The organism is Pseudomonas sp. 01L34 (assembly GCF_056400265.1).
Genome location: NZ_JBFTSX010000009.1, coordinates 173,015 through 229,994 on the forward strand (window position 1 = coordinate 173,015; position 56,980 = coordinate 229,994).

Sequence of the window (56,980 nt, forward strand, 5' to 3'; positions counted from 1 at the left end):
GTCGCTGGGGTACCCAGTTTGAACATGAACTTGATGATTTCAGCAGCCTTGACCGACATCTGCTGAGCGAGATCGCCAACAGTGATGGTCTCGCCGATCTTCACTTCGCGCACAACAGGGCCGGTTGGGCTCTGGAAACCGTGGGCGTTGCGTTTCTTCAGCTTGGCCTTGCCGCGACCACCACGACGGAAGCCATCGCTTTCTTCGTCGGTAGTACGTGGGGCAACGCGTGGAGCAGGCGCTTTTTCCTTGACCGAAGCACGATGTGGAGCGTTTTTGCGCTCGCCATCACCACTGCCACGACGATTGCTATCGTCGGCACGTGGTTTGTCCGGACGACGCTGCTCGTCGCGCTTGCGAGTGTCGGCTGCCGGTGCAGGTGCAGCGGCCACGACCGGGGCGCTTTCACGCACAGGTTCGGCAACTGCAACAGGCGCTGCGACAGCTTCGACAGGAGCGGTTTGCGCAGCAGCAGGCTGGCGACGCGCTTCTTCTTCGGCGCGACGCTTGGCTTCTTCTTCAGCCTTCTGACGTGCAGCATTTTCTACTGCGCGACGTTCTTCCAGTTCGCGCTTGCGCTCGGCTTCGATTTCTTCCGGGCTGCGCTGCACGAAGACTTTCTTCTTGCGTACTTCAACGCTGATGCTTTTGCTGCCAGCAACACGCAGGGTGCTGGTGGTTTTACGCTGCAGCGTGATCTTGCGTGGTTCTTCCACTTTCGCCTTGTGGCTGCTTTTCAAGTGAGTCAGCAAAGATTGCTTCTCACTGTCAGTCACATGTTCTTCGGCGGCGGTGTGCGGCAGACCTGCCTCACGCATCTGCTGCAACAGGCGCTCTACCGGTGTTTTGACCTCATCGGCCAGTTGTTTCACCGTGACTTGCGTCATGCACTTCTCTCCTCAGGCCGCGCCTAATTACTCGAACCAGTGGGCTCGGGCGGCCATGATCAACTTGCCGGCACGATCATCGTCAATGCCGTCGATGTCGAGCAGGTCGTCAATAGACTGCTCGGCCAGGTCTTCGCGGGTAATTACGCCGCGCACCGCCAGTTCCATCGCCAAATCCTTGTCCATGCCCTCAAGCGAGAGCAGGTCTTCGGCCGGATGGGCGTCTGCCAGCTTTTCCTCAGTAGCGATGGCTTTGGTCAACAAACGATCCTTGGCGCGAGCGCGAAGCTCGTTGACGGTTTCTTCGTCAAAGCCGTCGATGTTGAGCATTTCTTCCAACGGTACGTAGGCAATCTCTTCCAGGCTGGTGAAACCTTCATCTACCAGCACCTGTGCCAGGTCTTCGTCGACTTCCAGCTCGTCGATGAAGTTGCGCAGGATGTCGCCGGTTTCTGCTTGTTGCTTAGCCTGGATGTCCGATTCGGTCATCACGTTCAGGGTCCAGCCAGTCAACTGGCTAGCCAGACGCACGTTCTGACCACCGCGACCGATGGCCTGAGCCAGATTGTCTGCGCCAACGGCGATGTCCATTGCGTGGGCATCTTCGTCAACGATAATTGCCGCCACTTCAGCCGGCGACATTGCATTGATCACGAACTGAGCAGGGTTATCGTCCCACAGGACGATGTCCACACGCTCACCGCCCAACTCGCCGGACACTGCCTGGACACGCGAACCGCGCATGCCGATGCAAGCGCCTTGCGGATCGATGCGTTTGTCTTTGGAGCGGACCGCGATCTTGGCACGCGAACCCGGGTCACGGGACGCAGCCATTACTTCGATCAGGCCTTCAGCGATTTCCGGCACTTCGATGCGGAACAACTCGATCAGCATTTCCGGCGCGGTACGCGACAGGATCAGCTGCGGGCCGCGGTTCTCGGTGCGGATTTCCTTGAGCAGCGCGCGCAGACGCACGCCAACCCGGAAGGTTTCGCGAGAGATGATGTCTTCACGGGCCAGCAACGCTTCTGCGTTATTGCCCAGGTCGACGATCACATTGTCGCGGGTGACTTTCTTCACGGTGCCGGAGATGATTTCCCCCAGACGCTCGCGATAGGCATCAACGACTTGAGCACGCTCGGCTTCGCGAACTTTCTGCACGATGACTTGCTTGGCAGTCTGTGCAGCAATGCGGCCGAACTCGATGGATTCGATTTTTTCTTCGACAATGTCACCGACCTTGGCGCCAGGATGCGTTTGCGCAACCTTGCTCGGCCAGGTTTCGATAGCCGGATCGTCCAGATCTGCTTCTTCGACGACCGTCCAGCGACGGAATGTCTCGTAAGCACCGGTGTGGCGATTGATTTCCACACGCAGATCGACTTCGTCCTCGAAACGCTTTTTGGTAGCAGTGGCCAGAGCCAGCTCCAGCGCTTCAAAAATTACGTTTGCCGGTACGCCCTTTTCATTGGATACCGACTCAACAACCAGCAGTACTTCTTTGCTCATCGTACGCCTCGCCTTTCGCAAGCCATTGGATCCGCGGGATCCGCGTCTCAGTCAAAACTGGGAATAATGTTGGCCTTGTCGATCATATCGATCGGCAACAGGAACTCATGGTCTTCAACCTGCACCACGACGTCCTGCTCTTCTACACCGCGCAGAAGGCCCTGAAAGTTGCGTCGACCTTCAAAAGGCGAGCGCAGCTTGATCTTCACTTGTTCACCGGCAAATTTTGCAAACTGCTCAAGAGTGAACAGTGGGCGTTCCATGCCAGGCGAGGAAACTTCAAGGGTGTACTCAACGGAGATTGGATCTTCAACATCCAGCACACCGCTGATCTGGCGACTGACGATGGCACAATCGTCCACCAGCACGCCGCCTTCTTTATCGATATAAACGCGCAACATTGAGTGGCGACCTTGAGCCGAAAACTCAATACCCCAGCATTCATAGCCTAGGGCCACGACCACCGGGGCCAGCAAGGCCTGCAACTCTTCTAGCTTGCTCGACACCTGAACCCCCTCGTGCATGTATGTGCATGCTATGCAAAATAAAAAAATGGGCGAAACGCCCATCCTTGAAACGCCGCCGAATAGCGGCGTTGAAAGTGTCCAGCTAACAAAAAGCCCCTGAAAAGGGGCTCCTTAAACTGGTTGCGGGGGCCGGATTTGAACCGACGACCTTCGGGTTATGAGCCCGACGAGCTACCAGACTGCTCCACCCCGCGACAAAGCTGGGGCGGAAGTATACGACCGATCCCTGACAGGGTCAATGTAACCTTCCACCTACAAGAAAGCCCGCAACAGCGGGCTCTCCTGATAATTGGTACCGAGAAGGGGACTCGAACCCCTACACCCTATGGGCACAACCACCTCAAGGTTGCGTGTCTACCAATTCCACCACCTCGGCAATACTACGTTTGAAACTCTTCTTACTTCTGCTCTTGAGCTGGAGGCACGTCAGTCGCTGGAGTAGCCGACTTTTGCTCTTGAAGCACCGGGACATCATCAGAAGCCGGTTTTTGCTTTGGAACTTCCAACACTGCTGGGTTTGGCAAACCTACTTGAGTCAGCTGGTGAGCTTTCTCTTTAGCAAAGTAACCTAACCCCAAGCTGGTCATGAAGAAACCGGCGGCAAGTATAGCAGTAAACTTACTAAGAAAGGTAGAGGTACCTTGGCTTCCGAACACAGTATTTGAAGCACCTGCTCCGAAAGATGCACCAGCGTCCGCACCTTTACCCTGCTGCAGCAATACCAGAGCAACTACGCCCAACGCACCCAGCAGATGAAAAACGACTACGACTGTTTCCAGCATTTTTTCAGTTTCCCGCGGCGCGACAAATCGCACCGAACTCATCTGCATTCAGGGAAGCCCCACCAATGAGCCCCCCATCGATATCCGGCATGCCGAACAGTTCGGCCGCATTGGCCGCCTTCACGCTGCCGCCGTATAGAAGCCGCACACCTTGTGCGACTTCAGAATTCTCTGCCGCCAACTGGGCGCGAATGGCTGCATGCACATCCTGCGCCTGTTGCGGCGAAGCAGTCAGCCCGGTACCAATGGCCCAGACCGGCTCGTAAGCGATTACTGCCTTTGCAAAAGCACCAACACCCAGCTCCTCGATGATGCTGCCCAGCTGACGCCCGACAACCTCAAGAGTTTTTCCAGCTTCGCGCTGCTCGAGGGTTTCCCCTACACACAACACCGGAATCAAGCCACATGCCTGTGCTGCCGCAAATTTGCGATTCAGCGTCCCGTCGAGCTCGCCCATTATCTGGCGGCGCTCAGAGTGCCCGACAAGCACCAGGGAACAACCTGCATCCACCAACTGACTCGGTGAAATTTCACCTGTCAACGCACCCTGCCCGGATTCAATCGCAGAGTTCTGCGCGCCGACCGAAATCGACTTCCCTTGCAAACCATCAATCACTTGATTGATATACAAGCAAGGCGGGAACACCGCGACATCAACACCGCTCGGCAAGGCCAGATGACGAAGGCCGTCGATCAGCTCAGCGACGCTGGCGCGGGTACCGTGCATCTTCCAGTTACCAGCTACCATAGGGCGACGCATGCTGTACCTCGTCGGTCAAAGTGGGCGCAGATGTTACCCAACACAATCATGGCTGGCAAGCCGAAATCAGGCAGAAACTTCAGTTACTAGTTTTGCCAGCTCTTCGGCGTAATCGCGAACCTGCGTTTCGTCCTCGCCTTCGACCATGACACGCACCAGCGGCTCTGTCCCGGACTTGCGCAACAACACGCGCCCGCGGCCCGCCATCGCTTGAGTGACACGATCACTGGCCTCCTTGACGGTCGGATGCTCGAGCGGGCTCACACCACCGCCAAACCGCACATTGATCAACACCTGAGGGCACTTGCGCAACGCCTGACGCGACTGAGCCAGGCCTTCTGCGCGCCGTTTCAGCGCCATCAAGACCTGCAACGCAGCAATGATCGCATCCCCGGTAGTGGTGTGACTGAAGCAGACAATGTGCCCCGAGTTTTCACCACCCACCAGCCAATCGCGCTCCAGCAACTCGGAGATGACGTAACGGTCACCAACGTTGGCCCGCACAAAAGGAATCGCCAGATCCGCCAGGGCCAACTCCAGCCCCAGGTTACTCATCAGCGTACCGACCACACCGCCCTGCAACTTGCCACGCTCTTGCAGATCGCGAGCGATGATGAACAGCAGCTCGTCACCATCGACGACAGCACCGGTGTGATCAACCATCTGCACCCGATCACCGTCACCGTCGAAGGCGATACCCAAATCGGCGCGCTCGGCCAGCACGGCCGCTTGCAGCGGTGCCATATGGGTCGAACCGCAATTATCATTGATGTTCAGGCCGTTGGGATGGGCTGAAAGCACAACGACATCAGCCCCCAACTCACGGAACACGCTAGGCGCCACTTTATAAGTCGCGCCGTGAGCACAATCGAGCACGATCTTCAGGCCGGCAAAACTGGTGCCGGTGGGAACGCTACTCTTGCAGAATTCGATATAACGGCCCGAGGCATCGTTGATTCGCGACACTTTGCCGATCTTGCTCGACTCAACCACGGTCATCGGGGTGTCTAGCAGCTCTTCGATCATCAGCTCGACTTCATCCGGGAGCTTGGTGCCCTTACCAGAGAAAAACTTGATGCCGTTGTCGTCATGAGGGTTATGCGAAGCGCTGATCACGATGCCGGCTTCGGCGTGAAAGGTCCGCGTCAAATAGGCGATGGCCGGAGTCGGCATTGGCCCCAACAGCATCACATCAGCACCGGCCGAGGTCAGCCCAGCCTCAAGCGCCGACTCGAACATGTAACCGGAGATACGGGTGTCCTTGCCCACGAGCACCTTGCAGGCGCCCATGCTGCGAAATGCCATGCCTGCCGCCCAGCCAAGCTTGAGCATGAAATCAGGAGTGATAGGGTATTGACCGACCCGACCACGAATGCCGTCGGTGCCAAAGTATTTCTTACTCATAAGTACTCCATCTTTCTTATTCAGCTGATTCTACGGCGGCAATCATCCGCACCACGTCGACCGTTTCCGCTACATCATGGACGCGCAATATACGCGCACCTTTGACCGAAGCCAGCGCCGCAAGTGCCAGACCACCATGCAGACGCTCTCCCACAGGTCGATTCAAGGCCTGGCCGATCATGCTCTTTCGCGAAACACCGACCAACAGAGGCCGCCCCAAAGCATGCAGGGCCTCCATATGCTTAAACAAACTTAGATTGTGCTGCAGGGTTTTCGCGAAGCCGAAGCCCGGATCAAGAATGATCCGCTCAGCAGGGATACCTACCGAGGCACACTGAACCATGCGCTCGGCAAGAAACTCGCCGACCTCTTTCGTAACATCCTGGTACTGAGGGTTGTCCTGCATGTCGCCCGGCTCGCCGAGCATATGCATCAGGCACACCGGCAAACCGGTGGCCGCCGCTGCATCCAGAGCACCATCTCGACGCAACGAGCGTACGTCATTGATCAACCCCGCCCCCAGCCTTGCGGTTTCACGCATGACGGCAGGCGTGGAGGTATCGACCGAGATAATCACATCCAGTTCGCGACTGATGCGCTCAACGATAGGCGCTACGCGCTCGAGCTCTTCAAGCGGCGAAACGGCCCTGGCACCGGGCCGGGTCGATTCACCACCGACGTCGATCAGCGTCGCACCGGCCGCCACCATCGCCTCGGCGTGGCGCAGGGCCGCGTCCAGCTGACTGTATCGGCCGCCATCGGAAAAGGAATCGGGAGTGACATTGAGAATACCCATGACATGCGTCTGGGCCAAATCAAGAACCCGGCTGCCGCAAGGCAACCGGGTCGAGGACTGAACAGAAGTCATTTCAAACCTTAAACGTCAGCAGCCGGGCCGCCGATAGGTGTTTCCGGACGCCCATCCTGCACCACCGGAGGCGTGCCGGAAGTGTCGTTGCCGCCAGACCAGTCGCGAGGTTCACGAGGCGTACGACCCGCCATGATGTCATCGATCTGATCGGCATCGATCGTCTCGTACTTCATCAGGGCATCTGCCATCGCATCAAGCTTGTCACGGTTATCCGTAAGGATCTGCTTGGCCGTGCCATAGCACTGGTCAATGATGCTGCGCACTTCGGAGTCGATCAGCTTGGCCGTCTCGCCAGAGAAACTGGCATGCTGACCACCGCCGCCACGACCGAGGAACACTTCGCCCTCTTCTTCGGCGTACATCAATGGACCGAGTTTTTCCGACAACCCCCACTTGGTCACCATGTTTCGTGCTATCTGGCTGGCACGCATGATGTCGTTGGACGCACCGGTGGTGACGCCATCGAAGCCCAAGGTCATCTCTTCAGCGATACGACCGCCGTACAGCGAGCAAATCTGGCTGATCAGTGCACGCTTGGACAGACTGTAGCGATCTTCTTCCGGCAGGAACATGGTCACACCAAGTGCGCGACCGCGCGGAATGATCGACACTTTGTAGACCGGGTCATGCTCTGGCACGACGCGACCGACGATAGCGTGGCCGGCTTCGTGATAAGCAGTGTTCTGCTTTTCTTTCTCGGACATGACCATGGATTTGCGCTCGGCACCCATCATGATCTTGTCTTTGGCCAGTTCGAACTCTTTCATCTCGACGATGCGCTTGCCGGCACGAGCCGCAAACAACGAAGCCTCGTTCACCAGGTTGGCCAGGTCGGCACCGGAGAAACCAGGAGTACCACGAGCGATCACGGCCGGAGCGACGTCGTCACCCATCGGCACTTTGCGCATGTGGACCTTGAGAATCTGCTCGCGACCACGGATGTCCGGCAGGCCAACCACGACTTGACGGTCGAAGCGGCCCGGACGCAGCAACGCAGGGTCCAGTACGTCCGGACGGTTGGTCGCGGCGATGACGATGATGCCGTCATTCATTTCGAAGCCGTCCATCTCTACCAGCAACTGGTTGAGGGTCTGCTCGCGCTCATCGTGACCACCACCCATGCCGGCACCACGGTGGCGACCGACGGCGTCGATTTCATCGATGAAGATGATGCATGGCGCATGCTTCTTCGCCTGCTCGAACATGTCACGGACACGGCTGGCACCGACGCCGACGAACATTTCGACGAAATCGGAACCGGAAATAGTAAAGAACGGTACTTTGGCTTCGCCGGCAATCGCCTTGGCCAGCAAGGTTTTACCTGTACCCGGAGGACCAACCATCAGCACGCCGCGAGGAATGCGACCGCCCAGGCGCTGGAACTTGCCCGGATCACGCAGGAACTCGACCAGCTCGCCGACTTCTTCCTTGGCTTCGTCACAACCTGCAACGTCAGCCAGGGTGGTTTTCACCTGATCTTCGGAGAGCAGGCGCGCCTTGCTCTTGCCGAAACTCATCGGCCCACCCTTGCCACCGGCACCGCCCTGCATCTGCCGCATGAAGAACATGAAGACGGCGATGATCACCAGGATCGGGAAGCTTGCGACCAGGAGTTGAGTCCAGATACTTTGCTGCTCAGGTTGCTTGCCTTCGACCACAACGTGGTTATCCACGAGGTCGCCGATCAGACCGTTGTCCTGGATTGCCGGACGGATGGTCTTGAAGCTGTCGCCATCGTTGCGCTTGCCTGTAATCACGTAGCCATCAACCGCTACGCGCTCGACCTTGCCATCCTTGACCTGCTGGATGAAGTCGGAATAGTTGAGGGTCTGCGGCTCGTTAGGGCTGGAGAAGTTGTTCATCACCGTCACCAGGACAGCTGCGATGATCAACCACAGGATCAGATTCTTTGCCATATCGTTCAATTAACTACCCTCTGAAGCAAGCTCCGCTAATGGCGCGCGCTTCGCATGATATTCACCGGCCTAACTTACTACATTACCTACGGCTCTGGCAGGCGCCGTCTGTAACCCTTTGTGAAACACTTTCTACACAATATTCGCTAATGCACGCGGGGCGAAATATGAAAAACCTATCACCCCGCCAAAAAACCTCGTTTTACTCACTACGCCCGCGGTAACCCCAAGCCAACATGTATTGCTCGCGGGAACTGTCACGGGAAGAGTCTGGCTTGATCATCTGGATCTTGTCGAATTTCCGACGAGCATCCTTCAGGTAAACATCAAACCCTTCGCCCTGAAAAATCTTGATCACAAAATTACCACCCGGCTTGAGTATCCGTTCCGCCAAATCAAGCGCCAGCTCGCAAAGAAACATGGCTTTTGGCATGTCCACTTCAGGCGTACCACTCATATTGGGGGCCATATCGGAAATCACAAGGTCCACCTGCGAATTACCCACAGCTTCAAGGATCCGCGTGAGCACTTCGTCCTCGGTGAAGTCCCCCTGAATGAAAGTCACGTCCGGAATGCTGTCCATTTCCAGAATGTCCGAGGCAATCAGTCGCCCCTGACCACCAATCAGACGACTAGTCACCTGCGACCATCCGCCGGGCGCCGCACCCAGGTCGACAACGCTCATGCCGGGACGGATCAGCTTGTATTTCTCCTGGACCTCCAGAAGTTTGTAACTCGCACGCGAGCGGTAGCCATCCTTTTGCGCCTGCTTCACATAGGGATCGTTGACATGTCTTTTCAGCCAACCAAGGCTTGTCTTGGAACGCGCCATTGGGCACCTCGATGATAAGGGTCGTGATTAATTGGGCGGATCCACGAGCCCTCGGGTAAAATGGCCGCCATTTTACAGAATCCAGACGAAAGGGTCAGATTATGCCGCTCACTCAAGAGCAGAAGAAACAGTACAAGTCCATTGGCCACCATCTGAAACCAGTTTTGATTGTGGCTGACAACGGCTTGACTGAAGGTGTGTTAGCCGAACTTGAACGCGCTTTGGCGGATCACGAGCTGATCAAAATCAAGCTCAACATCCTCGATCGCGAATCGCGCCTGGCAGCCATTGCAGAACTCTGCAAGGCCGGCAAAGCCGATCTGGTTCAGGTCATCGGCAAGATGGCACTGATTTATCGCAAGAACTTCAGCGTCAACAAGCAGTTGTCGAACGTCCATCGCTTCAAGTGATGGCAAGGGTCAAGGGTGTGCTTCGCGCACCCTGACACTCCATCCAGGCACCGGCTGCATCACCAGCACCAGCCCGGAAAACCCCAGGACAAGATAGCTGAACAACTGCCAATGCAGCGCCTGCGGCCAACCGAAGCGTACTGCGAAATACATCGCGCACCCATACAGCGCCATCAGCAGCAGTTGCCCGCGAATATCCCGCCATAGACTGGCAAGACCCTCGGCCTGTACCAGCACCAAAGCCTGAAAAATCACACTCGCTGTGGCGAATCCCACCATCAGCGTATTCAGCGCACCTGCAATTTCGTCGATCAGCAGCGGCGCCAGGCCTATTTGCCCCAGCACCGGCAGCAGACCGATGCGCAACAACCACAAGCCGCCAACCCAGAGCATCTGGGTCAGCTGCCAAAGCATGGCACCCGCACGTAGCGGGCGCCTTCTTTCAGATGTGGCGAACTTCGACAATCTCATACTCGATAACGCCACCCGGCGTTTTGACCGCCACCACATCACCCTCTTCCTTGGCGATCAAGGCACGGGCGATCGGCGAACCGACGGAGATCTTGCCGAGCTTGATGTCTGCTTCATCCTCACCAACGATCTGGTAAGTCACGCTTTCATCGGTCTCGACATTGGCGATTTCGACGGTGGTGCCGAAAATCACCTTGCCGGTGTGCTCGATGGTCGTTACGTCGATGACCACAGCGTTTTGCATGCGGCCTTCAATGTCACGAATCCGCGCCTCGACCATCCCCTGCTGCTCGCGAGCAGCGTGGTATTCGGCGTTTTCCTTCAAGTCACCCAACTCGCGGGCCGTACCGATATCCTGACTGAGTTTCGGACGAACGACCTTGGTCAGATGAGCGTGTTCTTCTTCCAGGGCTTTAGCGCCCTTGACGGTCATTGGGTATTTGATCATGCCTTCAATCCTGCGTGTAGATCCTGCAAGCGGCGCACGGTCTTCTCAGGACCGAACTTCAACGCTTCGCAGATAGCTTCGCCAGCAGCAATAGTAGTGGTGCAGTAGATCTTGTGCTGCAAGGCATTACGACGAATGGAGTAGGAATCAGCGATCGACTGACGACCTTCGGTGGTGTTGATGATCAGAGTGACTTCGTCATTCTTGATCATGTCGACCACGTGCGGACGACCCTCGGTCACCTTGTTCACACGACGCACTTTCAGGCCTGCAGCTTCGATCAGCTTGGCAGTACCGGCAGTGGCGACCACTTCGAAGCCCAAGTTGATCAGATCACGGGCCACGCCTGCAACCAGCGGCTTGTCATCGTCGCGCACGCTGATGAACGCGGTACCACCGGTTGGCAGCACTTCACTGGCGCCCATCTGAGCCTTGGCAAAGGCTTCGCCGAAGGTGTCGCCCACGCCCATCACTTCACCGGTGGACTTCATCTCTGGGCCCAGGATCGGGTCCACGCCAGGGAATTTGGCGAATGGGAACACTGCCTCTTTCACGCTGTAGAAGTTCGGAATGATTTCTTTGGTGAAGCCGATTTCCTTCAGGGTTTTACCGGCCATCACGCGAGCCGCGACCATCGCCAGGGACACACCGATGCACTTGGAGACGAACGGTACGGTACGGGATGCACGCGGGTTGACTTCGATGACGTAGATGTCTTCGCCTTGCAGCGCCAACTGAACGTTCATCAGGCCGACCACGCCCAGTTCCAGGGCCATTTTCTTGACCTGTTCGCGCATCTCGTCCTGGATATGTGCAGGCAGCGAATACGGCGGCAGGGAGCACGCGGAGTCACCGGAGTGGACGCCGGCCTGCTCAATGTGCTGCATGATCGCGCCGATCACCACGTCGGTGCCGTCGCAGACCGCATCCACGTCCATTTCGATCGCGCAGTTGAGGAAGTGGTCCAGCAGCACCGGGCTGTCGTTGGACACTTGAACCGCTTCACGCAGGTAGCGCTTGAGTTCTTCCTCTTCGTAAACGATTTCCATCGCACGCCCGCCCAGTACGTAGGACGGACGAACCACCAGCGGGTAACCGATTTTGGCGGCGGCACGAATCGCTTCGTCTTCGCTGCGCACGGTGGCGTTAGGCGGCTGACGCAGGTTCAGACGCTCAACCATCTGCTGGAAGCGCTCACGGTCTTCGGCGCGGTCGATGGCGTCAGGGCTGGTGCCGATGATCGGCACGCCAGCGGCTTCCAGGGCACGAGCCAGTTTCAGCGGGGTCTGACCGCCGTACTGAACGATCACGCCTTTTGGCTTCTCGACGCGGACGATTTCCAGCACGTCTTCCAGGGTCACTGGTTCGAAGTACAGACGATCGGAGGTGTCGTAGTCGGTGGAAACGGTTTCCGGGTTGCAGTTGACCATGATGGTCTCGTACCCGTCATCGCGCAGGGCCAGTGCTGCGTGTACGCAGCAATAGTCGAACTCGATGCCCTGGCCGATGCGGTTTGGACCGCCACCCAGGATCATGATCTTGTCGCGACCCGACGGCGCAGCTTCGCACTCTTCCTCGTAAGTCGAGTACAGGTACGCGGTGTCGGTGGCGAACTCGGCGGCGCAGGTGTCGACGCGCTTGTAGACCGGGAACACTTCCAGCTTGTGACGATGGGTACGCAGGTTCTTCTCGGTGACGCCCAGCAGCTTGGCCAGACGCTGATCGGAGAAGCCTTTACGCTTGAGGCGGAACATCAGGTCGCGGTCGATAGCGGACAGACCCAGGGTCTTGACCTTCTCTTCTTCCTTGATCAGATCTTCGATCTGCACCAGGAACCACGGGTCGATCATGTTCATGCCGAAGATGTCTTCGACCGACAGGCCCGCGCGGAACGCGTCAGCCACGTACCAGATACGCTCGGCACCCGGCACGGTCAGTTCGCGCTTGAGGATGCTCATGCTTTCCGGGTTGCTCAGGTCGAGCTTCTCGTCCAGGCCGCAAACACCCACTTCCAGACCGCGCAGAGCTTTCTGCAGGGATTCCTGGAAGGTCCGGCCGATGGCCATGACCTCACCGACCGACTTCATTTGAGTGGTCAGGCGTGCGTCGGCTTTCGGGAATTTCTCGAAGGCAAAGCGTGGCAGTTTGGTGACGACGTAGTCGATGGACGGTTCGAAGGACGCCGGAGTCTTGCCGCCGGTGATGTCGTTCGACAGTTCGTCGAGGGTGTAACCGACGGCCAGTTTCGCCGCGACCTTGGCGATCGGAAAACCGGTGGCTTTCGATGCCAGGGCCGAGGAACGGGATACCCGCGGGTTCATCTCGATGACCACCATGCGACCAGTGTTCGGGCAGATGCCGAACTGGACGTTGGAGCCGCCGGTTTCCACGCCGATCTCGCGCAGTACCGCCAGGGAGGCGTTACGCAGGATCTGGTATTCCTTGTCGGTCAGGGTCTGTGCGGGTGCAACCGTGATCGAGTCACCGGTGTGCACGCCCATCGGGTCGAAGTTTTCGATGGAGCAGACGATGATGCAGTTGTCCTTTTTATCGCGGACAACTTCCATCTCGTATTCTTTCCAGCCAATCAGCGATTCGTCGATCAGCAGCTCTTTGGTCGGCGACAGATCCAGACCGCGGGCGCAGATTTCTTCGAATTCTTCACGGTTGTAAGCGATACCGCCACCGGTGCCGCCCATGGTGAAGGACGGACGAATGATGCACGGGAAGCCCAGACGATCGAGAACCGCATTGGCCTCTTCCATGCTATGGGCGATACCCGAACGCGGGCAGTCCAGACCGATGGATTTCATCGCCTTGTCGAAGCGCGAACGGTCTTCAGCCTTGTCGATGGTGTCAGCGTTGGCGCCGATCATCTCTACGCCGAACTTCTCCAGAACGCCTTCGCGCTCCAGGTCCAGGGCGCAGTTCAGGGCGGTCTGGCCACCCATGGTCGGCAGCAGCGCGTCCGGACGCTCTTTCTCGATGATCTTGGCAACGGTCTGCCACTTGATCGGTTCGATGTAGGTGGCGTCGGCCATGGCCGGATCGGTCATGATGGTCGCCGGGTTGGAGTTCACCAGGATGACGCGGTAACCCTCCTCGCGCAGGGCTTTACAGGCCTGGGCGCCGGAGTAGTCGAATTCGCAGGCCTGGCCGATCACGATCGGGCCAGCGCCGAGAATCAGGATGCTTTTAATGTCTGTACGTTTTGGCATGGGTTGTCACTCAAATCCGCAGGTCAGTCGGCAAGCCGTCTTGTTCAATCTCTGAAGCCTTGAGGGGGCCGCCGGTTTCGGGACCGCCCCCAGGCTTCGCTACATCAGGGCGAGCGATTAGCGTCGCTTGGCCATTTCGTTGATGAAGCGATCAAACAGTGGCGCTACGTCGTTCGGGCCAGGGCTGGCTTCAGGGTGACCCTGGAAGCTGAAGGCGCTCTTGTCGGTACGTTCGATACCTTGCAGGGTGCCGTCGAACAGCGATTTGTGGATCGCCCGAACGTTGCCTGGCAGGGTCGCTTCGTCTACCGCAAAACCGTGGTTCTGGCTGGTGATCATCACCACACCGCTGTCCAGATCCTGAACCGGGTGGTTTGCACCGTGGTGGCCGTGGCCCATTTTCAGGGTCTTGGCGCCGGAGGCCAGAGCCAGCAGTTGGTGGCCGAGGCAGATACCGAATACCGGGATCTCGGTTTCCAGCACGTCTTTAATGGCCTGGATCGCGTAGTCGCATGGCTCAGGGTCACCTGGGCCGTTTGACAGGAACACGCCGTCCGGTTTCAGAGCCAGAACGTCAGCCGCCGGCGTTTGAGCTGGCACCACAGTCACGCGGCAACCGCGCTCGACCAGCATGCGCAGGATGTTCAGCTTGACGCCGTAGTCGTAGGCAACCACGTGGTATGGCAGATCGGAAGCGTCGATGGTCGCGTGGCTGTCGGTCTTCAAGTCCCAGACAGTCGAGCGCCACTCGTACTTCTCTTTGGTGCTGACGACTTTCGCCAGGTCCATGCCTTTGAGGCCAGGGAAGCCCTGGGCAGCGGCAATGGCGGCTTCTTCGGAAATGTTGTCACCGGCCATGATGCAGCCGTTCTGCGCGCCTTTCTCACGCAGGATGCGTGTCAGGCGACGAGTGTCGATACCGGCGATTGCCACGACATTATTGGCTTTCAGGTAGTCGGACAGAGACATCGTGTTGCGCCAGTTGCTCGCAACCAGTGGCAGGTCACGGATGACCAGGCCAGCGGACCAGACGCGATCGGACTCGGCGTCTTCCGGCGTGGTGCCGGTGTTGCCGATGTGCGGGTAAGTCAGGGTAACGATCTGTTGGGCGTAGGAAGGATCGGTAAGGATTTCCTGATAGCCGGTCATTGCGGTGTTGAACACCACCTCACCAACGGTTTGTCCGTCGGCTCCAATGGCTTCGCCGCGAAAAATGCTGCCATCAGCAAGGGCGAGTATGGCTGGCTTAGTCAAGAAGACCTCCCGTAAATAAAGCCTGAAAGGGCGATCGCAGGTTGTAAAAAAGCGGAGTGACGTATGGACACGTCACCCCGCTTCTTCATCGAATTATTCTGCGCGCTTTTAGTGGACACACTAAAGCTGTAGCTTACAGAAAAAGGCATTTTTGGTCTACCGCCAATGAGCCCTAAAGGCCGGAGAATGCGACAGGACGTCGCTTGGCGGTTTAAAACCGGGCTCAAAGGCTATGTTTGAACCCGGTTTCGGCTGCATCTTAACGCAGGTCGAGCACGTCTTGCATGTCGTAGAGGCCTGGCTCACGACCGTCCAGCCACAAAGCCGCACGTACCGCACCCTTGGCGAAGGTCATGCGACTGGATGCCTTGTGCGTGATTTCCAGTCGCTCGCCCTCGCAGGCGAACAGCACCGTATGATCACCGACCACATCACCACCGCGAACAGTGGCAAAGCCGATCGTTTCACGCTCACGCGCACCGGTGTGACCTTCACGTCCATAGACCGCAACCTTCTGCAGATCACGATCCAGCGCATTGGCGATTACTTCACCCATGCGCAGCGCCGTGCCCGAAGGCGCATCGATCTTGTGCCGATGGTGAGCCTCGATGATCTCGATATCCGCATCATCACCCAGCACGCGCGCAGCCATGTCGAGCAGCTTCAGCGACAGGTTTACACCGACGCTGAAATTGGCCGCGAACACGATAGGAATATCCTTGCCCGCCTCGGCCAGCAACTGCTTCTGCGCGGCATCCAATCCTGTCGTGCCGATCACCATGGCCTTGCCCGCCTTACGGCAGAAAGCCAGGTTTTTCAGCATGACTTCCGGGAGCGTGAAGTCGATCAGCACGTCGAACTCATCAGCCACCGAATCCAGGCTACCGGACAGCGGCACACCAATACGCCCCAACGAGGCCAGCTCACCGGCATCCACGCCAATCAGCGTACTGCCGGGGCGCACAATGGCGGCGGTCAGACCGGTCAGCGGCGCGCGCTGCTGCACCGCCTCGACCAGGATCTTGCCCATGCGGCCGGCGGCACCCATCACAGCTATACGTCGCATGCTCACTCCTTACAAATCGCCGAAGAAGCGCTTCACGCCTTCGAACCAACCAGTGGTTTTCGGCGAATGACTGTTGTCGTCCGCCAGGGAGCTGCGGAACTCTTCCAGCAATTCGCGCTGGCGACGACCCAGGTTGACCGGGGTTTCGACCGCCACACGACACATCAGGTCGCCAGCGCCGCCGCCACGAACCGGCGCAACGCCTTTGCCGCGAACACGGAACTGCTTGCCGGTCTGAGTCCCCTCAGGGATCTTCAGCTTGACCCGACCATCAAGGGTCGGAATCTCCAGCTCGCCGCCCAACGCTGCGTCGACGAAGCTGATCGGCACTTCGCAGAACAGGTGCTTGCCATCACGCTGGAAGATCGCGTGCTCACGCACATTGATCACCACGTACAGATCGCCGGTCGGACCACCCTGCGCGCCTGCTTCGCCTTCGCCGGACAGACGAATACGGTCACCGGTATCGACACCGGCCGGCACTTTGACGGAAAGCGTCTTGTACTCTTCGACACGACCTTCGCCGTGGCAGGAATCGCACGGATCGGAAATGATCTTGCCCTGGCCATGGCAACGCGGGCAGGTCTGCTGCACCGAGAAGAAGCCTTGCTGCATGCGTACCTGACCGATACCGCCACACGTCGGGCAGGTGACCGGCGAGGAGCCTTTCTTGGCGCCCGAGCCATCACACGGCTTGCAGTTGACCAGTGTCGGAACACGGATATTCACGGTTGTGCCGCGCACCGCTTCTTCCAGGTTCAACTCCAGCGTGTAACGCAGGTCGCTGCCACGCTGCGCGCCGCCACGGGAGCCGCCGCGACCGCCACCGAAGAAGTCACTGAAGACATCGCCAAAGATATCGGAGAAGTTCTGGCCACCAAAACCGGCACCGCCGCCACCCATGCTCGGGTCGACACCGGCATGACCGTATTGGTCATAGGCCGCGCGCTTGCTGGAATCGGACAGCACTTCGTAGGCCTCGTTGGCCTCCTTGAACATATCTTCCGACGCTTTGTCATCGGGATTACGGTCCGGGTGGTGCTTCATCGCCAGGCGGCGGTAGGCCTTTTTCAGGTCTGCTTCGCTTGAGCCACGCTCAACACCCAATACTTCGTAATAGTCACGCTTTGCCATAAGTCTTTGCACTCTTAAGGACGTTCGACAAACCTCTCCTGAGCCTCGTCAAACTCGTTGAGCCCCAATACAGGCCCGGACCCAACTCACGTCAATTCAACGATCCTGGTCTTTGATTCGATGCAGCACTTTCGGCGCGGAAAGCAGGAGCATCCCCGGCCATGCCACCAACACGCGAGCGTTGTCGCATGCTGTAAAAATTCGCTAACTCCAGACACGCCAACGCGGGAGCAAGCTCCCGCGCGGCGACATCCTACCAGTCACCGCCTGAAGGCAGTCAACCGGGCGACCAACAACTTACTTGTGGTCTTTAACTTCTTCGAACTCAGCGTCGACGACGTCGTCAGCTTTTTCAGCCGCTTCGCCTTTCGGTGCCGCGCCTTCAGCTGGCTGAGCCTGCTCGGCATACATTTTCTGAGCCACTGGCGCGGAGACCTTGGACAGCTCTTCAACCTTGGCTTCGATCGCAGCCTTGTCGTCGCCTTTAACAGCGGCTTCCAGGGCAACTACTGCCGCCTCGATTGCAGTCTTCTCTTCAGCGCTCACCTTGTCGCCAGCATCAGCGACCATTTTGCGAGTCGAGTGAACCAGTGCGTCGCCCTGGTTACGAGCGCTCGCCAGCTCTTCGAACTTGCGGTCTTCCTCGGCATTCAGTTCAGCGTCGCGAACCATCTGCTGAATTTCGTCCTCGGACAGACCGGAGTTGGCCTTGATCACGATCGACTGAGTCTTGCCGGTAGCCTTGTCTTTGGCGCCTACGTGCAGAATGCCGTTGGCGTCGATGTCGAAGGTCACTTCGATTTGTGGCACACCACGTGGAGCCGGTGGAATCTCGGCCAGGTCGAACTTGCCCAGGGACTTGTTCTGTGCGGCTTGCTTACGCTCACCTTGCAGCACGTGAATGGTCACGGCGCTCTGGTTGTCGTCAGCAGTCGAGAACACTTGCGATTTCTTGGTAGGAATCGTGGTGTTTTTCTCGATCAGCGCAGTCATCACGCCACCCATGGTTTCGATACCCAGGGTCAGCGGGCTGACGTCGAGCAGCAGAACGTCTTTCACGTCGCCGGCCAATACAGCGCCCTGGATCGCAGCACCCATGGCAACAGCTTCGTCCGGGTTAACGTCTTTACGAGCTTCTTTACCGAAGAAGTCGGAAACAGCTTTCTGCACCATTGGCATACGGGTCTGACCGCCGACCAGAATCACGTCGTCGATCTTGCTGACATCGATACCGGCGTCTTTCATCGCGATGCGGCAAGGTTCGATGGTGCGCTGAACCAGGTCTTCCACCAGCGCTTCGAGCTTGGCGCGGGAGATTTTCACGTTCAAGTGCTTAGGACCGGTAGCGTCTGCAGTGATGTACGGCAGGTTCACGTCGGTCGACTGGCTCGAGGACAGTTCGATCTTGGCTTTCTCGGCAGCTTCTTTCAGGCGCTGCATGGCCAGCGGATCACCCTTGAGGTTCATGCCGCTTTCTTTCTTGAATTCGTCGACGAGGTAGTCGATCAGGCGAATGTCAAAGTCTTCACCGCCCAGGAAGGTGTCGCCGTTGGTGGCCAACACTTCGAACTGGTGCTCGCCATCGACTTCAGCGATCTCGATAACGGAAACGTCGAAAGTACCGCCACCCAAGTCGTAAACGATCACAGTGTGATCGCCCTTGGCCTTGTCCATACCGTAGGCCAGTGCGGCTGCGGTTGGTTCGTTGATGATGCGTTTTACGTCCAGGCCCGCGATGCGGCCGGCGTCTTTGGTGGCTTGACGCTGGCTGTCGTTGAAGTAGGCCGGAACGGTGATCACCGCTTCGGTCACAGGCTCGCCGAGGTAGTCTTCGGCGGTCTTCTTCATTTTCTTCAGAATTTCAGCCGAGATTTGTGGCGGTGCCATTTTCTGGCCGTTCACTTCAACCCAGGCGTCGCTGTTGTCAGCCTTGACGATCTTGTAAGGGACCATCTGGATGTCTTTCTGTACGACTTCTTCGTCGAAACGACGACCGATCAGACGCTTCACCGCGTACAGGGTGTTATGCGGATTGGTCACTGCCTGACGCTTGGCCGACTGGCCAACCAGGATTTCGCCATCGTTGGCATAAGCGATGATCGACGGCGTGGTACGCGCGCCTTCAGCGTTTTCAATAACTTTGGCCTTGCCGTTTTCCAGCACGGAGACGCAGGAGTTGGTAGTCCCCAGGTCGATACCGATAATTTTGCCCATGTTCACTCTCCCGAAACTTTGGATTTGGATGCCGCAGTAGTGGTGGCTGACTGCGGTAGCACTTAAACGCTTGACTTCTAAATGGGGGCCTTGCGGCTAATTTCAAGCCTGCTCGTCAATCGAAGGCGAAACCGGTGCAGGTGCCTTGCTGACCACGACCATGGCCGGGCGCAGCAGGCGACCGTGGAGCTGATAGCCCTTCTGAAACACCTTGAGCACGCTGTTTGGCTCGACGTCGGCGCTTTCCTGCATGGCCATCGCCTGATGATGCGAGGCATTGAAAGGTTCGCCTTCAGGATCGATGGCTTCCAGGTGATAGCGCTTCAGGGTGTCCTGGAACATTTTCAGGGTCAGCTCGATCCCTTCGCGCATCGAACGAATGTTTTCGTCGTCAGGGTTGGACAGCTCCAGGCCGCGCTCCAGGCTGTCAATGATCGGCAGCAGGTCGCCTGCGAATTTTTCCAGGGCGAACTTGTGAGCCTTTTCAACGTCCTGATCGGCACGACGGCGGACGTTCTGCAGATCGGCGGCTACACGCAAAGCCTGATCCTGCGCACCAGCCAATTGCTCTTCGAGCACTTGTACACGAGCCGCCAGGTCTTCACCCGAAGCCTCGGGGGTCTGGTTGGCGTCTAGATTTTGCGTATCCACTGTCTGTTCGTCAGCCATAGATTTCTCCTTCCAATATCGTCCGCGAGCTCAACTCACGCTTCTGCCCCGGTATATGGGGTCGCAAAATTCAGCTTCAAGGGCTATCCGATGATTAACCCTACAAAAAACAACTGCTTTGTCATTCCCAGGCGCGCTAAGGATTTCTTTCAATCAAGCAAATCGACCTAAGCGGGGGCATTGTCAGCCAGAAACAAAACACTGTATAAATAACCAGACCTAAAGCCTGGGAGCGGCCTTCATGCTGGTGCACCTGTCCGTACACAACTACGCCATCGTTGAACATCTCGATCTCGAACTCGATCGCGGGATGAGCGTGATCACAGGAGAAACCGGCGCCGGCAAGTCGATCATGCTCGACGCCCTCGGCCTGACCCTGGGCGATCGCGCCGACAGCGGCGTAGTCCGCCCGGGGGCCGACAAGGCCGACATCCTGGCCACCTTCGACCTGATCGACATCCCTGAAGCCAGCGCCTGGCTGGCCGAACGCGACCTCGAGAACGACGGCCCGTGCATTCTGCGCCGCGTGATCACTGCTGAAGGGCGTTCGCGCGGCTATATCAATGGCACCCCCTGCCCTCTCGGCGACCTGAAGGCCCTGGGCGAGTTGCTGATCGATATCCACAGCCAGCACGAACACCAATCCCTGCTCAAAACCGATACCCATCGCCGCCTGCTCGACGAGTACGCCGGCGCCACGGACCTTGCCCGTCAGGTGCAACTGGCCGCCCAACGCTGGCGCCAGACCCGTCAGGAGCTGGAACGCCTCTCCAACTCCGGCGACGAACAGCGCGCTCGTCATCAGTTGCTCAGCTATCAACTCGAAGAACTGGAAAACCTCGGCCTCGGCGAAAGCGAGCTGGAGCAACTGGAGCAGGAACACAAGAACCTGACCAACGCCGAAACCCTGCTGGGCATTTGTCGGCAAGTGGTCGAACAATGCAGTGAAAGTGATTCCGGCAATGTATTGAACGCACTGACCGCCAGCCTCAATCGCCTATCGAGCGTGAACAATTCGATCGGCGCCCTGGGTGAAGCCAGCAACCTGCTGACCAGCGCGCAGATTCAGGTTGAAGAAGCGGTGGGCGAATTGAACCGTTTTCTCGACAATTTCGACGCAGACCCGGCACGCCTTCAATACCTGGAAGAGCGCCTCGATGCGATCTACACCCTGGCTCGCAAACACCGCATCCAGCCGACCGAGGTCGCCGAGATGCAACAGAAGCTACTCGACGAAATCGAAACCCTGAATGCCAACGATGAATCCATCGAACGCCTGGGCGATGAGCTGGCCTCCTACGCCCGTCATTATCAGGAGAAGGCTCGGGAATTGAGCGACCTGCGCCATCAAGCATCGAGCAGCCTGGCCAGCGCCGTGGAGCAGGAAATCCAGCGCCTGGGCATGCCCGGCGGCCGCTTCACCATCGAACTGCGCCCCAACAGCAGCGATGAACTGCTGCCCAACGGGCTAGAACAAGTGGAACTGCTGGTGAGCGCCAACCCAGGGCAACCGCTGAAAGCCCTGGCAAAAGTGGCATCGGGGGGCGAGCTGTCGCGTATAAGCCTGGCGATTCAGGTGATCACCGCACAGACCTCCCGCGTACCGACGCTGGTGTTCGACGAAGTGGACGTAGGTATTGGCGGCCCGACCGCCGAGATTGTCGGCCAGTTGCTGCGACGCCTCGGGGAACGCGGACAGGTTCTGACCGTGACGCACTTGCCGCAAGTGGCGGCGCAGGGGCATCAACATCTATTTGTGCACAAGGTCCGCGGTGAAGATGCCACGCGCACGGCCGTCTCCAAGCTGAGCAAGAATGATCGTGTCGAAGAAGTGGCACGGATGCTCGGCGGCATCGACCTCACCAAGGAGTCCCTGGCTCACGCGAAGAAAATGGTTGTTACCGCGAAAATCTAAGAAGGATAGAAAGCACGAAGGCGACCCTGAGGTCGCCTTCGTTCGTTTCGCGAACCTGAAGTTCGCGCGACATGCTTACTTTTTCTTGCGCACGTACAGTACAAGATTGTGATCGACCATCTCGAAGCCATACTTGTCGACGATTGCTTTCTGCAGCCGCTCGATTTCTTCGTCGAAGAATTCGATCACTTCACTGGTCTCGACGTTGACCATATGGTCGTGATGCTTGCCGTCGTCCAGTTCGAAGACCGCATGGCCTCCGTCGAAGTTGTGCCGCACCACAAGGCCAGCTGCCTCGAACTGGGTCAGAACACGGTAAACCGTGGCCAGACCGACGTCCTCACCAGCCTCCATCAGTGCTTTGTAGACGTCCTCGGCACTCATGTGGCGTTGCTCGGCGGAATCGAGCATTTGCAGAATTTTGACCCGTGGAAGGGTCACTTTGAGGCCGGCTTTGCGTAGTTCGCTATTTTCAACCATGGTCAGCTTTCTCGCGATGCTGCTTCGCAGCTTCTCTTAATGCGGGTATGATCGGCGTTTACGTTGTCCCAGCCAAGATAGTGGAAGTCGCCCACCGATGCAAAACACCAAGCTCTTGCTAACCAGTTTCACCTTTGTGGGACTGCTCGCACTCGCCGGTTGTTCATTCCCCGGGGTTTACAAAATCGACATCCAGCAGGGCAATGTCGTCACGCAGGACATGATAGACCAGTTGCGCCCGGGAATGACCCGTCGGCAAGTACGGTTTATCATGGGCAACCCTCTGTTGACCGACACGTTCCATGCCGATCGCTGGGATTACCTGTATAGCCTGCAACCCGGTGGCGGTGAACGCCAACAGGAACGCATTAGCGTTATCTTCAACCCAAATGACCAACTTGTCAGCCTCTCTGGCGATTTCATGCCAGGCGTGAGCCGCGACGAGGCCATTCTCGGCAAGGACAGCGGCACTACCGTGACCGCGCCGGCAGGAAACGCCGAGAAGCCGAAGCCAGAAAAACCGGTCAAGCCAGGCTCGCTGCTGGACCAGATCCAGAAGGACGTGGACAACGTAGAAACTGTCCCGGTCCCGACTCCAGAACCGCTGGAAACCTCTCCGCAATAATTTGCGACGCAATAAAAACCCCGGCATGTCCGGGGTTTTTATTGTCTGGCGTTTAATCGAATCACTGATTCCGGGCTTTGGCCTCGGCCGCCTTGGCTGCACGCAACCGCCGAACTTCTTTCGGATCGGCGAGCAACGGCCGGTAAACCTCGATGCGATCCCCTTCCTGAACCTGGCGAATGACCGGATCAGCGATCACTTTGCCAAAGATCCCGACCGGACAACTGCCCAGATCCAGCTCCGGGAATTCGTCATTCAGGCCCGATTTGAACAACGCATCCCGCACCGTCGCGCCCACCGGCACCGTCACGCTCAGCAGCACCTGACGATCAACGGCGGCATACACCACCTCGACCTTGATCACGGCCTCAACCATGCATTTGCTTCGCGCGCTGGCAGAACGCGTCCATCAACGTATTCGCCGCCTGATTAAACAAAGGCCCCAACGTCGCACGCACCAGCGGCCCCGAGTAGTCGAACGACAGGTCCAGACTGATCTTGCAGGCCTTCTCGCCCAACGGTTTGAACACCCAGACGCCGTGCAACTGGCTGAACGGACCTTCCTCGAGGTTCATTTCGATCGAACGCCCGGGCACCAGGGTATTACGCGTTACGAAATGCTGACTAAGCCCACCCTTGGCCACACCGACGCTGGCGCGCATGAACTCGGGAGAGCTTTCCAGAATTTCGGTCGATGAGCACCACGGCAGGAATTCCGGATAGCGGGCCACGTCGTTGACCAGGTCGTAAAGCGCTTGCGCCGGATACGGCAGCAGGGCCGAACGTTGAATGTGTGTCGTCATGTCAGCGTTACTTCCACAGCTGTGCGGCAAACACTACAAGAATGCCGATGGGCGCCACATAGCGCATCAAAAACAGGGACAGGGCGAACAGTACTGGGCTGCGGATCGACAACTCGTCGCGCACCGCTTCACGCCCCATCACCCAGCCCGCAAACACCACGAAACACAAACCACCGAGTGGCAGCATGATCCGCGAGGTGAAGAAGTCGATCACACCAAAGAAGTCCAGGCCTCCGGCCGCCCCCCATTGGTAGAGATGGAACATCCCGCCTTCGTTCACGAAAAACTTGGCTTCCTTCCAGATATTGAAAGAAAACACGGTACCCAGGCCGACGAACCAGCAGGTGAATGCCAGCCAGAAGGTGACCCAGGCGCGGCTGATTTTCGTGCGCTCAACCAGGTAAGCCACCATCGGTTCGAGCAGGGAAATCGCCGAACTCCAGGCCGCAATCGCCACCAGTACGAAGAACACTACGCCCATCAACTGGCCGAACGCTACGTTACCGAAGGCGAATGGCAGGCTGACGAACATCAGGCCTGGGCCTTCGCTCGGGTTCAGGCCGGCAGCGAACACAATCGGAAACAATGCCAGACCGGCCAACAGCGAAACGAAGGTGTCGAGCAACGCCACACCGACGACGGTTCCGGAAATCGACGAGTGCTTCGGCATGTAGGCGCCGTAGATCATGATCGAGCCGACACCCACGCTCAGGGAGAAGAACGCGTGCCCCATGGCCGGCAACAAGCCATCAAGCACCTTGTCCGGATGGAAGTCGAACATGAAATGCACGCCCTCCATGAAGTGGCCGGTGGTCATGCTGTAACCCAGCAGGACAATCACCATCACGAACAGCAACGGCATCATGATCCGCAGGCTGCGCTCCAGCCCGGCGACCACACCCTTGGCGATCACCACTGCCGACAACAGCATGAAAATCGTGTGCCAAAGTGTCAGGCGCCATGGGTCAGCGATCACATTACCGAAGTATGCGCCGACCTGATCAGCCGTCACGCCCCGAAAGTCGCCACGGCCCATGTCGATGATGTAATCCAGCGACCAACCGCCAACCACACTATAGAAAGACAGAATCAGCAACGCCGTGATCATCCCGGCAAAGGCGCCCCAGGACCACTTCGCCGAATGCCCCGCTTCCAGCGCCAGGACCTTCAAGGCATTGGCCGGGCTCTGCCGCGCGCGCCGGCCGATCAGGGTTTCGGCCAGCATGACGGGCATACCGATCAGCGCGATGCAGGCCAGGAACATCAGCACGAAGGCCCCGCCGCCATAGACGCCAACCATATAAGGGAATTTCCAGATACTCCCCAAACCCACGGCCGAACCGGTCGCGGCGAGTATGAAGACCCAGCGGCTAGCCCAACTGCCGTGGACAGAAACCTTGTCTGTCGACATCGTTATCACGCCCAAGCGTTCAAAAAAGAGGCCGCATTGTCCGGGATTCAATCAACCTGCTCAAGCACGTAGCGTCACCGTAGCCGACTCGCGCGCAACTCCCTATAATGCCGCCCCTATGGCTAAACAGAAGAAACACCCAACAGGGACCATCGCGCAAAATAAAAAGGCGCGACACGATTACTTCATCGAACATCGGTTCGAGGCTGGTCTGGTCCTGGCCGGCTGGGAAGTAAAAAGTCTGCGGGCAAGCAAGCTGCAACTGGTTGACAGTTACGTACTGCTCAAAGATGGCGAAGCCTGGCTGCTCGGCAGCCACATTACGCCTCTGACGACGGCCAGCACCCACGTTATCGCTGATCCGACCCGCACCCGAAAATTGCTGCTCAATCGGCGCGAGCTGGAGAAGCTGGCCGCTGCCGTGCAGCAAAAAGGTTACGCCTGCGTATGCCTGTCCTGGTACTGGAGCAAGCACATGGTCAAGTGCGAGATCGCTCTGGGCAAGGGCAAGAAGGAATACGACAAGCGTGATACCGAACGCGAACGCGATGCCGGCCGTGAATTGCAGCGTGCGGTGCGGAACAAGGGCAAGGAAGATTAATTTTCCTGCCTGATCGCGGCTTTTGTGGCGAGGGAGCTTGCTCCCGCTCGGCTGCGAAGCAGTCGTAAACAATCTGCCCACAATGCTGGCCGGGGGGCCGCTTCGCGCCCCAGCGGGAGCAAGCTCCCTCGCCACACACTACATCCCCTTGCGTCGCTCCGCCCGAGCCATGCGCTGCACTTCCTGACGCACCTCTTCCAGCACTTCCTGCACATACAAAATGTGCCGACTGGACACTTCTCGTGCCTCTTCCGCCCGCCCCTCAATAATCGCCTGGTACAACTCCCGGTGCTGCGCAATCAGCATGTCACGGGTTTCGACGCGCTGTTTGTACATGCCGCCAATGTTGGTCACCACGTTGCGCTTGAGCAGGTCAAACAGCCCGCGAATGGTGTGCAGCAACACTGCGTTATGGCTGGCCTCGGCGATCGCCAAGTGGAAATTCGCATCCGCCGCGCCCTCTTCCGCCCGACTCACTTCATCGTGGCGCGAATAGCAGTCCTGCAATTCGTCAAACGCCGCCGTCAGCCGCTCACGATCCACCTCGGTGGCGCGCAGTGCCGCGTAGTAAGCGCAGGACGCTTCCAGGGTATGGCGAAACTCCAGCAAATCGCGCTGGGCCTCGGGGTTGCTCTCCAGCAGGTGCAGCAATGGATCGCTGAACGTCGAGCCCAGGGATTCCACCACATAGTTGCCGCCGCCCTGACGACTGACCAGCAGCCCTTTGGCCACCAGTTTCTGAATCGCCTCACGCAACGAAGGTCGTGACACGCCGAACTGCTCGGCCAACGCACGCTCTGCCGGCAGGCGTTCGCCAGCCTTCAAGGTGCCCTCGAGAATCATCCCCTCGAGTTGCTCGACAATATCGTCAGACAAACGGCGTTGCCGAATCTGATCAAACCCCATCACTCAATTCTCCACGATCCCGGCGGCTCGCCGGGCTCTCTATTCTGGCCTATCGGCGCTGCGCCAGCACCTACCAGACGACGCTTGATCGAACAGATCAGATCCGTTCTGCACCGCTCATTCGACAAAAGTTTTAGGGCGGCAAATTGACACACCGCCTCCAAGGCTTTTACCCTAGCCAACAGCGATTGTAAATTGGTCTTACCAATTATCCAAGAACGCTGACCAGTGCCTGACCAACAACAATTAGGGGCCACCCCATATGCAAACCTGGCAACAGCTCTACAGCCCGCTCGGCAGTCTCGGCGTGTCCGCACTCGCGGCCGTCATTCCCATCGTATTTTTCTTCCTGGCCTTGGCCGTGTTCCGCCTCAAAGGCCATGTGGCCGGCAGCATCACCCTGGCGTTGTCCATTGCCGTGGCAATCTTCGCTTTCCAGATGCCGGTCGACATGGCTTTCGCCGCCGCTGGATATGGCTTTGCCTACGGGCTGTGGCCGATTGCGTGGATCATCGTCGCAGCGGTGTTCCTCTACAAACTGACGGTCAAGAGTGGCCAGTTCGAAGTGATCCGCAGCTCGGTGCTGTCGATTACCGATGACCAGCGCCTGCAAGTGCTGCTGATCGGCTTCTGCTTCGGCGCGTTCCTGGAAGGTGCCGCCGGTTTCGGCGCACCGGTAGCGATTACCGCCGCACTGCTGGTAGGGCTGGGCTTCAACCCGCTGTACGCCGCCGGCCTGTGCCTGATCGCCAACACCGCGCCGGTGGCCTTCGGCGCCTTGGGGATTCCGATCATCGTCGCCGGGCAAGTCACCGGCATCGACGCCTTCAAGATCGGCGCCATGACCGGTCGCCAACTGCCGTTGCTGTCGCTGTTCGTGCCGTTCTGGCTGGTGTTCATGATGGACGGCCTGCGCGGCGTTCGGGAAACCTGGCCAGCTGCGCTGGTGGCCGGCTTGAGTTTTGCCATCACCCAATACTTCACCTCGAACTTCATTGGCCCGGAACTGCCGGACATCACCTCGGCGCTGGTCAGCCTGATTTCCCTGACGCTGTTCCTGAAAATCTGGCAGCCAAAACGCGCTGCAGGCGCGCACATCGTCGGCGCAGTCTCGGCTTCCGTGGTGGCCAGCACCGGTGGTTTCGGCCAACCGCGCACCACCGTGGCTTCGCCCTACAGCCTGGGAGAAATTTTCAAAGCCTGGTCGCCGTTCCTGATCCTCACCGTATTGGTCACTATCTGGACGCTGAAACCGTTCAAGGCGATGTTTGCCGCCGGCGGCTCGATGTATGGCTGGGTGTTCAACTTCGCGATCCCGCACCTGGATCAAATGGTGATCAAGGTCGCGCCGATCGTAACCAACCCGACAGCGATTCCGGCAGTGTTCAAACTCGATCCGGTTTCCGCGACCGGCACGGCGATTTTCTTCTCCGCACTGATCTCGATGCTGGTGCTCAAGGTCAACATTAAAACTGGTCTGACCACTTTAAAAGAGACGTTCTACGAACTGCGCTGGCCGATTTTGTCCATCGGCATGGTGCTGGCCTTCGCCTTCGTCACCAACTACTCGGGCATGTCGTCGACCATGGCTCTGGTATTGGCTGCCACCGGTGCGGCGTTCCCATTCTTCTCGCCATTCCTCGGCTGGCTCGGCGTGTTCCTGACCGGCTCCGATACCTCATCCAATGCGCTGTTCAGTTCGCTGCAAGCGACCACCGCGCACCAGATCGGCGTCAACGACACCCTGTTGGTGGCGGCGAACACCAGCGGCGGGGTGACCGGCAAAATGATCTCGCCGCAATCGATCGCCGTGGCCTGCGCCGCGACCGGGCTGGTGGGCAAAGAATCGGATCTGTTCCGCTTCACCCTCAAGCACAGCCTATTCTTTGCAACGATCGTCGGCCTGATCACCTTGGCTCAGGCTTACTGGTTCACCGGCATGCTGGTGCACTAAGCACTACACGCCACACGGAAAAAAACGACGCTGGGTTACGCCCCCGGCGTCAGCTATTCACAACCGGGTCTGCAAGGCTGCTGAAAGCTTCTCTCTCTATATTCAGCAGCCTCAGCGGACGGATAACCGGGACCACCCGGAGACACGCCTGATGAGCGAGCTTTTTTACAACGCTGTGCCGAACGCGACCCGCGTCGCCCCGCCACTGCCTGAACCTCGGCAATACCCCAGCGAAAAACCGTCACGGGTGTACCTGTTCGGGACCTGCGTGGTGGATCTGTTCTACCCCGAAGCCGGGATGGACGCGATCCACCTGCTGGAACGCGAGGGCATTCGTGTCGAATACCCGCAAGGGCAAAGCTGCTGCGGGCAACCGGCCTACACCTCGGGTTACACCGAACAGGCCCGGACCGTGGCGCGCTCGCAACTGGCGTTGTTTGCCGGGGATTATCCGGTGGTGGTGCCGTCGGGTTCTTGCGCGGGCATGTTGCGCGAACACTATGCCGACCTGTTCAAGGACGAGCCGCAAACGCTGAAACAGGTTCAGGCCCTCGCGGCACGGACTTACGAGCTTGCCGAGTTCTTGCTGTTTGTCTGCAAGGTGCAGCTCAAGGACAGCGGCGAACCGGTGAAAGTGGCGTTGCACACGTCGTGCTCGGCACGTCGTGAAATGAACACCCACCTGCATGGCCGTGAGTTGTTGGCGCAGCTGAGCAACGTGGAGCGAGTCGACCACAGCCACGAAAGTGAATGCTGTGGCTTTGGTGGGACTTTCAGCGTCCGTATGCCGGATATTTCCGGTGCGATGGTGGCTGACAAGACCCGTGCGTTGAAGGAATCCGGCGCGCACAAGGTACTCAGTGCCGACTGCGGCTGCCTGATGAACATCAACGGCTCGTTGGAGAAACAGCAGGAGGCGTTGCGCGGTCAGCATCTGGCCAGCTTCCTTTGGCAGCGTACCGGAGGTGCCCGATGAGCAGCTCCACGATTATTCCTACGGTCGCCGTAGATGAAGATTTTCGCAGCCGGGCTCACAAGGCTTTGGCTGACACGCAATTGCGAAACAACTTTCGCAGCGCGATGGATTCACTGATGAACAAACGGGCAGCGTCCTTCAGCGATGCCCATGAAAGAGAACATTTGCGAGCGCTGGGCAATGCGGTCCGCGCCCGTGCATTATCCAAGCTGCCCGACCTGCTCGAGCAGCTTGAACAGAACCTGACCCGCAACGGTGTGACAGTGCACTGGGCGGAAACGGTGGACGAAGCCAATGGCATCGTCTTGTCGATCATCCGCGCTCACGAGGCGCGGCAAGTGATCAAGGGCAAATCGATGGTCAGCGAAGAGATGGAGATGAACCATGTCCTCGAAGCTCAAGGCATTGAATGCCTGGAGTCGGACATGGGTGAATACATCGTCCAGCTCGACCACGAGAAGCCTTCACACATCATTATGCCGGCGATCCACAAGAATGCCGGTCAGGTCGCGTCCTTGTTCCACGACAAACTTGGCGTGGAGTACACCAAGGACGTTGACCAACTCATTCAGATCGGTCGAAAAGTCTTGCGGCAGAAATTCTTCGAAGCCGACATCGGCGTCTCCGGCGTCAACTTCGCAGTGGCCGAAACCGGCACCTTGCTGCTGGTGGAAAACGAAGGCAACGGGCGGATGACCACCACGGTGCCGCCGGTGCACATCGCCGTAACCGGCATCGAAAAAGTCGTGGAAAACCTGCGCGACGTAGTGCCGCTGTTGTCGCTGCTGACCCGCTCGGCCCTGGGCATCCCGATCACCACCTACGTCAACATGATCTCCGGCCCGCGCAAGGAACATGAACTCGACGGCCCACAGGAAGTGCACTTGGTGCTGCTCGACAACGGTCGCAGCCAGGCATTTGCCGACAGCGAATTGCGCCAGACCCTGAACTGCATCCGCTGCGGCGCCTGTATGAATCATTGCCCGGTCTACACCCGAATCGGCGGTCATGCCTACGGCGAGGTTTACCCTGGGCCTATCGGAAAAATCATCACCCCGCACATGGTCGGCCTGGCGAAAGTCCCCGACCACCCGAGCGCCTCGTCGTTATGCGGCGCCTGCGGTGAGGTCTGCCCGGTAAAAATTCCGATTCCTGCATTGCTGCGTCGCCTGCGGGAAGAAAACGTCAAAGCGCCGGACAGCCCACATCAAGTGATGCGCGGTCAGGGCAGCAAGTATTCGCGCAAAGAACGATTTATCTGGAACGCCTGGGCCAGGCTCAACAGTTCGCCAACGCTTTATCGCCTGTTCGGCTTCTTCGCCACTCGCCTGCGAGCGCTGACGCCGAGCAACGTCGGCCCATGGACCCAGAACCACAGCGCACCGAAACCCGCGGCCCGCTCACTGCATGACATGGCCCGCGAGCATCTGGCCAAACAGGGGGACCGTTGATGAGCGCCAAGCAAAATATCCTCGCCAAATTGCGCAACAGTCTGACGGGCACCACGCCGGTGGCTGACAACTTCGATGTCGAACTGGTGACCGAGCCTTACACCTACACGCCGGAACAACGCATTTCGCAACTGCGCAAACTGATGGAAGCGGTGCATACCGAAATCCATCTGACGTCCAGGGAAGGCTGGCCCGAATTGCTCGCGCAACTGCTGCGGGACCGCCAGTTGCCGAGCCTGCTGATTGCGCCGACGACGCCCCACGGGCAACGCATCACCGAGCATTGGGCGAAAAATCCTGGCCTGCCAGCGCTCAAAGCCTACAACCGCCCGGTCGAGGAATGGAAAGCCGAGTTGTTCAACGACACCCCGGCCAGCCTGACTACCACCCTCGGCGCGATCGCCGCGACCGGTAGCCTGATTCTCTGGCCGACGCGGGAAGAACCGCGCTTGATGAGCCTGGTGCCGCCAGTGCATTTTGCCCTGCTCAAGGCCAGTGAAATCCGCGACAACTTCTATCAGGTGCAGCAGGAATTCGAATGGGCCCAAGGCATGCCGACCAACGCCTTGCTGGTGTCCGGCCCGTCGAAGACTGCCGACATCGAGCAAGTGCTGGCTTACGGTGCCCACGGCCCGAAAGACCTGGTGGTGTTGATCCTGGAGGACCAATGAGTCTACCGGCGGCTTTTCTGCGCGATGCGCAGCAACTGATTCCTGAAACACGACGTTTCGACGACCCGCTATCAACCCTGGCCTTCGGCACCGACGCCAGTTTCTACCGGCTGATTCCAAAACTGGTGATCCGCGTCGAGTCCGAAGACGAAGTAGTGGCGCTGCTCAAACTGGCGCAACGGGACCACGTCCCGGTGACCTTCCGTGCCGCCGGCACCAGCCTGTCTGGCCAGGCCATCAGTGACTCGGTGCTGATCGTGCTGGGGGATAACTGGAACGGTCGCGAGATCCGTGGCCAGGGTACGCAAATCCGTCTGCAACCGGGCGTGATCGGCGCGCAGGCCAATGCGTGGCTGGCACCGTTCGGACGCAAGATCGGTCCGGATCCGGCGTCGATCAATGCCTGTAAAATCGGCGGCATCGTCGCCAACAATGCCAGCGGCATGTGCTGCGGCACAGCGCAAAATACCTATCACACCCTGGCCGGCATTCGTCTGGTGCTGGCCGATGGCAGCCGACTCGATACCGAAGACGCCAGCAGTGTTGCGGCGTTCCGAAAGAGCCACGCCGAATTGCTGGAGCGTCTGGCGACACTGGGCCGCGAGACCCGCGCCAATGCCGAACTGGCTGCGAAAATTCGCCACAAATACCGTCTGAAAAATACCACCGGGCTGTCACTCAATGCCCTGGTGGATTTTGACGAGCCTGTGGATATCTTGAGCCACTTGCTGGTGGGTTCCGAAGGCACGCTGGGGTTCATCAGCGCGGTGACCTACGACACGGTGATCGATCACCCGAACAAGGCATCGGCGCTGATTGTGTTCCCGGACGTGGAAACCTGCTGCAACGCGGTTTCCGTCCTGAAAAGCCAACCAGTGTCGGCCGTGGAACTGCTGGACCGTCGCAGCCTGCGCTCAGTGCAGGACAAGCCCGGCATGCCGGCTTTCGTACAACAACTGTCGCCTAATGCCTGCGCTCTGTTGATCGAATCCCGCGCGGCCTCCTCCACTTTGCTGCAGGAACAACTGGCGCAGATCATGGCGTCGCTGACCGACTTCCCAGTGGAAAAACAAGTCGACTTCACCGAAGACCCGGTGGAAAACGCCCGGCTCTGGGCGATCCGCAAGGACACCTTCCCCGCCGTCGGCGCGGTGCGCAAAACCGGCACCACGGTGATCATCGAAGACGTGACCTTCCCGGTGGAACAACTGGCCATCGGCGTGAATCGCCTGATCGAGCTGTTCGACAAACATCACTACGACGAAGCGATCCTTTTCGGACACGCCCTGGAAGGCAATCTGCACTTTGTCTTCACCCAAGGCTTCAACAGCGCGGAAGAAGTCGCACGCTACCAGGCGTTCATGGACGACGTGGCGCAGTTGGTGGCCGTGGAGTTCGGCGGCTCGCTGAAGGCCGAACACGGCACCGGTCGCAACATGGCGCCCTTCGTCGAACTGGAATGGGGCAGCGACGCCTACCAGTTGATGTGGCAGCTCAAACGCCTGCTCGACCCCAACGGCATTCTCAACCCGGACGTGGTGCTCAGCGACGATCCACAGATCCACCTCAAACACCTGAAGCCGCTGCCCGCCGCCGATGAGATTGTGGATAAGTGCATCGAATGCGGTTTCTGCGAACCGGTGTGCCCGTCGAAAGGCCTGACCTTGAGCCCACGCCAGCGCATCGTGATCTGGCGTGACATCCAGGCGAAGAAACGCGCCGGCATAGACACCGCCGAATTGGAGCAAGCCTACGAATACCAGGGCATCGATACCTGCGCCGCCACAGGCCTGTGTGCACAACGTTGCCCTGTAGGCATCAACACCGGCGAGCTGGTGAAAAAGCTCCGTGGCCGTAACGCGACCCATACGAAAACCGCCAACTGGATTGAAGGCAATTTCGCCACTGCGTTACAAGGCGCGCGCTTCACCCTGCATGTCGCCAACGGTGCGCGGATGCTGTTGGGGGCGCCACGCTTGGCGAAGCTTTCGGCAACATTGACCCGCTTGTCCAAAGGCCAGGTCCCGCAATGGACCAACGCCATGCCACAGCCGGAAAAGGCCATTCGCTTCAGCCCGAGCGTATCGGACGAACGCCCTCGGGTGGTGTATCTCGCGGCCTGCGTGTCGCGGGTCATGGGCCCGGCGGCGGGTGATAAAGAGCAAATGTCGCTGTACGACAAAACCCGTGGCCTGCTGGAAAAGGCCGGTTACCAGGTAGTCTTTCCAGACAATCAGGACAACCTCTGCTGCGGCCAGCCATTCGCGTCCAAGGGCTATGCCGAACAGGCCGAACACAAACGTCAGGAGCTGATCGGCGCACTGCTGCACGCCAGCCGCGGCGGGCTCGACCCGATCTACTGCGACACCAGCCCCTGCACGCTGCGGCTGGTTCAGGACCTGGGCGACGTACGACTGGACCTGTACGACCCGGTGCGTTTCATCCGTACGCATTTGATGGACCGACTGGACTTCACCCCGCAGGAAGCACCGATCGCGGTGCACGTCACGTGCAGCACGCAGCATCTAGGCGAGAGCCAGGCGTTAATCGATCTGGCGCGCAAATGCAGTAAAAACGTGGTCATTCCGGAAGGCATTCACTGCTGTGGTTTTGCTGGCGACAAAGGCTTCACCACGCCGGAATTAAACGCCCATTCGTTACGCACGCTGAAGGACTCGGTACAGCAATGCAGCGAAGGGATTTCCACCAGCCGCACCTGTGAGATTGGTCTGACACAACACGGTGGAATTGACTACCACGGGCTGGTCTATCTGGTGGATCGGGTGACCCAGGCCAGAGCGGTCTGACACCGAAGCACAAAAAGAAGGGGCAATAACGCATAATGCAAAAACCCGTTCCCACAGGGATTGTGCGTTAGGCGTCATTGCCCCTTTTTCGCACCCTCCTCCCGGAAAATCTTTCACTCCCTCGCAAGCGAAAACAGAACCCTTGCACGCCGTCACAGTCCATTTGTTAAGCCCCAATCAGCGTGGCCCAATCCCCACCCCCGTTCCAGGAGATACCCATGAAGCGTTCCGCCCTGGCTGGACTGCTCCTCACTGCAACAATGCTGGCCTCCTCCGCATACGCCTCAAACGATAGCGATCAATGCGTAATGAAGCTCCAGGAGGTCAACAGCAAGCTGTCCAGCGCAGCCACGCTGGACGCCGCCACCAAAGGTGTCGTCGTCACCAAAGCCGAACAAGCCAAGGCCGCCCACGCCTCCAACAACGACAGAGAGTGTGTTTCCCTGGCGCAGCAAGCGCTCCAGGACATTCAAAGCCACATGAATAGCCATTAGGGCCGGGCCAGATAACATGCAGGTAAGGACAGAAGGTCGACTCGCCGCGCGTATTGGCGTACACTTCGCTTACCTGCTGGTTACACACAGCAGGTTCGGGGCCGCTTTGGATTCGACGCCGGTTGCGAAACTTTAGGTGCATGCCGACTTGGTAACAGAAGTCGTAAATCCACTGTTGCAACTACTTATAGTTGCCAATGACGAAACCTACGGCCAGGAATTCTCTCTCGCTGCGTAAGCAGCCTTAGATCCTGAGCTTCTGGTACCTTCGGGTCCAGCAATCATCAGGGGATGTCTGTAAACCCAAAGTGATTGTCATATAGAACAGAATCGCCGTGCAGTACGTTGTGGACGAAGCGGCTAAAACTTACACAACTCGCCCAAAGCACCCTGCCCGTCGGGTCGCTGAGGGTTAACTTAATAGACACGGCTACGCATGTAGTACCGACAGCGGAGTACTGGCGGACGGGGGTTCAATTCCCCCCGGCTCCACCAATCCGAAAACGACAAAGCCCGCCAAGTGCGGGCTTTGTCGCATCTGGGGTTTGTCCCTCCTCCTCCCTCCAAGCCCCAGCATACAAGCGGGCTCCTTTGCTTTGATTCTGCTGAACGGTTCTTGAAATGTAAGCGGCTGGCAAACACATGTGGACCGCGCGTTCAATAACCATCTGCGCTCGTGAACTGGTTAGGGTATCGGTTATTGTCCCAATCGGCGGCCGCGTCAGTAGACTGCCTGCGGTGAGTAATCAGCATTGGAGTTGCGCAATGGCGACGTTTAAGACCCGCAGACTTTTGATAACGCGCCTGTCGCCGGATGATGTCAGTTTTGTGATGACGATGGAGGCCGACCCAGAGGTCATGCGCTACACGACCGGAGTAGTTGCCCCTACCCCTTCTCGACGGAAAGAAGTTCTCGCCTATGTAAATTCTGCACCGCATGAGGGGCCAGGGCATTGGCGTGTGGAGTTACAGGGGAAACCAATTGGCTGGATAAGCCTCACCCCCCTAGAATCCACTGATCGATTTCAACTGGCATACCGTTTCGCTAAAGTCTTTTGGGGTAACGGATACGCTACAGAGGCTGGTGCGGCAATTCTCGATTATGCGCGTGACGTGCTAGGTCTTTCAGAGTGTGTTGCTCTCGTCTGGCCCGATAACAATGCTTCTACTTATGTTTTATCTAAGTTGCGGTTTCAGTATGAAGGCTCTTCCGTGTACTACGGTAATGACGTGAATGTCTTTGTCCGTGCGCTGGATGTATAGGCTTCGGATGAAGCTGCCTTGGGCTCATCGACGGTATCCAGACACTCATCGGCACCCTGCCCTGCGTCGCCACCATCGAACGCCACGACGGATCCCAAACGCCCTTCCAGAAGCTGCACCCCGCTCCAGACGACGACAACCTGATCCAGACCGACCGCGTCTTTATCAAGCACGGTTACGCACCATCGTCTGAGACCATCGAGTATTTGAAAAGCCTGGGGGTGGATCGGGTTAAAGGCCCTTTTCTCTTCCTACCGGGATGACTCTATTTTTGAGCATCCGGAGGCGATGGCTTTGGTGCCATGTCCAAGTATTGGGCACTGGTCGGATCGGTGATACGTGCGGCTGGCTTTGCCATGCATGACTCCCTGTCAGCGGTATCAACGATGGTCGACCTTAGCAGATTTGTTCTGGCAACAGGCTCATCTTCAGCTCGTCCATTTAACGCAAGCGTTCAGCGATTACGCATTCCCAGTTTGCAACTGTTAGCGTCGTTGGTCGGTCCCGCTATCATGCAGGGCATAGATCACGAATGTAGATAACGCCATGCCAAGATTGTCATTCGCCATCAGAATTTTGTTCGCATGCTGCCTTTTCATCGCAACTGCTAATCACATCCGTGCAGACGTTTCGCATGGATTGCTCTGGGACTACGGATACGGGGATAGCGCTTACTTGGCCAGCCGCATTTTCTGGGGGGCGCTTACGTTTTTTGACCCGCTTGCAGCACTGCTACTTTTCATCAAGCCAAGAGCCGGAATCGTGCTTACGTTAGCGATTATTTTGGTCGACGTGACCCATAACACTTTATACGTCGCGTTGAATCAACAATGGCTGGAGCCGTTTTACCTGTCCCAGGTAGCTTTCCTTGCCACAGTATTCCTACTCTCACCCATCGCTTGGAATGGCCCTATTCGGGACGGAGCGCTCACCAATCCAGTCCGACTGTAACTAGCTCCATTTATGAGATAGAAGCTCTTCGATCTCACTCGCCCGCAGCGTCGGTCCACACCTGCCTGACAGGCTCGTACACACCATCCTAGGAAATTTCCCGCAACCCGTAGCGGCTTCCATGAACTGGCGAACAACATTTCTGGAAGATAGTCTTCCCTCTTCGCTGCAACCCGGCGGACGGTTTTGACAGGCCGAAAAGCGTAGGGATCCCTAACCTTTCGGAGTTCCTCCATGAAAAAGACCAACCCACTTGAAAACCCAACCCTTTCAGAGTCGGAAGACCTCGACCTGACCCAACTCTCCCAAGCCACCCAACGCGCCGTCAGCGCCCGCTTGCGCAACCCGAAACACCCCGACCCCGTGAGCCATGTGTTCACCATCCTCCCCGACGTCGACACCCCCACCCTGCTCGGTCACGCCAGCGAAACCCTGGCCTCCTTGAACGTCATGACCACCGACCTGGCCGACCATCTCGAAGGCTCGCATCGCAATGTGGCATTGGCGATGCAGCAACTGGCCGTGCTGGCCGAGATGTTGATCAATCGAGCGCTGGATAACCTTGATTCGCCCATGCCGGCGGTCGAGCCCGTCTGCCACTGAGCAATCGCGATCGTTGATCGAATGGAGGTTTTGTCATGGATCGATACATGCCGATCACCGGCATCGACTGCACTATCGCGTCGCTGCTGATCGACACTGAAGCGCCGCTGGATGTGCTGCATGAAACGGCGGCTTACCGCATCCGCACGGCGACTCAATTGCTGGAGAGTTTCGCTGTGAACGAAGGCGTTCACAGTGAGCTGGCGCGGGTGTTGGTGACTTCGTTGCGCGATGGTTGCGATTTGCTGGATGTGGTGGGGCGGCGGTTGCAGAGGCAGGTTTCAGCGTCTTAACGCATCCGGCATAGGGCATCGTTGCCCCCCAACGCAAAAAGGCACCTGACGAGCCTATCGCAGGTGCCTTTTTTGTGGATTCGATTCAATGCGCTATCGATGCATGACGAGTATCGTGTTTCTCAATCATGCCTTTTGCTACGGAACAGATGATGAACAAAAGCGTTATATACGCCTTGGGTGCTGCAGCGCTGTTTGGCGCCAGCACGCCGCTTGCCAAGGTCCTGGGGCTGAACGTTTCACCCGTCTTGCTCGCCGGTTTGCTTTACCTGGGAAGTGGCTTGGGTCTCACGGTTACCCGGCTGATCCGCGATCGCGGCTGGCAGCCTGTCGGTTTAACCATTTCAGAATGGCCATGGCTCATTGGTGCTATCGCGTTCGGCGGCGTGTTGGGGCCGGTGTCTTTAATGTTTGGCCTTACCCTCACATCAGCTACCACTGCTTCGCTGTTGCTAAACCTTGAGGCGGTATTGACCGCCCTGCTTGCCTGGATGGTGTTCAAGGAGAACGCCGACCGGCGGATCGTCGCTGGAATGATCGCAATCGTTGCCGGTGGCGTGCTCTTGGGTTGGCCTCAGACTTCCGCAGGGATCCACGGCTGGGTTGGCCCGGTCGCCGTGGTGATTGCCTGTTTTTGTTGGGCCATCGATAACAACCTTACCCGGAAGGTTTCCGCATCGGATGCATTGTTCATCGCTGGCATCAAAGGATTGGTCGCCGGGGTCGTCAACTGCGCTTTGGGGATTGCTCTTGGCATGCATCTCCCCGAGTTATCTCTATTGGGGCCAACGCTACTGGTAGGCTTTTTGGGCTACGGCGTTAGCCTGGTGCTGTTCGTTTTGGCTTTGCGGGGGCTTGGCACCGCGCGCACAGGTGCGTACTTCTCTACTGCACCGTTCCTGGGGGCCGCTATTTCGATCCTGTTGTTAGGCGAAGCGGTGACGTGGGTGTTTTGGGTGGCTGCCGGCCTGATGGGAGTTGGCGTCTGGATACACCTGACCGAAAGCCACTCTCACGAGCACCAACACGATCCGCAAACACATGACCATCCGCATATTCATGACGAGCACCATCAACATGAACATGCCTTTGAGTGGGACGGCACTGAACCTCATAGCCATTTACACGACCACGCTCCCATTAAACACAGTCATCCGCACTTTCCCGATATCCATCACAGGCACCAACACTGAGCGACTGAGACGGCGTGGCGGTTGCTCAGGGTCAACAGTAGTGGAAAAGGATTTCTCTGACAGATTAGAACCACGTCATCCTGGGAATTTTCCTGCAACCCGTAGCGACTGCCATGAACTGGTGAACAACATTTCTGAAAGATAGTCTTCACCCTTCGCTGCGACCCTGCGGATGGTTTTAACAAGCCGAAATTACGTAAGGATCCCTAAACCAATGGAACGCCCTTATGAAAAAGATCACCCGAATCCCACTGAAAAATCCGGCCACTTCACAACCTGAAACCCTCGACCCGACCCAACAGCCCAAAACCACCGAACGCTCCGTCAGTGCCCGCCGGCGCAACCTGAACAGGAACATCTTCAGCGTCCGCCCCGACGTCGACATGCCCACCCTGCTCGCTCACGCCAGCGAAACCCTGGCGTCCCTCAACGTCATGACGCTGGACTTTGCCGACCGACTCGAAGGCCCGCAGCGCAATGTGGCACTGGCGCTTCAGCAGTTGACGATGCTGACCGAGCTTTTGGTCAACCGAGCGAAGGATAACCTTGATCCGAACGCGTCGGTGGCCGTGGGCGAGCCTCCCGTTCTTCACTGAGTGATCGCGCTCGTTGATCGAATGGAGTCTTTACCGCTCCCCCAACACAAAAAGGCACCTGACGAGAATATCGCAGGTGCCTTTTTGGGCTTTGAATGGGTAGAGATGTTATGTATGCATGACAATTGAAGCTGAATGTTACTTATACAAGACAATGCAGTGTCAGACGACTCAACACTAGGTTTCATAATCTGCAACTTACTGTCGACTCAATAGACGAGAGAGTAGCCACGTTTTCGCCCAAGCGACTTACAGGACAGGGTTTTCAGAAATTTCCTGCAAGCCGTGACGACTCCGAGCTGATTGTGTAGCTCACGCTTCAAACCTACTCTGCCCAAACAAAACAGCGGTTCGTCCCCGACCAGTTGCTTGAGTTCACCCTTACGACCAGAATCCATCCATCGGATCACCTGCTGACAAGGAGGCCAACATGCAAAACATTAAGCTACCTAGCCGCCTTGTCGGCATTGGCTTGTACACCCCAGCAGAAGCTTCGCTTTACACCGGGATTTCAGCTACCGATATACGCCGCTGGTTATTCGGATACACCGCCCACGGTGTTCAGCATCCGGGGCTTTGGGACTCAGAGCTGTCTGATGTGAACGAGTGCGTTCTAGGCTTTCATGACTTACTGGAAATTCGTTTCGTTCATGCTTTTCGCCAACACGGCGTAAGCCTGCAAGCCATCCGTAGTGCCTCGCAGCAAGCAAAAGAGTTGTTTAACCAAGCGTACCCATTCACCTGCAAACGCTTTCAAACCGACGGACGAAGCATCTTCGCCACGGTGATGGGTGAAACAGGGGATGAGGCACTTCTGGACTTGATCAAGCGACAGTATGCATTCGAACAAGTCATCAAACCTTCGCTCTATGAAGGTATCGACTACACAGGATCAGGCTCGGCGCAGCGCTGGTATCCGGTCAAACGCAGCAAAGCCATCGTTCTCGACCCCTCTCGAAACTTTGGAAAACCTGTCCTGTCAGGTACGGGAATTGACACAGCAGCCATTTTTAGCGCCTACAGAGCTGAAGGCAGAGACGTCAAACGTGTAGCCCGCCTCTATGAAATACCTATTGCTGCAGTTGAGGCAGCGGTCAGTTTTGAGCAAAGGAATGCGGCTTGAAGTTCCTATTGGATAACAATCTTCCCCCTGCGTTGGCCCGAGCCTTGAACGAACTGACTAAAGCTGAGGGCCATTCGGTACTGTCTTTAAGGGATAAATTTCCGCAAAGCACCGCTGATGTGGCATGGATATCAGTGCTGAGAGAAGAAGGTGGATGGGCTGTCATCTCTCAAGACAAATTCACAAAAGGTGATATTGAAAAGAGAGCGTTCCGCGAGTGCGGACTGCCGGTCTTCTGTTTGGCCAAGCATTGGGGAAACGAGTCTTATTGGAACAAAGCGCATAACCTGGTGCGATGGTGGCCGTCGATCATGAGTCAGGCACATCTGAATGGAGGTGGCGCTGCGTTCCGCGTACCGTGGAAATGTCCGGCGCACGGAAAATTTGATCAAATAAAAATATAAACCCCGAACCGTGACAGGGCTTCTTTTCATTCATACCTTTGGTGAAGCTACGAGCGACTGAAGCCATCCATCCACATGAATTTTTCTTCACCCCACCGCCCCCCCTCCAACCTGTACATTCCCCCTCGCTCATTCAAGAAACTACGGTTTGCCCGCCCTCCCGCGGGCTTTTTTTTGCCTGCGATCTGGTTAGCGGTCGGTTCCAGTGACTGCTCCCACCATCATTTCAACCGATACAGATACATAACCTGCGCCTCATGCGGCTGCAAACAAGGCCTCTGATAACACCGTCTGATCAAACCAAACCCGGCCGCTTCGGCCAGCCGCTGGCTCGCCACATTGGCCGATGCGATGGTCAGGTAAAACGTGAAACCGGGCATGCTTTTGATCAACGCTTCAAGCGCCGTGCGCATATAGCCTTTGCCCGAATACTCGGTATTGACCCAGTAGCCGACCACATACCGGTTACGGCGCCGGGGCTTCAAGCCAATACAGCCGATGATCGCGTGCGCGGTATCGTCGACGATAAACAGCCGCCGCTCACCGGTTTCGCTTTTGAATTCATCGACTGCCCGCGCGAGGAACGATCGGGCCTCGTCCTCGGTGGTGTAGGGTTTGGCCCAGGGCAGAAATTCGCAGTGGACTGTAAAACTGGCGTTCAGCGCATGCTGCAACGCTTTACACCATTCGGGGTCGGGGGCGCTCAATCTCAATGTGTGAGTGCCAACCGTCAGCGCAAGCTCCATTGCATCATCCTTAACTACCAACTCCATGACGTCAGACAATAACAGCGCCTGGAAGGACGCTGCTACTCAGATCGCCCCCCGTTAGTGCTGCCCCAACGTCACCCGTCACCTCTCGCTGGTCGTTCATGTTTCGTTAAGCATTCAACTCGTATGCTTGGGGTTCCCGGTCCCCTGCTCGGTTAGCCAGAAACTCATGTCACGCCCCGTCTCTTCACTGTTTCTACTCGCCGCTCTGCTATTTTTCTTCGCGCTAAGCAATCACCAATTACAAGGTTCCACGGAGGCCCGGGTCGCCGGAATTGCCATGGAGATGCACCTGGATAACGACTGGGTGACCCCGCATTTGTTCGGCGAGCCATTTCTTGAGAAACCGCCCTTGAGCTTGTGGCTCGACGCCGGGGCGATTCGCGCATTCGGCGGTACGCCGTGGGCGGTGCGGCTCGCGTCGGCGTTTGCCGGGTTGTTCAGCGTGATGTTGCTGTATGCGATGCTGCGGCGGTTCGACCGGCCCAAGGTCATTGCCTGGACGGCGGGGATTTTGCTGGCGACCATGGCCAGTTACTGGAGCAACACGCGCAGCGTCGGCGAAGACGCGTTGCTGGCCTTCGGCGTGAGCATGGCGCTGCTGGCATTTTTTCAGGGGACACGGTATTCGACTGTCGGCAACGCCCTGCTTTTTGCATCAGGGATCGCCATCGCGACCTTGAGCAAAGGCGTACTGGGGCTGGCGATGCCGGGGGTGGTGATTTTCGCGTATCTGCTGACCGAAGCCTTGATGGACAAGCGCCTGAAGCCCTCGGACTGGCTGCGCCCCGGCCTGTTGACACTGTTGGGATTGGTGCCGCTGATGATCTGGCTCGCGGTGCTGTATCAGCGCGATGGTGTGCATGCCGTGGGGGAAGTGTTGCTGACCAACAGTGTCGGGCGCTTCAGCGGCTCCTTCGTCGAGGCCGGCCATTACGAACCGTTCTACTACTACCTGGCCAAGCTGCCGGAGACCTTCGCGCCCTGGAACATTCTGGTGTACCTGGGGCTGTGGCACTTTCGCAAAAGCCTGATGGCCAATCGTTACCTGTTGTTCTTCACGGTGTGGCTGCTGGCGCAGTTCGTCATGCTGACCCTGGCGTCGAGCAAACGCACGGTGTACCTGATGTCCATGACGCCTGCAGCGGCGGTGATTGCCGCGGAATATGCGAGCGTGCTGTTCGAGCGACTTCAGGCCTACTCCGGTGCATCGACCTTGCCGGGGCTGATTGTCCGGCATCGTCGCGGTATAGGGGTTGGCGTACTGGCCATGGTGATTGGCAGCTACCTCGCTGCCGCACAATGGGTATTGCCTCACGCTGATCGCACACTGTCCTTCCTGCCGCTGACTGAACAGATTCAGGCATTCCAGGCCAGCGGGCAGCAGGTCGCATTGTTTCAAGCCAACGAGCGGGTGGGCGGCGCCAGCGTGTTCTACACCCGACGCGTACTCAAAGGCCTGGATACCGAGGCGCAATTGCATGAGTTTCTGAGCGCCTCACCGGCTAATGTGGCACTCATGTCTGGTGTAAATGAACCCGCCGCACCCTTAAAGGTGATCAAGACAATGATGGTGGGGCGTCAGGCTTACTACTTTGTAACCCTGTAAACGGCTCAGCGACGGGTAGCTCAGCCTTTTGCAGCACCGGCAGCTCCAGTCGCGCCCGCCCATAGAACGCCAATGCCGTCAGTAAACACGTCAGCCACACGAAGATCCCGGCCCAAAAGGTGTGGGACATGTAGTGCCAGCCTTGCAGGACCCGTGTCGTGCCGTAGACGAAACCGAGCAGCAGCGAGCCGTACATCATCGCTTTAGCGTACCGCCAGCGGTAGCGGCGAGCCACGAAGTACAGCGCGAGCATGGTGAAGCCGCCCGACGCATGCCCACCCGGCCAGCAGCGACCGTCACCGGCTTCTTTCAGCAGGTCAAAATTCTGGTACCACTCCTTGTGCTCGATTTTCCCGGCGTACTGAGTGGTTTCAACCGGGCAATACACACTGGTGTGGCTCTTGAGGTAGTGGATAACGCCGGTGCTGATGGAAAACGCGAACACCACATACAGGAAGTCCCGGCGGTGTTTACTGGCGAACCGAAGCACAGGCGCGACTTTGATTTTTTCCAGGAAGGCGATGATCTTCGAATGTTTTTCAGCCTTCAGTCGCGGCCAGAGAAATGACAGCAAGGCGCCGATGATCGCAATCTCACCCGTCCAGTTCGGGATGATCCGCGCCCATTTATGGGTGATCTGCTCGAACAGACGGACATGCTCCAACGGAAACACCTGGGTAACCGGGTCATAAAAAAGATCGCTGAAAGCGATGTCGATTTTGGTCATGTCAAACATCAGGAACACCGCGACCGCGCAGGCCAGCGGAATACCAAAGTTCACCCAGTAAAAGCGGTAACGGGAAGAAGTCAGCATTGTACGTCCAGATCCAGAGTGATGAAGAAGAAGCTCATTCGGTGGTCACCGAATGCCAGTCAGAGGCTTCGATGGAACCAAGCATACGAGGTTCCTGAGGTTTTTCAGCGGAGATAAACAGAGAAGCGCCGTAGCCTAGCGTAGCAGTCGGCAGCTTGAGCTCTTTTTCGAGTTCCGCCATGCACTCACTGTGGGTCACCAGAATCAGGTTGCGCCCCGCCACTTTGTGCGCCAGAGCATCACGTAACATACTGCCCCGGCAGTTGATCAACCAGTCCTCGCCGACGCCAACCTTGTTGAACATATAACTGGAGGTCTGTGCCGCACGGATGATCGGACTGTTATAGATATCGGTCTTGTTCAGGCCCAGACGTTCAAACTGCGCACCGACCCCCACTGCCACACTGCGCGAGCGATCTGTAATGCCATCATTGCCAATCAGACAGGGGGCGGTGGAGTGATCGCAACGCTCAACGTGACGCACCAGCACGATCATGTCGCCCTTGGCCCACCCCGCAGCCAGCGCACGGGCACCCGCCACATTGCCATGGGACAGATCGGGCACAGCCGCAGGTCGCAACAGCCACACGGTCAGCGGAATCACCAGCAGCAGTGAGGCCACGATGACCATTGCGTTTCGATAACGGGCCAAACGGCTCAGATCGATCGAGCGTTTTATCCCGAACAGACTCAGTCTCAATTCCACGTTCAGCCGCCTCGCCGGCATGCATCACAATCATACAAAACCGCAAGGGTAGCGAGTCTCGCGTTGGCTGCTGGTGAAACCCATGTGAAAAAAAGCTTAAGAACTGCGTAAAAATCTTGTTACAGAATCCATCCGACAAAATCCTTTCAGCTCCCGGGATTGCGGCCGATACATACCTGCTACACACCTTGCTGGCTCCCAAAAACAAAAATCTTCCAGCCAACCGACGATCGAAAGCGCAACGTTCCTGGAGGAATTTGATGAATAGCTGGTTCGGCAACATCAGCGTGAACTTGAAACTGGGCCTGGGATTCGGCCTGGTCCTGGCACTGACCTGCATTCTCGCCCTGACCGGCTGGACCAGCCTGGGCGGGTTGATTGACCGCAGCAACTGGATGAGCGACATCACTCAGCTCAATGCCGGCCTGACCAAGCTGCGCGTGGTTCGCCTGCAATACATGCTGACCAACGGCGACGAAACCGCCGCACAGAATGTGCAAACCACCCTGGACAGTTTTGTTGCTCAGCAAACCGCCCTGCTGGGCAGCTTCAAAAACCCTGAAAACGTCAAAATGCTCAAAGAGCAGGCCGCGACCATCGCCGCTTATCAGACGTCGCTGAACAAAATGCGCAGCGCCTACCGCACCGGCAACAGCGCCCGCGACGCCATGGGCGCCAACGCCGAAACCGCCAGCAAGCTGATCGACGCAATCAACATCCGCGTACAGCAAATGCCCTTGAGCGATCAGCGCTTCGAACAGTTCCTGGCCATCACTGCCGCCAAGGAAGCGTTCATTCTTGCCCGCTATGAAGTGCGCGGCTACACCGCTAACACCAATGCCGAGACCGAGCAGAAAGCCGTTTCCCAACTGGATGCGGCCATCGCCAGCCTGAAGTCGCTGAACGCGCATTTCGCCGAGACCCAACAAGATGCGCTGCGTCAGTTGGAAACCGCCCTGAGCAACTACCGCAGTGCCTTGCAAGCCTATAAAGCCGCCAACACCGATGCGGTGCAGGCGCGTAAGGAAATGACCGATCAGGGCGCCGCCATCGTGACCCTGAGCGATCAGCTGTATCAATTCCAGCTCGACCGCCGTGATGCCGAAAGCGCCCAGGCCCGCACACTTCAATTGATCAGCACCTTGCTGGCGTTGCTGGTGGGCATCATCGCCGCGGTGGTCATCACCTGTCAGATCACCGGTCCGTTGCGCGATACCCTTAAAGTGGTCGAGCGCATCGCCGGTGGTGACTTGTCTCAGGACATCAAGGTCACCCGCCGCGACGAACTCGGCGTGTTGCAGCAAGGCATTGCGCGCATGGGCGTGACCCTGCGGGACTTGATCAGCGGCATCCGCGATGGCGTCACCCAGATCGCCAGCGCCGCCGAAGAGCTGTCGGCCGTGACCGAACAGACCAGCGCCGGTGTGAACAGCCAGAAAGTGGAAACCGATCAGGTCGCCACCGCCATGCACGAAATGACGGCCACCGTGCAGGAAGTCGCGCGCAACGCCGAAGAAGCCTCTCAGGCCGCAGCCGCCGCTGACGGTGAAGCTCGCGAAGGTGACAAAGTGGTCAACGAAGCCATCGCCCAGATCGAGCGGCTGGCCAGCGAAGTGGTGCGTTCCACTGAAGCGATGAGCGTACTGCAGCAGGAAAGCGACAAGATCGGCAGCGTCATGGATGTGATCAAGGCCGTGGCAGAGCAGACCAACCTGCTGGCCCTCAACGCTGCCATCGAAGCGGCCCGTGCCGGTGAGGCTGGTCGTGGTTTTGCGGTGGTGGCTGACGAAGTTCGTGGCCTGGCCCAGCGCACGCAAAAATCCACCGAGGAAATCGAAGGCCTGGTGGCCGGCTTGCAGAACGGCACTCAACAAGTGGCGGCGGTGATGAACAACAGTCGTACCCTGACCGACAGCAGCGTGGCGCTGACTCGCAAGGCCGGCGTATCACTGGAAAACATCACCCGCACGGTGTCCAACATTCAGTCAATGAACCAGCAGATCGCTGCCGCCGCCGAGCAACAAAGCGCCGTGGCCGAAGAGATCAGCCGCAGCATCATCAACGTACGCGACGTGTCCGAACAGACCGCCACCGCCAGCGACGAAACCGCTGCGTCCAGTGTCGAGCTGGCGCGGTTGGGCAATCAGTTGCAGATGATGGTGAGTCACTTCCGGGTTTGATATTCACTTTGCGGTGAATGATTAATCGCCTTCTCGGGCAAGCCTCGCTTCTACAGGTTCAGTGAGTAACCTGTACAAGGAGCGAGGCTTGCCCGCGAAGGCTATCTAACGCTTAAACACTAATCGCATTGGTAAACACCAACCGATTGCCAAACGGATCGGCCACGGTCATGTCCTGACTGCCCCACGGCATCGCCTGGATTTGTGGGTGCGCAAACTTATATTCCTTGGCCAGCAATTGCTGCTGGAACGCCTCCAGCTCATCGGTCTCGATGCGCAGGGCCGAGCCCGGTGTCGCGTCGCCATGATGTTCGGAGAGGTGCAGCACGCACTCGCCACGGGAGATTTGCAGGTACAGCGGGAGGTTCGCCTCGAAGCGGTGCTGCCAATCAATCTTGAACCCCAGAAACTCGACGTAGAACTCCAAAGCCTTGGTTTCATCGAAAATCCGCAGGATCGGGGTGGTTTTGCCGAAACTCATGGGGTAACTCCCTGACTGAATGAGCCCAGTGTGACTGGGCTGGATGTCAGCGCTTCGGCTTGGTGACGGCTTTCTTTAACTGCAATGTGCCACCATGAGACCTGGATCAAAAGATCGTCCGAACGCGGCCCGAACCTTCGGCAGCTTCTACGAAGGCGCGATCAATGAAACCCTCTACGCAAATCCCCCTCCCGCGCCAGAAATCGCCCTTCCCTTCTGCCGTTCGCCTGCCCGTCGCGGTAACTCAAGACTCCGTTGATCCACACTCCATCAATCCCTTGCGCCGCCCGCTGCGGATCGTTGAAGTCGGCCACATCGCGAATCGTCGCCGGATCGAACAACACCAGATCCGCCCAATACCCTTCACGAATCTCGCCACGTTCCTTCAAGCCAAAGCGTGCCGCCGACAACCCGGTCATCTTGTACACGGCGGTATGCAGCGGAAACAGGCCGACGTCGCGACTGAAATGTCCGAGCACTCGTGGGAATGCGCCCCACAAGCGTGGATGCGGAAACGGGTCTTCCGGCAAACCGTCGGAGCCGATCATCGACAGCGGATGCGCGAGGATGCTTCGTACATCAGCCTCGTCCATGCCGTAATACACCGCCCCCGCCGGTTGCAGTCGGCGGGCGGCTTCGAGCAGCGCAGTGCCCCACTCGGCAGCAATGTCCATCAGATCCCGCCCCCCCATTTCCGGGTGCGGCGTGGACCAGGTGATGGTGATGCGATGGGCATCGGTGACTTGCTTGAGGTCCAGCGTCGAAGAACTCGCCGCGTAGGGATAACAATCGCAAGCCACCGGGTGGGTTTTCGCGGCGTGTTCGAGGGACGCCAGCAATTGCGGACTACGCCCCCAGTTACCGGCGCCGGCACATTTGAGGTGGGAAATGATCACCGGCGACTGTGCGTGGCGTCCGATGCGGAACGCCTCGTCCATGGCCTCCAGCACCGGTTCGAACTCACTGCGTAAATGGGTGGTGTAGACCGCGCCGAATGCCGTCAACTCTTCGGTCAACTGCATCACCTCATCAGTGGATGCCGAGAAGGCGCTGGCGTAGGCCAAGCCTGTGGATAAACCCAAGGCACCGGCCTCAAGGCTATCGCGCAGTTGCTCGCGCATCGCGCTGATTTCAGCGTCGGTCGCGGTGCGATACAGATCGTCCAGGTGATTGCTGCGCAACGCGGTGTGCCCCACCAGCGCAGCCACGTTCAGCGTGGTATTGGCCGCTTCGACGGCCGCGCGATAGTCGCTGAAGCGCGGATAAACAAACGCCGCGGCGGTACCGAGCAGGTTCATCGGGTCCGGCGGATCACCGCGCAAACTCACCGGCGACGCGCTGATCCCGCAGTTGCCGACAATCACCGTGGTCACACCCTGGGTGAGTTTGGGCAGCATCTGCGGCTGGCGAATCACCACCGTATCGTCGTGGGTATGCACATCGATGAAACCCGGCGCCAACACTCGGCCAGCGGCCTCGATTTCTTCGATGGCGCGAGCGTTGTGCAAATCGCCGATTCGCTCGATGCGGCCATTCAGAATCGCCACGTCAGCGGGGTAACCGGGGGTGTTGCTGCCGTCGATAATCAGCGCATTGCGGATCAGCGTGTCGTACATCATGTCAGTCTCCCAGCGGCAAGTGATCGTCGCCGCCGCGGTAGTCGTCCAGGGCCAGTTTGATCCGCCGCAGACGTTCTTGATTGTCTTCAGGACTGGCCAGCGCCAGCTCGGTGGCGAGCACATCGATGGCCAACAACATGCCGTAGCGCGCCGCCGTGGGTTTGTAGATGAAGGAAGTCTCGGCGCTTTGCAGCGGCAACAGCACATCGGCCAATTGCGCCAGCGGCGAGTCGGCGCGGGTGATGGCGAGAATTCGTGCGCCGTAGCTGCGCGCCAGCTCCACCGCTTCGAGCAGTTCGGGCGTGATGCCGGTCAGCGAGCAGGCGATGACCGCGTGTTCGGCGCCAAGGCTGGCGGCGGTGACGCGCATCATCACCGGGTCGTGGCACACCGCAATCGGGTAGCCAAGGCGCACCAGGCGCACTTGCAGTTCATCGCTGCACAGGGTCGAGCAGCCGCCCATGCCGAAGGCGTGAATCATCCGTGCCTTGCCCAACAGTTTCACCGCATCGGCGAAGCGCGACTCATCGAACGCCGCCAGGTGCTGGCGCAAAGTCGACTCGATATCGCCGACAATCTGCCCGTAGAACGCCGACTGTTCGGGCGTGCCCGCCGGGTCCAGAAAGCGGCTACCGACGCCACTGGCCTGGGCCAGTTGCAGGCGCAAATCCCGCAGGTCGCGGCAACCGACTGTACGGGCGAATCGCGACAGCGTGGCAGTGCTGACTTCCGCCCGCTGCGCCAGCTCATCGAGGCTGGCGGATGCGGCAAATCCTACATCGTCGAGCATCAGCCGAGCGATACGTCCTTCGCCGGCGCTGAAGGATTCCTGACGAGCGCGGATCTGATAGAGGATGTCCATGGCGGATGGCTCCGACTAAAGCAGGTGAGAAAGGCCAACGGTCAGGCCGAAGGCGACCACCGAGATCAGCGTCTCGAGCACTGTCCAGGTCTTGAAGGTCTGGGTGACGGTCATGTTGAAGTATTCCTTGATCAACCAGAAGCCGCCGTCGTTGACGTGGGAAAAGATAACCGACCCCGCCCCCGTCGCCAGCACCAACAGCTCCGGGTGGGGATAACCCAGACCAACGGCCACCGGCGCGACAATCCCTGACGCGGTGGTCATGGCCACGGTGGCAGAACCAGTGGCGATGCGCATCAACGCGGCGAACAGCCAACCCATCAACAGCGGCGACAACTGGAATTCATCGGCCAGGCTGACGATCTGATTGGTGACGCCAGCGTCCACCAGAATTCGGTTCAAGCCACCACCGGCACCGACCAGCAAGGTGATGCTGGCGGTCGGCGCCAGGCATTCATTGGTGAACTTGAGGATCGACTCGCGATTGAAGCCCTGGGCCAGGCCGAGGGTCCAGAAACTCAGCAAGGTCGCCAGCAGCAAGGCGATCACCGAGTTGCCGATGAACAGCAGGAACTGATTGAATCCGCTACCCGGCGTGGAGATCAGGTTGGCCCAGCCGCCGATCAACATCAGCACCACCGGCAACAGAATCGTGGCCATGGTGACACCAAAACCCGGCAGGCTATCGCGCGGCTCACGCTCCAGGAACTGGCGTTCCAGGGGGTTATCGGCCGGCAGTTGAATGCGCGGCACGATGAATTTGGCGTACAGGGGACCGGCGATGATCGCAGTCGGAATACCGATCAGAATCGCGTAGAGCAAGGTCTGCCCCACCGACGCCTGATAGACCTGCACCGCCAGCATCGCCGCCGGGTGTGGCGGTACCAGCGCGTGGACCACCGAAAGCCCCGCAACCATCGGCAAACCGACCATCAGAATGGACACGCCCACCCGCCGCGCCACGGTAAACGCGATCGGCACCAGCAAGACAAAACCGACCTCGAAGAACAGCGGCAGCCCTACAAGAAAGGCGATACACACCATCGCCCAGTGGGCATTTTTCTCGCCGAAACGGTCGATCAAGGTGCGCGCCACCTGCTCCGCACCGCCGGACTCGGCCATCATCTTGCCGAGCATCGTGCCCAGCGCCACCACCAGCGCAATGTGCCCCAACGTCTTGCCAACCCCGGCCTCATACGCCCCCACCACACCCGACGGCGGCATCCCTGCCAACAGCGCCAGGCCGATGGACACCAGGGTGATCACAATGAAGGGATTGATCCGGTAACGGGCGATCAGAACGATCAGCGCAATGATGGCGATGGCGGCGTAAACCAACAGCCAATAGCCGAAGGAAAGCGTCATGCGGTACTCCTCGAAAGGGTCACGTCGAATGGGTTGTGAAACTCATAAATCATTTCGACGGGCTACTTTCAAACGAAGTGAAAGTAATTTTCGTGGAGGGGTAAGGGATGTCGTGCAGAGGTATGGGAGATCGCGGGTTATGAAAATCGGATAGCGGAATTTTCATCCCTCTGCGTGAGAACAATCAGCGTAGAGGGATGATAGTTCCACTATCGAGGCAGGCTTGACTCTGCTGTATCGAGATCAAGTCATCAGAGATTGCGCGATAGCGCCCTGCGTACGCTATCACTGTTCAGCGCAGGGCTTTCAGTCTCGGCAGGGGATTGCGTCGGTGCAGGACTTTCGGCCTGGAAAGAGATTTCAGCCTGGTCCGAGCTTTCGACTTGAACAGGGCTTGGCGCCTGTTCGCGACTGGCGACTCGATTGTCCAGGGTCTCGATGTAGGCGTTCAAATCTCTAATCAGCAGTTTCTTGCGCTGGGCGCCCCGATACCACGCGTAGAAAAAATAGCCCGCCGCCGCCAGGAAGCCTAGCCCGGCCGTAGCAAGACCGGCGATGCACAATCCAAGCACGATCAGCACTGTCTTCCAGTTAAAGGGCGACAGCTCCAGTTCGGTATTCAGTGCACTCGCGTCACGCAGCACCCAGCGCTTGGACGCTGTGTGGTTCTGCAAAATGGTGTGCAGAGGCGAACCATCCTTTTTCAAGGCACTGATCAAAGAGATTTCCTGACCTGTGCGCAAAGGAATGTCCATGCCGCGCAGCTTTACATCGTGCTCGATACCGTCCGGGGTTTTGACCCAGATCTCATGATTGATAATTGAAACAGAACTGATGCGCACAGGCGTCACATCACCGTCGTTACCGTTCACCTGAACGCCGCCCGTGGATGTCACACGGGTCTCGCTGATTTTTTCACTGCTCACCACTTCACCGCTCAAGACGGTGAAAGAAACGGTTTTATCGCCATGGGTAAAGTTGTGCATTTCGATTCCTTGATAGACCCACGTCGATCGACGCGCAGGAGAAAGATCCGTATGCAGCGGATGCTACTAAGTAGCCATCACACTGTCCATAATTCGCCACCACTCGTGACACAGAGCACAGGAACGACCCCCATCGATGTCAGTCGTGATGCTCGCTGGCGCGTTTGAGCAGTTTCTTGCAGCGATCGGACAAGTGCAGCACGCGTAGCTGCTTGCCAGCCTTGGTGTAGCGCTCGCGCAATGTCTTCAACGCGGCGATGGCCGAGTAATCAACGAAGCTCAAGTGGCGACAGTCGACAGTGACCACAGACGGATCATTGGCGGGATCGAACTGGTTGAGAAAAGGCGTCGTCGAGGCGAAGAACAACGTGCCGTGCAGGAGGTAGAGCTTGCTGCCGTCGGCTTCAACGTGACTGTCGGCATACAGCTCGCGAGCGTGTTGCCAGGCAAAGTTGAGCGCCGCAATGATGATCCCGCACAACACAGCGATGGCCAGATCGGTGAACACGGTAATCACCGTGACCGCGATGATCACCAAGACATCGTTCAGCGGCACCTTGTTCAGTACCCGCAATGAAGCCCAGGCGAACGTCTGCTGCGACACCACGAACATCACACCAACCAATGCGGCCAGCGGAATGCGCTCGATCAGCGGCGAAAGGAACAGCACAAACAGCAGGATCATCCCCCCGGCCACCGCACCGGACAGCCGACCGCGACCGCCGGAGCTGAGGTTGATCACGGTTTGCCCGATCATCGCGCAGCCACCCATGCCGCCGAACACACCAGAAACCATGTTGGCAGCGCCCAAGGCCACGCACTCGCGATCCGGATAGCCGCGGCTCTCGGTGATCTCGTCGGTGAGGTTCAGGGTCAGCAGGGTTTCCAGCAAGCCGACCACCGCCATCAATATCGCGTAAGGGACGATGATGCGCAGGGTTTCCGGGCTCCAGGGGATGTCTGGCAGCACAAAACCCGGCAAGCCACCGGCAATGTGCGCCATGTCGCCCAAGGTACGGGTCGGCAGGCCGAGCAGGTAAACCGCCAGCCCAACGCCCAGAATCGCCACCAGCGCCGGCGGCACGGCCCGCGTCAGGCGCGGCATCAGGTAAACGATGGCCATCGTCAGCACCACCAGCCCGATCATCATGTACAGCGGCGCCCCACTCAACCAGGCCTCACCGCTCTTGAAGTGCTCCAACTGGGCCAGCGCAATGACAATCGCCAGGCCGTTGACGAAGCCGAGCATCACCGGATGCGGCACCATGCGCACCAGCTTGCCCAGCCTCAACAGACCAAACGCCAACATGATCAGCCCGCCCAGCAACACCGTCGCCAGCAAGTACTGGACACCGTGCTGCACCACCAGCGCGACGATCACCACCGCCATCGAGCCAGCGGCACCAGACACCATCCCCGGCCGTCCGCCGAAGAGCGCAGTCAGGGTGCAGATGATGAAAGCGCCGTAAAGCCCCATCAATGGATTGAGGTGGGCCACCAGCGCGAAAGCGATACATTCGGGGAGCAGGGCGAAAGAGGTGGTGAGTCCGGCCAGGACATCGGCGCGCAGACGTTTGGGCTTCATGGCTTACCTAAAAATACAGGCGGGAAAGGAGGGACGCGGATGTTACGGAATTGACGGCGGGCGGGCCAGTGAATGGGTGGCCTGCTCGCAATGAACGATCACGCGACCTGCGAATCAGCCCCTGAAATCGGCAATCGCATAAGCCGCCAATTTGCCCTGGATGAAGTCCAGAAAGCACTGGATCCGTAGGGCCAGTTGCGAGTTGCGGTAGTACACCGCGTTGATGGGTTGGCGATATCCGCTGTTGAACTCCGCCAGCAACACCTGCAAGCGACCGGCGCGGATGTCGTCGATGGTCATGAAGTGCGACAGGCAGGCAATGCCTTGACCGGCCAGCGCCAGGTGCCTGATCGTCTCGCCACTCGACGCACTGATCGACGCCTGAATCGGCCAGCGGTCACCATGGACATAGCGCAGTGGCCATTGGTTGAGACCTTCGTTATGGGTAAAGCCCAGCAGCGTGTGCTCGCTCAAATCCTCGACAGCGCTCGGTACGCCGTGTTGTTCCAGATACGCTGTGCTTGCGACGATGTGCAGCGGGCTGCAACCCAGGGAGCGGGCGTGCAGGGTCGAGTCGGCCAGCGTGCCGATGCGGATGGCGATGTCGGTGCTTTGTTCGAGCAGGTCGATGATCAAATCGTTGCTGTTGAGTTCGAGCTGGATGTCCGGGTAGAGACGGCGGAACTCATCGATGTACGGCACGATGGCGTGCAGCATGAACGGCGACGCGGCGTTGATCCGCAGTCGCCCGGACGGGGTTTGCTGGCGAGAGGACAGACGCTCTTCGAGCTCGTCCATCTGATCGAGAATCAGCTTGGCGTGCTCGAAGAAATATTTGCCCTCCTCGGTCAGGTCCATGCGCCGCGTGGTGCGATTGATCAGCGTGGTATCGAGCTTGGCCTCCAGCCGCGACAGCGTGCGGCTGACCGCCGACGGCGTTTGCCCGACTTGCTCAGCCGCAGCCGAAATCGACCCGCACTCAATCACGCAGACGAAAATCTGCAACTCATCGGATCTGGCTTTCACGTGTGTCCCTTATCGATAGTCCTGCACCGTTCTACTGTGGAGGGGCTTGTGTGGCGAGGGGGCTTGCCCCCGTTGGGGCGCAAAGCGGACCTAAAACCTGCAAACGCGTTGACTCAGGCAGTCCGCGATTACCAATATTACGACGGCTTCGCCGCCGAACGGGGGCAAGCCCCCTCGCCACACAACTCCCTCGCCATAGGTTCAGACTTTCGATAGTAGCCGAGCGTCATGCCTTAAGGCCAAACACCTCGGTCAAGTGCTGCTCATAACGCGCCACATCCGCTTCGATATTCGGGCGCTTCATCACATCGACGCACAAAAAGGTCGGTAGACCGGTCATGCCGAGGAAGGTATTGGCCTTGTGGAACGGCAGGTACACCGCGTCCACGCCCTTGGCTTCGAAGAAGTCGGTCGAGTCGTCGAAGGCTTGCTGCGGGGCGTTCCAGGTCACCGACAGCATGTACTTTTTACCGTGCAACAAGCCGCCGCTGCCGTACTTCTGCGACGCGTCGGAGCGCGTGCGGCCGTCGCTGGCGTAGAGGCTGCCGTGGCCTGCAGTGAAGACTTCATCGACGTACTTCTTGACCGTCCAGGGCGCGCCCATCCACCAGCCGGGCATCTGATAAATGATCACATCGGCCCAGAGGAACTTGGCGACTTCCTCGGCGACGTCGTAGCCCTCGTCGATGAACGTGGTTTTCACATCCACACCACCGCGATCCAGCACGCTCAACGCTGCTTCGTGCAGCGTCGTGTTGTAGCGACCATCGGAGTGGGCAAATTTTTTGCCGCCATTGAGCAACAGGACTTTTTTCATGAGAAATCTCGCAAGGTTGGAATCGATGGCGGCAGCCTAACGATCAGCCTCGCGCGGAATAAGCGCTCCATCCGCAAAATTCATTTGACCTATACGCACGAATCCACAAGCGATTATTGCCATAAACTTGCGCCGATTCTGACTGTTTAGGAGATCCTGATGAGCGAACTGCAAGGCTTCATCCTGCACGCCAAGACCCGCCCGGAAAAAGCCGAGGCCTTCGAAGCGTTCTTCCGTGCCTATGTCGAACCGAGTCGCGCCGAACCCG

General features: G+C 58.2%; 53 protein-coding genes, 2 tRNA genes, 1 other RNA gene and 2 pseudogenes (2 of these 58 cut by a window edge). 23 read left to right on the forward strand and 35 right to left on the reverse strand.

The genetic code is table 11. The features are described from left to right. The 11 genes from infB to rlmE all read right to left on the reverse strand — a co-directional run. Positions 1-887, reverse strand: partial view of a translation initiation factor IF-2 gene (infB, locus tag AC1DQM_RS26000; protein ID WP_086945987.1) — the start only. The gene continues 1,639 nt to the left of window position 1, outside the view; only the first 887 of its 2,526 coding nucleotides appear in the window; it begins with the start codon at positions 885-887; its stop codon lies beyond the left edge, outside the window. Between the two features lie 27 nt (positions 888-914). Beyond that, positions 915-2,396 carry a transcription termination factor NusA gene (gene nusA / locus AC1DQM_RS26005; RefSeq protein ID WP_105340009.1) on the reverse strand — a complete coding sequence of 494 codons (1,482 nt, stop codon included), beginning with the start codon at positions 2,394-2,396 and terminating at the stop codon, positions 915-917. Positions 2,397-2,443: 47 nt separating this feature from the next. Beyond that, positions 2,444-2,902, reverse strand: a complete 459-nt coding sequence (rimP, locus tag AC1DQM_RS26010; RefSeq protein ID WP_007973115.1) for a ribosome maturation factor RimP — start codon at positions 2,900-2,902, stop codon at positions 2,444-2,446. Positions 2,903-3,040: 138 nt separating this feature from the next. Continuing rightward, positions 3,041-3,117 (reverse strand) — tRNA-Met (locus AC1DQM_RS26015). Between the two features lie 96 nt (positions 3,118-3,213). Further along, positions 3,214-3,299: transfer RNA gene (locus AC1DQM_RS26020), tRNA-Leu, on the reverse strand. 22 nt (positions 3,300-3,321) lie between these two features. Further along, positions 3,322-3,705, reverse strand: a complete 384-nt coding sequence (secG, locus tag AC1DQM_RS26025; protein ID WP_018929487.1) for a preprotein translocase subunit SecG — start codon at positions 3,703-3,705, stop codon at positions 3,322-3,324. A gap of 4 nt (positions 3,706-3,709) precedes the next feature. Beyond that, entirely contained in the window at positions 3,710-4,465 is a 756-nt protein-coding gene (gene tpiA / locus AC1DQM_RS26030; RefSeq protein WP_007933541.1) for a triose-phosphate isomerase, read from the reverse strand. Positions 4,466-4,531: 66 nt separating this feature from the next. Further along, positions 4,532-5,869, reverse strand: a complete 1,338-nt coding sequence (glmM, locus tag AC1DQM_RS26035; RefSeq protein WP_018929485.1) for a phosphoglucosamine mutase — start codon at positions 5,867-5,869, stop codon at positions 4,532-4,534. 16 nt (positions 5,870-5,885) lie between these two features. Beyond that, positions 5,886-6,737: a dihydropteroate synthase gene (gene folP / locus AC1DQM_RS26040; RefSeq protein WP_477747050.1), complete on the reverse strand. Its 852-nt coding sequence runs from the start codon at positions 6,735-6,737 to the stop codon at positions 5,886-5,888. 8 nt (positions 6,738-6,745) lie between these two features. After that, positions 6,746-8,656 (reverse strand): ATP-dependent zinc metalloprotease FtsH, encoded by a 1,911-nt coding sequence (ftsH, locus tag AC1DQM_RS26045; RefSeq protein ID WP_018929483.1) that lies wholly within the window; start codon positions 8,654-8,656, stop codon positions 6,746-6,748. 202 nt (positions 8,657-8,858) lie between these two features. Continuing rightward, a complete protein-coding gene (gene rlmE, locus AC1DQM_RS26050; RefSeq protein WP_007933535.1) occupies positions 8,859-9,488 on the reverse strand; it encodes a 23S rRNA (uridine(2552)-2'-O)-methyltransferase RlmE in 630 nt (209 codons plus the stop codon). Between the two features lie 101 nt (positions 9,489-9,589). Between rlmE and AC1DQM_RS26055 the strand changes: the two genes are divergently transcribed. Then, entirely contained in the window at positions 9,590-9,898 is a 309-nt protein-coding gene (locus AC1DQM_RS26055) for a YhbY family RNA-binding protein (protein ID WP_007900503.1), read from the forward strand. A 9-nt stretch (positions 9,899-9,907) separates the two neighbouring features. On the opposite strand, the gene AC1DQM_RS26060 is transcribed toward AC1DQM_RS26055, so the two are convergent. From AC1DQM_RS26060 to grpE, 8 genes are all read right to left on the reverse strand, one after another. Next, positions 9,908-10,312 carry an MFS transporter gene (locus tag AC1DQM_RS26060; RefSeq protein WP_477747051.1) on the reverse strand — a complete coding sequence of 135 codons (405 nt, stop codon included), beginning with the start codon at positions 10,310-10,312 and terminating at the stop codon, positions 9,908-9,910. A gap of 28 nt (positions 10,313-10,340) precedes the next feature. Continuing rightward, positions 10,341-10,817, reverse strand: a complete 477-nt coding sequence (gene greA / locus AC1DQM_RS26065) for a transcription elongation factor GreA (protein WP_018929481.1) — start codon at positions 10,815-10,817, stop codon at positions 10,341-10,343. After that, entirely contained in the window at positions 10,814-14,035 is a 3,222-nt protein-coding gene (gene carB, locus AC1DQM_RS26070; protein WP_018929480.1) for a carbamoyl-phosphate synthase large subunit, read from the reverse strand. Before carB ends, greA begins: the two co-directional genes overlap by 4 nt. 117 nt (positions 14,036-14,152) lie before the next feature. Next, positions 14,153-15,289 (reverse strand): glutamine-hydrolyzing carbamoyl-phosphate synthase small subunit, encoded by a 1,137-nt coding sequence (carA, locus tag AC1DQM_RS26075; RefSeq protein WP_018929479.1) that lies wholly within the window; start codon positions 15,287-15,289, stop codon positions 14,153-14,155. Positions 15,290-15,548: 259 nt separating this feature from the next. After that, positions 15,549-16,355: a 4-hydroxy-tetrahydrodipicolinate reductase gene (dapB, locus tag AC1DQM_RS26080; protein ID WP_026286671.1), complete on the reverse strand. Its 807-nt coding sequence runs from the start codon at positions 16,353-16,355 to the stop codon at positions 15,549-15,551. A gap of 9 nt (positions 16,356-16,364) precedes the next feature. Next, the gene (gene dnaJ / locus AC1DQM_RS26085; protein WP_018929477.1) at positions 16,365-17,489 is read right to left on the reverse strand and encodes a molecular chaperone DnaJ; all 1,125 of its coding nucleotides are present in this window, start codon (positions 17,487-17,489) and stop codon (positions 16,365-16,367) included. 297 nt (positions 17,490-17,786) lie between these two features. Beyond that, positions 17,787-19,703 carry a molecular chaperone DnaK gene (dnaK, locus tag AC1DQM_RS26090; RefSeq protein ID WP_018929476.1) on the reverse strand — a complete coding sequence of 639 codons (1,917 nt, stop codon included), beginning with the start codon at positions 19,701-19,703 and terminating at the stop codon, positions 17,787-17,789. 102 nt (positions 19,704-19,805) lie between these two features. Continuing rightward, entirely contained in the window at positions 19,806-20,372 is a 567-nt protein-coding gene (grpE, locus tag AC1DQM_RS26095) for a nucleotide exchange factor GrpE (protein ID WP_064616139.1), read from the reverse strand. A gap of 241 nt (positions 20,373-20,613) precedes the next feature. Here grpE and recN point away from each other — a divergent pair, with 241 nt between their 5' ends. Beyond that, entirely contained in the window at positions 20,614-22,287 is a 1,674-nt protein-coding gene (gene recN, locus AC1DQM_RS26100; protein ID WP_477747052.1) for a DNA repair protein RecN, read from the forward strand. 75 nt (positions 22,288-22,362) lie between these two features. Here the strand turns inward: recN and fur are convergent, their stop codons facing one another. Further along, entirely contained in the window at positions 22,363-22,767 is a 405-nt protein-coding gene (gene fur / locus AC1DQM_RS26105; RefSeq protein WP_003197684.1) for a ferric iron uptake transcriptional regulator, read from the reverse strand. A gap of 97 nt (positions 22,768-22,864) precedes the next feature. On the opposite strand from fur, the gene AC1DQM_RS26110 reads away from it, so the two are divergent. Continuing rightward, the gene (locus AC1DQM_RS26110) at positions 22,865-23,392 is read left to right on the forward strand and encodes an outer membrane protein assembly factor BamE (RefSeq protein ID WP_018929473.1); all 528 of its coding nucleotides are present in this window, start codon (positions 22,865-22,867) and stop codon (positions 23,390-23,392) included. A 61-nt stretch (positions 23,393-23,453) separates the two neighbouring features. Here the strand turns inward: AC1DQM_RS26110 and AC1DQM_RS26115 are convergent, their stop codons facing one another. From AC1DQM_RS26115 to AC1DQM_RS26125, 3 genes are read right to left on the reverse strand one after another with little or no spacing between them, the layout of a single operon-like run. Beyond that, entirely contained in the window at positions 23,454-23,768 is a 315-nt protein-coding gene (locus AC1DQM_RS26115; RefSeq protein ID WP_192379669.1) for an RnfH family protein, read from the reverse strand. Then, a complete protein-coding gene (locus tag AC1DQM_RS26120; RefSeq protein ID WP_007933502.1) occupies positions 23,761-24,195 on the reverse strand; it encodes a type II toxin-antitoxin system RatA family toxin in 435 nt (144 codons plus the stop codon). The genes AC1DQM_RS26115 and AC1DQM_RS26120 overlap by 8 nt, the downstream gene beginning before the upstream one ends. Before the next feature lie 7 nt (positions 24,196-24,202). Beyond that, complete coding sequence (locus AC1DQM_RS26125; protein WP_026286670.1) at positions 24,203-25,606, reverse strand: sodium-dependent transporter; 1,404 nt, start codon at positions 25,604-25,606, stop codon at positions 24,203-24,205. A 118-nt stretch (positions 25,607-25,724) separates the two neighbouring features. Here AC1DQM_RS26125 and smpB point away from each other — a divergent pair, with 118 nt between their 5' ends. Further along, positions 25,725-26,207: an SsrA-binding protein SmpB gene (smpB, locus tag AC1DQM_RS26130; RefSeq protein WP_018929470.1), complete on the forward strand. Its 483-nt coding sequence runs from the start codon at positions 25,725-25,727 to the stop codon at positions 26,205-26,207. A 138-nt stretch (positions 26,208-26,345) separates the two neighbouring features. On the opposite strand, the gene AC1DQM_RS26135 is transcribed toward smpB, so the two are convergent. Beyond that, positions 26,346-27,113 carry an FCD domain-containing protein gene (locus tag AC1DQM_RS26135; RefSeq protein WP_064616136.1) on the reverse strand — a complete coding sequence of 256 codons (768 nt, stop codon included), beginning with the start codon at positions 27,111-27,113 and terminating at the stop codon, positions 26,346-26,348. 262 nt (positions 27,114-27,375) lie between these two features. Here AC1DQM_RS26135 and AC1DQM_RS26140 point away from each other — a divergent pair, with 262 nt between their 5' ends. The 15 genes and pseudogenes from AC1DQM_RS26140 (at position 27,376) to AC1DQM_RS26210 (ending at position 41,892) form a co-directional block, all read left to right on the forward strand. Further along, positions 27,376-29,067, forward strand: coding sequence for a lactate permease LctP family transporter (locus AC1DQM_RS26140; protein ID WP_064616135.1), 1,692 nt, complete (start codon positions 27,376-27,378; stop codon positions 29,065-29,067). Positions 29,068-29,218: 151 nt separating this feature from the next. Continuing rightward, complete coding sequence (locus AC1DQM_RS26145) at positions 29,219-30,043, forward strand: (Fe-S)-binding protein (protein ID WP_018929467.1); 825 nt, start codon at positions 29,219-29,221, stop codon at positions 30,041-30,043. After that, positions 30,040-31,494 (forward strand): LutB/LldF family L-lactate oxidation iron-sulfur protein, encoded by a 1,455-nt coding sequence (locus AC1DQM_RS26150; RefSeq protein WP_018929466.1) that lies wholly within the window; start codon positions 30,040-30,042, stop codon positions 31,492-31,494. The genes AC1DQM_RS26145 and AC1DQM_RS26150 overlap by 4 nt, the downstream gene beginning before the upstream one ends. Then, positions 31,494-32,165, forward strand: a complete 672-nt coding sequence (locus AC1DQM_RS26155) for a LutC/YkgG family protein (protein WP_018929465.1) — start codon at positions 31,494-31,496, stop codon at positions 32,163-32,165. The genes AC1DQM_RS26150 and AC1DQM_RS26155 overlap by 1 nt, the downstream gene beginning before the upstream one ends. Beyond that, complete coding sequence (locus AC1DQM_RS26160; protein WP_477747053.1) at positions 32,162-34,972, forward strand: FAD-binding and (Fe-S)-binding domain-containing protein; 2,811 nt, start codon at positions 32,162-32,164, stop codon at positions 34,970-34,972. Before AC1DQM_RS26155 ends, AC1DQM_RS26160 begins: the two co-directional genes overlap by 4 nt. A gap of 218 nt (positions 34,973-35,190) precedes the next feature. After that, entirely contained in the window at positions 35,191-35,466 is a 276-nt protein-coding gene (locus tag AC1DQM_RS26165) for a hypothetical protein (RefSeq protein ID WP_018929463.1), read from the forward strand. A gap of 97 nt (positions 35,467-35,563) precedes the next feature. Further along, positions 35,564-35,961: a transfer-messenger RNA gene (gene ssrA / locus AC1DQM_RS26170) on the forward strand. A gap of 270 nt (positions 35,962-36,231) precedes the next feature. Further along, positions 36,232-36,729: a GNAT family N-acetyltransferase gene (locus AC1DQM_RS26175; protein WP_477747054.1), complete on the forward strand. Its 498-nt coding sequence runs from the start codon at positions 36,232-36,234 to the stop codon at positions 36,727-36,729. A 26-nt stretch (positions 36,730-36,755) separates the two neighbouring features. Beyond that, positions 36,756-36,962, forward strand: a pseudogene (locus AC1DQM_RS26180) (hydrolase); the annotation flags it as partial. A gap of 952 nt (positions 36,963-37,914) precedes the next feature. Further along, positions 37,915-38,283, forward strand: coding sequence for a DUF6124 family protein (locus tag AC1DQM_RS26185; protein WP_413696278.1), 369 nt, complete (start codon positions 37,915-37,917; stop codon positions 38,281-38,283). Between the two features lie 35 nt (positions 38,284-38,318). Next, positions 38,319-38,576, forward strand: coding sequence for a hypothetical protein (locus tag AC1DQM_RS26190; RefSeq protein ID WP_028939924.1), 258 nt, complete (start codon positions 38,319-38,321; stop codon positions 38,574-38,576). 152 nt (positions 38,577-38,728) lie between these two features. Continuing rightward, positions 38,729-39,769, forward strand: a complete 1,041-nt coding sequence (locus AC1DQM_RS26195; RefSeq protein WP_309475747.1) for a DMT family transporter — start codon at positions 38,729-38,731, stop codon at positions 39,767-39,769. Positions 39,770-39,996: 227 nt separating this feature from the next. Then, positions 39,997-40,365: a DUF6124 family protein gene (locus AC1DQM_RS26200; protein WP_477747055.1), complete on the forward strand. Its 369-nt coding sequence runs from the start codon at positions 39,997-39,999 to the stop codon at positions 40,363-40,365. A 430-nt stretch (positions 40,366-40,795) separates the two neighbouring features. Then, the gene (locus AC1DQM_RS26205; RefSeq protein WP_018929438.1) at positions 40,796-41,488 is read left to right on the forward strand and encodes a DUF433 domain-containing protein; all 693 of its coding nucleotides are present in this window, start codon (positions 40,796-40,798) and stop codon (positions 41,486-41,488) included. After that, positions 41,485-41,892: a PIN-like domain-containing protein gene (locus tag AC1DQM_RS26210; protein ID WP_018929437.1), complete on the forward strand. Its 408-nt coding sequence runs from the start codon at positions 41,485-41,487 to the stop codon at positions 41,890-41,892. Before AC1DQM_RS26205 ends, AC1DQM_RS26210 begins: the two co-directional genes overlap by 4 nt. A 221-nt stretch (positions 41,893-42,113) precedes the next feature. Here the strand turns inward: AC1DQM_RS26210 and AC1DQM_RS26215 are convergent, their stop codons facing one another. Then, positions 42,114-42,638: a GNAT family N-acetyltransferase gene (locus AC1DQM_RS26215; RefSeq protein WP_477747056.1), complete on the reverse strand. Its 525-nt coding sequence runs from the start codon at positions 42,636-42,638 to the stop codon at positions 42,114-42,116. Between the two features lie 193 nt (positions 42,639-42,831). On the opposite strand from AC1DQM_RS26215, the gene AC1DQM_RS26220 reads away from it, so the two are divergent. Beyond that, a complete protein-coding gene (locus AC1DQM_RS26220; protein WP_477747057.1) occupies positions 42,832-44,271 on the forward strand; it encodes an ArnT family glycosyltransferase in 1,440 nt (479 codons plus the stop codon). Here the strand turns inward: AC1DQM_RS26220 and AC1DQM_RS26225 are convergent. After that, positions 44,222-45,085, reverse strand: coding sequence for a phosphatase PAP2 family protein (locus AC1DQM_RS26225; RefSeq protein WP_064616104.1), 864 nt, complete (start codon positions 45,083-45,085; stop codon positions 44,222-44,224). The two genes, AC1DQM_RS26220 and AC1DQM_RS26225, sit on opposite strands and share 50 nt — an antisense overlap. Positions 45,086-45,119: 34 nt before the next feature. Beyond that, a complete protein-coding gene (gene pmrG / locus AC1DQM_RS26230) occupies positions 45,120-45,791 on the reverse strand; it encodes a lipopolysaccharide core heptose(II)-phosphate phosphatase PmrG (RefSeq protein WP_026286668.1) in 672 nt (223 codons plus the stop codon). Positions 45,792-46,186: 395 nt separating this feature from the next. On the opposite strand from pmrG, the pseudogene AC1DQM_RS26235 reads away from it, so the two are divergent. Both AC1DQM_RS26235 and AC1DQM_RS26240 read left to right on the forward strand, forming a co-directional pair. Continuing rightward, positions 46,187-47,065: pseudogene (locus tag AC1DQM_RS26235) on the forward strand (methyl-accepting chemotaxis protein); the annotation flags it as partial. Positions 47,066-47,266: 201 nt separating this feature from the next. Continuing rightward, a complete protein-coding gene (locus AC1DQM_RS26240) occupies positions 47,267-47,971 on the forward strand; it encodes a methyl-accepting chemotaxis protein (protein WP_404942391.1) in 705 nt (234 codons plus the stop codon). A 112-nt stretch (positions 47,972-48,083) separates the two neighbouring features. On the opposite strand, the gene AC1DQM_RS26245 is transcribed toward AC1DQM_RS26240, so the two are convergent. From AC1DQM_RS26245 to mdaB, 8 genes are all read right to left on the reverse strand, one after another. Next, positions 48,084-48,452 carry a glyoxalase superfamily protein gene (locus AC1DQM_RS26245; RefSeq protein WP_018929431.1) on the reverse strand — a complete coding sequence of 123 codons (369 nt, stop codon included), beginning with the start codon at positions 48,450-48,452 and terminating at the stop codon, positions 48,084-48,086. A gap of 161 nt (positions 48,453-48,613) precedes the next feature. Continuing rightward, a complete protein-coding gene (locus AC1DQM_RS26250; protein WP_477747058.1) occupies positions 48,614-50,071 on the reverse strand; it encodes an N-acyl-D-amino-acid deacylase family protein in 1,458 nt (485 codons plus the stop codon). Between the two features lies 1 nt (position 50,072). Then, positions 50,073-50,933: a MurR/RpiR family transcriptional regulator gene (locus AC1DQM_RS26255; protein WP_019582627.1), complete on the reverse strand. Its 861-nt coding sequence runs from the start codon at positions 50,931-50,933 to the stop codon at positions 50,073-50,075. Positions 50,934-50,948: 15 nt separating this feature from the next. Then, entirely contained in the window at positions 50,949-52,298 is a 1,350-nt protein-coding gene (locus AC1DQM_RS26260; protein ID WP_064616102.1) for a GntT/GntP/DsdX family permease, read from the reverse strand. A 251-nt stretch (positions 52,299-52,549) separates the two neighbouring features. Further along, positions 52,550-53,284: a hypothetical protein gene (locus tag AC1DQM_RS26265; protein ID WP_018929427.1), complete on the reverse strand. Its 735-nt coding sequence runs from the start codon at positions 53,282-53,284 to the stop codon at positions 52,550-52,552. A gap of 139 nt (positions 53,285-53,423) precedes the next feature. Next, positions 53,424-54,869, reverse strand: coding sequence for a SulP family inorganic anion transporter (locus AC1DQM_RS26270; RefSeq protein WP_477747059.1), 1,446 nt, complete (start codon positions 54,867-54,869; stop codon positions 53,424-53,426). 114 nt (positions 54,870-54,983) lie between these two features. After that, entirely contained in the window at positions 54,984-55,895 is a 912-nt protein-coding gene (locus AC1DQM_RS26275; RefSeq protein ID WP_018929425.1) for a LysR family transcriptional regulator, read from the reverse strand. A 226-nt stretch (positions 55,896-56,121) separates the two neighbouring features. Next, a complete protein-coding gene (gene mdaB / locus AC1DQM_RS26280; protein WP_018929424.1) occupies positions 56,122-56,712 on the reverse strand; it encodes an NADPH:quinone oxidoreductase MdaB in 591 nt (196 codons plus the stop codon). Positions 56,713-56,871: 159 nt separating this feature from the next. Between mdaB and AC1DQM_RS26285 the strand changes: the two genes are divergently transcribed. Beyond that, positions 56,872-56,980, forward strand: partial view of a putative quinol monooxygenase gene (locus AC1DQM_RS26285; protein ID WP_018929423.1) — the 5' portion only. It continues 206 nt past the right edge of the window; the window shows 109 of its 315 coding nt (coding positions 1-109); its start codon is at positions 56,872-56,874; the stop codon falls past the right edge of the window.

Bases quoted from the DNA above. Each gene is read 5' to 3' on its own strand.
- AC1DQM_RS26125 (WP_026286670.1), bottom strand. From the start codon at position 25,606: ATGTCGACAGACAAGGTTTCTGTCCACGGCAGTTGGGCTAGCCGCTGG.
- AC1DQM_RS26120 (WP_007933502.1), bottom strand. From the start codon at position 24,195: ATGACGACACACATTCAACGTTCGGCCCTGCTGCCGTATCCGGCGCAA.
- AC1DQM_RS26060 (WP_477747051.1), bottom strand. From the start codon at position 10,312: ATGCTTTGGCAGCTGACCCAGATGCTCTGGGTTGGCGGCTTGTGGTTG.
- mdaB (WP_018929424.1), bottom strand. From the start codon at position 56,712: ATGAAAAAAGTCCTGTTGCTCAATGGCGGCAAAAAATTTGCCCACTCC.
- AC1DQM_RS26155 (WP_018929465.1), top strand. From the start codon at position 31,494: ATGAGCGCCAAGCAAAATATCCTCGCCAAATTGCGCAACAGTCTGACG.
- dnaJ (WP_018929477.1), bottom strand. From the start codon at position 17,489: ATGGCAAAGCGTGACTATTACGAAGTATTGGGTGTTGAGCGTGGCTCA.
- nusA (WP_105340009.1), bottom strand. From the start codon at position 2,396: ATGAGCAAAGAAGTACTGCTGGTTGTTGAGTCGGTATCCAATGAAAAG.
- AC1DQM_RS26160 (WP_477747053.1), top strand. From the start codon at position 32,162: ATGAGTCTACCGGCGGCTTTTCTGCGCGATGCGCAGCAACTGATTCCT.
- AC1DQM_RS26145 (WP_018929467.1), top strand. From the start codon at position 29,219: ATGAGCGAGCTTTTTTACAACGCTGTGCCGAACGCGACCCGCGTCGCC.
- AC1DQM_RS26185 (WP_413696278.1), top strand. From the start codon at position 37,915: ATGAAAAAGACCAACCCACTTGAAAACCCAACCCTTTCAGAGTCGGAA.
- AC1DQM_RS26195 (WP_309475747.1), top strand. From the start codon at position 38,729: ATGAACAAAAGCGTTATATACGCCTTGGGTGCTGCAGCGCTGTTTGGC.
- carB (WP_018929480.1), bottom strand. From the start codon at position 14,035: ATGCCAAAACGTACAGACATTAAAAGCATCCTGATTCTCGGCGCTGGC.
- AC1DQM_RS26225 (WP_064616104.1), bottom strand. From the start codon at position 45,085: ATGCTGACTTCTTCCCGTTACCGCTTTTACTGGGTGAACTTTGGTATT.
- folP (WP_477747050.1), bottom strand. From the start codon at position 6,737: ATGACTTCTGTTCAGTCCTCGACCCGGTTGCCTTGCGGCAGCCGGGTT.
- AC1DQM_RS26240 (WP_404942391.1), top strand. From the start codon at position 47,267: ATGACGGCCACCGTGCAGGAAGTCGCGCGCAACGCCGAAGAAGCCTCT.
- secG (WP_018929487.1), bottom strand. From the start codon at position 3,705: ATGCTGGAAACAGTCGTAGTCGTTTTTCATCTGCTGGGTGCGTTGGGC.
- ftsH (WP_018929483.1), bottom strand. From the start codon at position 8,656: ATGGCAAAGAATCTGATCCTGTGGTTGATCATCGCAGCTGTCCTGGTG.
- AC1DQM_RS26245 (WP_018929431.1), bottom strand. From the start codon at position 48,452: ATGAGTTTCGGCAAAACCACCCCGATCCTGCGGATTTTCGATGAAACC.
- grpE (WP_064616139.1), bottom strand. From the start codon at position 20,372: ATGGCTGACGAACAGACAGTGGATACGCAAAATCTAGACGCCAACCAG.
- AC1DQM_RS26260 (WP_064616102.1), bottom strand. From the start codon at position 52,298: ATGACGCTTTCCTTCGGCTATTGGCTGTTGGTTTACGCCGCCATCGCC.
- AC1DQM_RS26115 (WP_192379669.1), bottom strand. From the start codon at position 23,768: ATGGTTGAGGCCGTGATCAAGGTCGAGGTGGTGTATGCCGCCGTTGAT.
- dapB (WP_026286671.1), bottom strand. From the start codon at position 16,355: ATGCGACGTATAGCTGTGATGGGTGCCGCCGGCCGCATGGGCAAGATC.
- smpB (WP_018929470.1), top strand. From the start codon at position 25,725: ATGGCTAAACAGAAGAAACACCCAACAGGGACCATCGCGCAAAATAAA.
- AC1DQM_RS26270 (WP_477747059.1), bottom strand. From the start codon at position 54,869: ATGAAGCCCAAACGTCTGCGCGCCGATGTCCTGGCCGGACTCACCACC.
- AC1DQM_RS26265 (WP_018929427.1), bottom strand. From the start codon at position 53,284: ATGCACAACTTTACCCATGGCGATAAAACCGTTTCTTTCACCGTCTTG.
- AC1DQM_RS26205 (WP_018929438.1), top strand. From the start codon at position 40,796: ATGCAAAACATTAAGCTACCTAGCCGCCTTGTCGGCATTGGCTTGTAC.
- AC1DQM_RS26150 (WP_018929466.1), top strand. From the start codon at position 30,040: ATGAGCAGCTCCACGATTATTCCTACGGTCGCCGTAGATGAAGATTTT.
- AC1DQM_RS26200 (WP_477747055.1), top strand. From the start codon at position 39,997: ATGAAAAAGATCACCCGAATCCCACTGAAAAATCCGGCCACTTCACAA.
- AC1DQM_RS26220 (WP_477747057.1), top strand. From the start codon at position 42,832: ATGTCACGCCCCGTCTCTTCACTGTTTCTACTCGCCGCTCTGCTATTT.
- AC1DQM_RS26140 (WP_064616135.1), top strand. From the start codon at position 27,376: ATGCAAACCTGGCAACAGCTCTACAGCCCGCTCGGCAGTCTCGGCGTG.
- AC1DQM_RS26055 (WP_007900503.1), top strand. From the start codon at position 9,590: ATGCCGCTCACTCAAGAGCAGAAGAAACAGTACAAGTCCATTGGCCAC.
- AC1DQM_RS26175 (WP_477747054.1), top strand. From the start codon at position 36,232: ATGGCGACGTTTAAGACCCGCAGACTTTTGATAACGCGCCTGTCGCCG.
- AC1DQM_RS26165 (WP_018929463.1), top strand. From the start codon at position 35,191: ATGAAGCGTTCCGCCCTGGCTGGACTGCTCCTCACTGCAACAATGCTG.
- AC1DQM_RS26255 (WP_019582627.1), bottom strand. From the start codon at position 50,933: ATGGACATCCTCTATCAGATCCGCGCTCGTCAGGAATCCTTCAGCGCC.
- rlmE (WP_007933535.1), bottom strand. From the start codon at position 9,488: ATGGCGCGTTCCAAGACAAGCCTTGGTTGGCTGAAAAGACATGTCAAC.
- fur (WP_003197684.1), bottom strand. From the start codon at position 22,767: ATGGTTGAAAATAGCGAACTACGCAAAGCCGGCCTCAAAGTGACCCTT.
- AC1DQM_RS26135 (WP_064616136.1), bottom strand. From the start codon at position 27,113: ATGGGGTTTGATCAGATTCGGCAACGCCGTTTGTCTGACGATATTGTC.
- AC1DQM_RS26190 (WP_028939924.1), top strand. From the start codon at position 38,319: ATGGATCGATACATGCCGATCACCGGCATCGACTGCACTATCGCGTCG.
- greA (WP_018929481.1), bottom strand. From the start codon at position 10,817: ATGATCAAATACCCAATGACCGTCAAGGGCGCTAAAGCCCTGGAAGAA.
- AC1DQM_RS26250 (WP_477747058.1), bottom strand. From the start codon at position 50,071: ATGATGTACGACACGCTGATCCGCAATGCGCTGATTATCGACGGCAGC.
- recN (WP_477747052.1), top strand. From the start codon at position 20,614: ATGCTGGTGCACCTGTCCGTACACAACTACGCCATCGTTGAACATCTC.
- AC1DQM_RS26215 (WP_477747056.1), bottom strand. From the start codon at position 42,638: ATGGAGCTTGCGCTGACGGTTGGCACTCACACATTGAGATTGAGCGCC.
- tpiA (WP_007933541.1), bottom strand. From the start codon at position 4,465: ATGCGTCGCCCTATGGTAGCTGGTAACTGGAAGATGCACGGTACCCGC.
- glmM (WP_018929485.1), bottom strand. From the start codon at position 5,869: ATGAGTAAGAAATACTTTGGCACCGACGGCATTCGTGGTCGGGTCGGT.
- dnaK (WP_018929476.1), bottom strand. From the start codon at position 19,703: ATGGGCAAAATTATCGGTATCGACCTGGGGACTACCAACTCCTGCGTC.
- AC1DQM_RS26110 (WP_018929473.1), top strand. From the start codon at position 22,865: ATGCAAAACACCAAGCTCTTGCTAACCAGTTTCACCTTTGTGGGACTG.